The 50,848-nt window shown below is 62.8% G+C and carries 80 protein-coding genes and 2 tRNA genes (2 of these 82 running past the window's edge); 47 read left to right on the top strand and 35 right to left on the bottom strand.

What is annotated here, in order from left to right:
• Positions 1–496: the beginning of a CpaF family protein gene (locus EN874_RS19950; RefSeq protein WP_127426583.1), read on the bottom strand. It extends 890 nt beyond the left edge of the window; 496 of the gene's 1,386 nt are visible here — the first part of the coding sequence; the start codon lies at positions 494–496; its stop codon lies beyond the left edge, outside the window.
• A gap of 496 nt (positions 497–992) precedes the next feature.
• Between EN874_RS19950 and EN874_RS19945 the strand changes: the two genes are divergently transcribed.
• The 10 genes from EN874_RS19945 (at position 993) to EN874_RS19900 (ending at position 9,158) form a co-directional block, all read left to right on the top strand.
• The gene (locus EN874_RS19945) at positions 993–1,205 is read left to right on the top strand and encodes a Flp family type IVb pilin (protein WP_126085836.1); all 213 of its coding nucleotides are present in this window, start codon (positions 993–995) and stop codon (positions 1,203–1,205) included.
• Between the two features lie 94 nt (positions 1,206–1,299).
• Positions 1,300–2,334, top strand: coding sequence for a Flp pilus assembly protein CpaB (cpaB, locus tag EN874_RS19940; RefSeq protein ID WP_127426584.1), 1,035 nt, complete (start codon positions 1,300–1,302; stop codon positions 2,332–2,334).
• A 127-nt stretch (positions 2,335–2,461) separates the two neighbouring features.
• Positions 2,462–3,832: a type II and III secretion system protein family protein gene (locus EN874_RS19935; RefSeq protein ID WP_245513716.1), complete on the top strand. Its 1,371-nt coding sequence runs from the start codon at positions 2,462–2,464 to the stop codon at positions 3,830–3,832.
• Complete coding sequence (locus EN874_RS19930) at positions 3,819–4,106, top strand: hypothetical protein (RefSeq protein ID WP_127426586.1); 288 nt, start codon at positions 3,819–3,821, stop codon at positions 4,104–4,106. The genes EN874_RS19935 and EN874_RS19930 overlap by 14 nt, the downstream gene beginning before the upstream one ends.
• Positions 4,107–4,175: 69 nt before the next feature.
• On the top strand, positions 4,176–5,690 hold the full coding sequence (locus EN874_RS19925) for a pilus assembly protein TadG-related protein (protein ID WP_127426587.1): 1,515 nt from the start codon (positions 4,176–4,178) through the stop codon (positions 5,688–5,690).
• Between the two features lie 5 nt (positions 5,691–5,695).
• A complete protein-coding gene (locus tag EN874_RS19920) occupies positions 5,696–6,193 on the top strand; it encodes a TadE/TadG family type IV pilus assembly protein (protein WP_127426588.1) in 498 nt (165 codons plus the stop codon).
• A gap of 41 nt (positions 6,194–6,234) precedes the next feature.
• On the top strand, positions 6,235–6,822 hold the full coding sequence (locus EN874_RS19915) for a TadE/TadG family type IV pilus assembly protein (RefSeq protein ID WP_245516074.1): 588 nt from the start codon (positions 6,235–6,237) through the stop codon (positions 6,820–6,822).
• Positions 6,819–7,982 carry an AAA family ATPase gene (locus EN874_RS19910; RefSeq protein ID WP_126085843.1) on the top strand — a complete coding sequence of 388 codons (1,164 nt, stop codon included), beginning with the start codon at positions 6,819–6,821 and terminating at the stop codon, positions 7,980–7,982. The genes EN874_RS19915 and EN874_RS19910 overlap by 4 nt, the downstream gene beginning before the upstream one ends.
• Positions 7,983–8,037: 55 nt before the next feature.
• Complete coding sequence (locus EN874_RS19905) at positions 8,038–8,601, top strand: L,D-transpeptidase (protein WP_127426590.1); 564 nt, start codon at positions 8,038–8,040, stop codon at positions 8,599–8,601.
• On the top strand, positions 8,598–9,158 hold the full coding sequence (locus tag EN874_RS19900; RefSeq protein ID WP_127426591.1) for a hypothetical protein: 561 nt from the start codon (positions 8,598–8,600) through the stop codon (positions 9,156–9,158). Before EN874_RS19905 ends, EN874_RS19900 begins: the two co-directional genes overlap by 4 nt.
• Positions 9,159–9,263: 105 nt before the next feature.
• Here EN874_RS19900 and EN874_RS19895 read toward each other — a convergent pair whose 3' ends face one another.
• On the bottom strand, positions 9,264–9,800 hold the full coding sequence (locus EN874_RS19895) for a hypothetical protein (protein ID WP_127426592.1): 537 nt from the start codon (positions 9,798–9,800) through the stop codon (positions 9,264–9,266).
• Between the two features lie 226 nt (positions 9,801–10,026).
• Between EN874_RS19895 and EN874_RS19890 the strand changes: the two genes are divergently transcribed.
• Both EN874_RS19890 and EN874_RS19885 read left to right on the top strand, forming a co-directional pair.
• Positions 10,027–10,722 carry a thermonuclease family protein gene (locus EN874_RS19890; RefSeq protein ID WP_127426745.1) on the top strand — a complete coding sequence of 232 codons (696 nt, stop codon included), beginning with the start codon at positions 10,027–10,029 and terminating at the stop codon, positions 10,720–10,722.
• A 263-nt stretch (positions 10,723–10,985) separates the two neighbouring features.
• Complete coding sequence (locus EN874_RS19885; protein WP_245513714.1) at positions 10,986–11,732, top strand: GGDEF domain-containing protein; 747 nt, start codon at positions 10,986–10,988, stop codon at positions 11,730–11,732.
• A 23-nt stretch (positions 11,733–11,755) separates the two neighbouring features.
• Here EN874_RS19885 and EN874_RS19880 read toward each other — a convergent pair whose 3' ends face one another.
• Positions 11,756–13,159 carry an NAD-dependent succinate-semialdehyde dehydrogenase gene (locus EN874_RS19880; protein WP_245513720.1) on the bottom strand — a complete coding sequence of 468 codons (1,404 nt, stop codon included), beginning with the start codon at positions 13,157–13,159 and terminating at the stop codon, positions 11,756–11,758.
• Between the two features lie 244 nt (positions 13,160–13,403).
• Positions 13,404–13,478, bottom strand: a tRNA-Thr gene (locus EN874_RS19875).
• Positions 13,479–13,646: 168 nt separating this feature from the next.
• On the opposite strand from EN874_RS19875, the gene EN874_RS19870 reads away from it, so the two are divergent.
• From EN874_RS19870 to EN874_RS19825, 10 genes are all read left to right on the top strand, one after another.
• Positions 13,647–13,823, top strand: coding sequence for a hypothetical protein (locus tag EN874_RS19870; protein ID WP_168247634.1), 177 nt, complete (start codon positions 13,647–13,649; stop codon positions 13,821–13,823).
• 142 nt (positions 13,824–13,965) lie between these two features.
• Positions 13,966–15,258, top strand: a complete 1,293-nt coding sequence (murA, locus tag EN874_RS19865; RefSeq protein ID WP_126085854.1) for a UDP-N-acetylglucosamine 1-carboxyvinyltransferase — start codon at positions 13,966–13,968, stop codon at positions 15,256–15,258.
• A 307-nt stretch (positions 15,259–15,565) separates the two neighbouring features.
• Complete coding sequence (locus EN874_RS19860; RefSeq protein WP_127426595.1) at positions 15,566–15,997, top strand: DUF2948 family protein; 432 nt, start codon at positions 15,566–15,568, stop codon at positions 15,995–15,997.
• Between the two features lie 9 nt (positions 15,998–16,006).
• Complete coding sequence (gene hisD, locus EN874_RS19855) at positions 16,007–17,299, top strand: histidinol dehydrogenase (protein ID WP_127426596.1); 1,293 nt, start codon at positions 16,007–16,009, stop codon at positions 17,297–17,299.
• 2 nt (positions 17,300–17,301) lie between these two features.
• Positions 17,302–17,787: a UPF0262 family protein gene (locus EN874_RS19850; protein WP_126085857.1), complete on the top strand. Its 486-nt coding sequence runs from the start codon at positions 17,302–17,304 to the stop codon at positions 17,785–17,787.
• A gap of 177 nt (positions 17,788–17,964) precedes the next feature.
• Positions 17,965–18,417 (top strand): low molecular weight phosphatase family protein, encoded by a 453-nt coding sequence (locus tag EN874_RS19845; protein WP_281058982.1) that lies wholly within the window; start codon positions 17,965–17,967, stop codon positions 18,415–18,417.
• Positions 18,418–18,614: 197 nt separating this feature from the next.
• Positions 18,615–18,833: a translation initiation factor IF-1 gene (infA, locus tag EN874_RS19840; RefSeq protein WP_006200926.1), complete on the top strand. Its 219-nt coding sequence runs from the start codon at positions 18,615–18,617 to the stop codon at positions 18,831–18,833.
• Between the two features lie 131 nt (positions 18,834–18,964).
• The gene (locus EN874_RS19835) at positions 18,965–19,591 is read left to right on the top strand and encodes a Maf-like protein (RefSeq protein WP_127426597.1); all 627 of its coding nucleotides are present in this window, start codon (positions 18,965–18,967) and stop codon (positions 19,589–19,591) included.
• Positions 19,588–19,809, top strand: coding sequence for a DNA gyrase inhibitor YacG (gene yacG / locus EN874_RS19830; protein WP_127426598.1), 222 nt, complete (start codon positions 19,588–19,590; stop codon positions 19,807–19,809). Before EN874_RS19835 ends, yacG begins: the two co-directional genes overlap by 4 nt.
• A 195-nt stretch (positions 19,810–20,004) precedes the next feature.
• Positions 20,005–20,080 (top strand) — tRNA-Phe (locus tag EN874_RS19825).
• 67 nt (positions 20,081–20,147) lie between these two features.
• On the opposite strand, the gene EN874_RS19820 is transcribed toward EN874_RS19825, so the two are convergent.
• From EN874_RS19820 to EN874_RS19695, 29 genes are all read right to left on the bottom strand, one after another.
• Complete coding sequence (locus EN874_RS19820; protein ID WP_127426599.1) at positions 20,148–21,260, bottom strand: tyrosine-type recombinase/integrase; 1,113 nt, start codon at positions 21,258–21,260, stop codon at positions 20,148–20,150.
• On the bottom strand, positions 21,260–21,505 hold the full coding sequence (locus EN874_RS19815; protein ID WP_127426600.1) for a hypothetical protein: 246 nt from the start codon (positions 21,503–21,505) through the stop codon (positions 21,260–21,262). Before EN874_RS19815 ends, EN874_RS19820 begins: the two co-directional genes overlap by 1 nt.
• Entirely contained in the window at positions 21,505–22,005 is a 501-nt protein-coding gene (locus EN874_RS19810) for a hypothetical protein (RefSeq protein ID WP_127426601.1), read from the bottom strand. The genes EN874_RS19815 and EN874_RS19810 overlap by 1 nt, the downstream gene beginning before the upstream one ends.
• Positions 22,002–22,514 carry a hypothetical protein gene (locus EN874_RS19805; protein WP_127426602.1) on the bottom strand — a complete coding sequence of 171 codons (513 nt, stop codon included), beginning with the start codon at positions 22,512–22,514 and terminating at the stop codon, positions 22,002–22,004. Before EN874_RS19805 ends, EN874_RS19810 begins: the two co-directional genes overlap by 4 nt.
• Positions 22,511–22,885: a hypothetical protein gene (locus EN874_RS19800; protein ID WP_127426603.1), complete on the bottom strand. Its 375-nt coding sequence runs from the start codon at positions 22,883–22,885 to the stop codon at positions 22,511–22,513. Before EN874_RS19800 ends, EN874_RS19805 begins: the two co-directional genes overlap by 4 nt.
• Positions 22,885–23,391, bottom strand: a complete 507-nt coding sequence (locus tag EN874_RS19795) for a hypothetical protein (RefSeq protein ID WP_127426604.1) — start codon at positions 23,389–23,391, stop codon at positions 22,885–22,887. The genes EN874_RS19800 and EN874_RS19795 overlap by 1 nt, the downstream gene beginning before the upstream one ends.
• Positions 23,388–23,687 carry a hypothetical protein gene (locus EN874_RS19790; RefSeq protein WP_127426605.1) on the bottom strand — a complete coding sequence of 100 codons (300 nt, stop codon included), beginning with the start codon at positions 23,685–23,687 and terminating at the stop codon, positions 23,388–23,390. Before EN874_RS19790 ends, EN874_RS19795 begins: the two co-directional genes overlap by 4 nt.
• Positions 23,684–24,316 carry a J domain-containing protein gene (locus tag EN874_RS19785; protein ID WP_245513797.1) on the bottom strand — a complete coding sequence of 211 codons (633 nt, stop codon included), beginning with the start codon at positions 24,314–24,316 and terminating at the stop codon, positions 23,684–23,686. Before EN874_RS19785 ends, EN874_RS19790 begins: the two co-directional genes overlap by 4 nt.
• A gap of 67 nt (positions 24,317–24,383) precedes the next feature.
• Positions 24,384–24,572: a hypothetical protein gene (locus EN874_RS19780; RefSeq protein ID WP_127426606.1), complete on the bottom strand. Its 189-nt coding sequence runs from the start codon at positions 24,570–24,572 to the stop codon at positions 24,384–24,386.
• 63 nt (positions 24,573–24,635) lie between these two features.
• Positions 24,636–24,764 carry a hypothetical protein gene (locus EN874_RS34850; RefSeq protein WP_281061446.1) on the bottom strand — a complete coding sequence of 43 codons (129 nt, stop codon included), beginning with the start codon at positions 24,762–24,764 and terminating at the stop codon, positions 24,636–24,638.
• Complete coding sequence (locus EN874_RS19775) at positions 24,761–25,888, bottom strand: AAA family ATPase (RefSeq protein WP_127426607.1); 1,128 nt, start codon at positions 25,886–25,888, stop codon at positions 24,761–24,763. Before EN874_RS19775 ends, EN874_RS34850 begins: the two co-directional genes overlap by 4 nt.
• Positions 25,885–26,112, bottom strand: coding sequence for a helix-turn-helix domain-containing protein (locus EN874_RS19770; RefSeq protein WP_127426608.1), 228 nt, complete (start codon positions 26,110–26,112; stop codon positions 25,885–25,887). The genes EN874_RS19775 and EN874_RS19770 overlap by 4 nt, the downstream gene beginning before the upstream one ends.
• Positions 26,112–26,525, bottom strand: coding sequence for a hypothetical protein (locus EN874_RS19765; protein ID WP_127426609.1), 414 nt, complete (start codon positions 26,523–26,525; stop codon positions 26,112–26,114). The genes EN874_RS19770 and EN874_RS19765 overlap by 1 nt, the downstream gene beginning before the upstream one ends.
• Positions 26,512–26,883 (bottom strand): hypothetical protein, encoded by a 372-nt coding sequence (locus EN874_RS19760; protein ID WP_127426610.1) that lies wholly within the window; start codon positions 26,881–26,883, stop codon positions 26,512–26,514. Before EN874_RS19760 ends, EN874_RS19765 begins: the two co-directional genes overlap by 14 nt.
• The gene (locus tag EN874_RS19755; RefSeq protein ID WP_127426611.1) at positions 26,883–27,677 is read right to left on the bottom strand and encodes a 3'-5' exonuclease; all 795 of its coding nucleotides are present in this window, start codon (positions 27,675–27,677) and stop codon (positions 26,883–26,885) included. Before EN874_RS19755 ends, EN874_RS19760 begins: the two co-directional genes overlap by 1 nt.
• Entirely contained in the window at positions 27,670–27,960 is a 291-nt protein-coding gene (locus EN874_RS19750) for a hypothetical protein (protein ID WP_127426612.1), read from the bottom strand. Before EN874_RS19750 ends, EN874_RS19755 begins: the two co-directional genes overlap by 8 nt.
• Entirely contained in the window at positions 27,953–28,204 is a 252-nt protein-coding gene (locus tag EN874_RS19745; RefSeq protein ID WP_127426613.1) for a hypothetical protein, read from the bottom strand. Before EN874_RS19745 ends, EN874_RS19750 begins: the two co-directional genes overlap by 8 nt.
• Entirely contained in the window at positions 28,201–28,434 is a 234-nt protein-coding gene (locus tag EN874_RS19740; protein ID WP_245513806.1) for an acyl carrier protein, read from the bottom strand. The genes EN874_RS19745 and EN874_RS19740 overlap by 4 nt, the downstream gene beginning before the upstream one ends.
• Before the next feature lie 391 nt (positions 28,435–28,825).
• Positions 28,826–29,182 (bottom strand): hypothetical protein, encoded by a 357-nt coding sequence (locus EN874_RS19735; protein WP_127426614.1) that lies wholly within the window; start codon positions 29,180–29,182, stop codon positions 28,826–28,828.
• Positions 29,179–29,493 carry a hypothetical protein gene (locus EN874_RS19730; RefSeq protein ID WP_127426615.1) on the bottom strand — a complete coding sequence of 105 codons (315 nt, stop codon included), beginning with the start codon at positions 29,491–29,493 and terminating at the stop codon, positions 29,179–29,181. Before EN874_RS19730 ends, EN874_RS19735 begins: the two co-directional genes overlap by 4 nt.
• On the bottom strand, positions 29,490–30,743 hold the full coding sequence (locus EN874_RS19725) for a recombinase RecT (RefSeq protein ID WP_127426616.1): 1,254 nt from the start codon (positions 30,741–30,743) through the stop codon (positions 29,490–29,492). The genes EN874_RS19730 and EN874_RS19725 overlap by 4 nt, the downstream gene beginning before the upstream one ends.
• Before the next feature lie 31 nt (positions 30,744–30,774).
• Positions 30,775–31,545 carry a hypothetical protein gene (locus tag EN874_RS19720; RefSeq protein WP_127426617.1) on the bottom strand — a complete coding sequence of 257 codons (771 nt, stop codon included), beginning with the start codon at positions 31,543–31,545 and terminating at the stop codon, positions 30,775–30,777.
• Positions 31,532–32,473 carry a YqaJ viral recombinase family protein gene (locus EN874_RS19715; RefSeq protein ID WP_168247681.1) on the bottom strand — a complete coding sequence of 314 codons (942 nt, stop codon included), beginning with the start codon at positions 32,471–32,473 and terminating at the stop codon, positions 31,532–31,534. The genes EN874_RS19720 and EN874_RS19715 overlap by 14 nt, the downstream gene beginning before the upstream one ends.
• Positions 32,470–32,643, bottom strand: coding sequence for a hypothetical protein (locus EN874_RS33755; RefSeq protein WP_168247682.1), 174 nt, complete (start codon positions 32,641–32,643; stop codon positions 32,470–32,472). The genes EN874_RS19715 and EN874_RS33755 overlap by 4 nt, the downstream gene beginning before the upstream one ends.
• Positions 32,640–32,945: a hypothetical protein gene (locus EN874_RS19710; protein WP_127426619.1), complete on the bottom strand. Its 306-nt coding sequence runs from the start codon at positions 32,943–32,945 to the stop codon at positions 32,640–32,642. Before EN874_RS19710 ends, EN874_RS33755 begins: the two co-directional genes overlap by 4 nt.
• A complete protein-coding gene (locus EN874_RS19705) occupies positions 32,945–33,148 on the bottom strand; it encodes a hypothetical protein (RefSeq protein ID WP_127426620.1) in 204 nt (67 codons plus the stop codon). Before EN874_RS19705 ends, EN874_RS19710 begins: the two co-directional genes overlap by 1 nt.
• The gene (locus EN874_RS19700) at positions 33,145–33,336 is read right to left on the bottom strand and encodes a hypothetical protein (protein ID WP_127426621.1); all 192 of its coding nucleotides are present in this window, start codon (positions 33,334–33,336) and stop codon (positions 33,145–33,147) included. The genes EN874_RS19705 and EN874_RS19700 overlap by 4 nt, the downstream gene beginning before the upstream one ends.
• Complete coding sequence (locus tag EN874_RS33750) at positions 33,336–33,479, bottom strand: hypothetical protein (protein WP_168247683.1); 144 nt, start codon at positions 33,477–33,479, stop codon at positions 33,336–33,338. The genes EN874_RS19700 and EN874_RS33750 overlap by 1 nt, the downstream gene beginning before the upstream one ends.
• A 365-nt stretch (positions 33,480–33,844) precedes the next feature.
• Positions 33,845–34,423: a helix-turn-helix domain-containing protein gene (locus tag EN874_RS19695; RefSeq protein WP_127426622.1), complete on the bottom strand. Its 579-nt coding sequence runs from the start codon at positions 34,421–34,423 to the stop codon at positions 33,845–33,847.
• 95 nt (positions 34,424–34,518) lie between these two features.
• On the opposite strand from EN874_RS19695, the gene EN874_RS19690 reads away from it, so the two are divergent.
• On the top strand, positions 34,519–34,761 hold the full coding sequence (locus EN874_RS19690; protein WP_245513798.1) for a helix-turn-helix transcriptional regulator: 243 nt from the start codon (positions 34,519–34,521) through the stop codon (positions 34,759–34,761).
• A 5-nt stretch (positions 34,762–34,766) separates the two neighbouring features.
• Here EN874_RS19690 and EN874_RS19685 read toward each other — a convergent pair whose 3' ends face one another.
• Together EN874_RS19685 and EN874_RS19680 are read right to left on the bottom strand one after the other, a co-directional pair.
• Positions 34,767–35,015 (bottom strand): hypothetical protein, encoded by a 249-nt coding sequence (locus tag EN874_RS19685; RefSeq protein WP_127426623.1) that lies wholly within the window; start codon positions 35,013–35,015, stop codon positions 34,767–34,769.
• 138 nt (positions 35,016–35,153) lie between these two features.
• Positions 35,154–35,396 (bottom strand): hypothetical protein, encoded by a 243-nt coding sequence (locus EN874_RS19680; protein ID WP_127426624.1) that lies wholly within the window; start codon positions 35,394–35,396, stop codon positions 35,154–35,156.
• Positions 35,397–35,647: 251 nt separating this feature from the next.
• Here EN874_RS19680 and EN874_RS19675 point away from each other — a divergent pair, with 251 nt between their 5' ends.
• The 24 genes from EN874_RS19675 to EN874_RS19560 form a co-directional block, all read left to right on the top strand.
• On the top strand, positions 35,648–36,052 hold the full coding sequence (locus EN874_RS19675) for a hypothetical protein (protein ID WP_127426625.1): 405 nt from the start codon (positions 35,648–35,650) through the stop codon (positions 36,050–36,052).
• Entirely contained in the window at positions 36,052–36,648 is a 597-nt protein-coding gene (locus EN874_RS19670; RefSeq protein WP_128261494.1) for a hypothetical protein, read from the top strand. The genes EN874_RS19675 and EN874_RS19670 overlap by 1 nt, the downstream gene beginning before the upstream one ends.
• Positions 36,645–37,265 carry a GcrA family cell cycle regulator gene (locus tag EN874_RS19665; protein WP_127426627.1) on the top strand — a complete coding sequence of 207 codons (621 nt, stop codon included), beginning with the start codon at positions 36,645–36,647 and terminating at the stop codon, positions 37,263–37,265. The genes EN874_RS19670 and EN874_RS19665 overlap by 4 nt, the downstream gene beginning before the upstream one ends.
• A complete protein-coding gene (locus tag EN874_RS19660; RefSeq protein WP_127426628.1) occupies positions 37,265–37,780 on the top strand; it encodes a hypothetical protein in 516 nt (171 codons plus the stop codon). Before EN874_RS19665 ends, EN874_RS19660 begins: the two co-directional genes overlap by 1 nt.
• Positions 37,781–37,930: 150 nt before the next feature.
• Positions 37,931–38,539 carry a hypothetical protein gene (locus tag EN874_RS19655; protein ID WP_127426629.1) on the top strand — a complete coding sequence of 203 codons (609 nt, stop codon included), beginning with the start codon at positions 37,931–37,933 and terminating at the stop codon, positions 38,537–38,539.
• A 1-nt stretch (position 38,540) separates the two neighbouring features.
• Positions 38,541–38,858: a hypothetical protein gene (locus tag EN874_RS19650; RefSeq protein WP_127426630.1), complete on the top strand. Its 318-nt coding sequence runs from the start codon at positions 38,541–38,543 to the stop codon at positions 38,856–38,858.
• A 98-nt stretch (positions 38,859–38,956) separates the two neighbouring features.
• Positions 38,957–39,244 (top strand): hypothetical protein, encoded by a 288-nt coding sequence (locus EN874_RS19645; protein WP_127426749.1) that lies wholly within the window; start codon positions 38,957–38,959, stop codon positions 39,242–39,244.
• Positions 39,244–39,471, top strand: a complete 228-nt coding sequence (locus tag EN874_RS19640) for a hypothetical protein (RefSeq protein WP_128261493.1) — start codon at positions 39,244–39,246, stop codon at positions 39,469–39,471. Before EN874_RS19645 ends, EN874_RS19640 begins: the two co-directional genes overlap by 1 nt.
• A complete protein-coding gene (locus EN874_RS19635; protein WP_127426632.1) occupies positions 39,468–39,863 on the top strand; it encodes a hypothetical protein in 396 nt (131 codons plus the stop codon). Before EN874_RS19640 ends, EN874_RS19635 begins: the two co-directional genes overlap by 4 nt.
• Complete coding sequence (locus tag EN874_RS19630) at positions 39,863–40,591, top strand: response regulator transcription factor (protein ID WP_127426633.1); 729 nt, start codon at positions 39,863–39,865, stop codon at positions 40,589–40,591. The genes EN874_RS19635 and EN874_RS19630 overlap by 1 nt, the downstream gene beginning before the upstream one ends.
• Positions 40,588–41,067: a sigma-70 family RNA polymerase sigma factor gene (locus EN874_RS19625; RefSeq protein ID WP_127426634.1), complete on the top strand. Its 480-nt coding sequence runs from the start codon at positions 40,588–40,590 to the stop codon at positions 41,065–41,067. The genes EN874_RS19630 and EN874_RS19625 overlap by 4 nt, the downstream gene beginning before the upstream one ends.
• Positions 41,068–41,656: 589 nt before the next feature.
• Complete coding sequence (locus EN874_RS19620; RefSeq protein ID WP_127426635.1) at positions 41,657–42,103, top strand: hypothetical protein; 447 nt, start codon at positions 41,657–41,659, stop codon at positions 42,101–42,103.
• Complete coding sequence (locus tag EN874_RS19615; RefSeq protein ID WP_127426636.1) at positions 42,100–42,546, top strand: hypothetical protein; 447 nt, start codon at positions 42,100–42,102, stop codon at positions 42,544–42,546. Before EN874_RS19620 ends, EN874_RS19615 begins: the two co-directional genes overlap by 4 nt.
• Positions 42,543–42,734, top strand: coding sequence for a hypothetical protein (locus EN874_RS19610; RefSeq protein ID WP_127426637.1), 192 nt, complete (start codon positions 42,543–42,545; stop codon positions 42,732–42,734). The genes EN874_RS19615 and EN874_RS19610 overlap by 4 nt, the downstream gene beginning before the upstream one ends.
• Positions 42,731–42,982, top strand: a complete 252-nt coding sequence (locus EN874_RS19605) for a hypothetical protein (RefSeq protein WP_127426638.1) — start codon at positions 42,731–42,733, stop codon at positions 42,980–42,982. Before EN874_RS19610 ends, EN874_RS19605 begins: the two co-directional genes overlap by 4 nt.
• On the top strand, positions 42,979–43,605 hold the full coding sequence (locus EN874_RS19600; protein WP_127426639.1) for an HNH endonuclease: 627 nt from the start codon (positions 42,979–42,981) through the stop codon (positions 43,603–43,605). The genes EN874_RS19605 and EN874_RS19600 overlap by 4 nt, the downstream gene beginning before the upstream one ends.
• Complete coding sequence (locus EN874_RS19595) at positions 43,602–44,432, top strand: hypothetical protein (RefSeq protein ID WP_210236014.1); 831 nt, start codon at positions 43,602–43,604, stop codon at positions 44,430–44,432. Before EN874_RS19600 ends, EN874_RS19595 begins: the two co-directional genes overlap by 4 nt.
• Positions 44,429–46,267, top strand: a complete 1,839-nt coding sequence (locus tag EN874_RS19590; RefSeq protein ID WP_127426640.1) for a ParB/RepB/Spo0J family partition protein — start codon at positions 44,429–44,431, stop codon at positions 46,265–46,267. Before EN874_RS19595 ends, EN874_RS19590 begins: the two co-directional genes overlap by 4 nt.
• 82 nt (positions 46,268–46,349) lie before the next feature.
• Positions 46,350–46,640: a hypothetical protein gene (locus EN874_RS19585; RefSeq protein ID WP_127426641.1), complete on the top strand. Its 291-nt coding sequence runs from the start codon at positions 46,350–46,352 to the stop codon at positions 46,638–46,640.
• A complete protein-coding gene (locus EN874_RS19580) occupies positions 46,637–47,401 on the top strand; it encodes a hypothetical protein (RefSeq protein WP_127426642.1) in 765 nt (254 codons plus the stop codon). Before EN874_RS19585 ends, EN874_RS19580 begins: the two co-directional genes overlap by 4 nt.
• A 130-nt stretch (positions 47,402–47,531) precedes the next feature.
• The gene (locus EN874_RS19575) at positions 47,532–49,694 is read left to right on the top strand and encodes an AAA family ATPase (protein ID WP_168247684.1); all 2,163 of its coding nucleotides are present in this window, start codon (positions 47,532–47,534) and stop codon (positions 49,692–49,694) included.
• Complete coding sequence (locus EN874_RS19570; protein WP_127426644.1) at positions 49,694–50,179, top strand: GIY-YIG nuclease family protein; 486 nt, start codon at positions 49,694–49,696, stop codon at positions 50,177–50,179. Before EN874_RS19575 ends, EN874_RS19570 begins: the two co-directional genes overlap by 1 nt.
• Entirely contained in the window at positions 50,176–50,448 is a 273-nt protein-coding gene (locus EN874_RS19565) for a hypothetical protein (protein ID WP_127426645.1), read from the top strand. Before EN874_RS19570 ends, EN874_RS19565 begins: the two co-directional genes overlap by 4 nt.
• A protein-coding gene (locus tag EN874_RS19560; RefSeq protein ID WP_127426646.1) for a hypothetical protein crosses the window boundary here: on the top strand, positions 50,445–50,848 show its 5' portion. 31 nt of this gene lie beyond the right edge of the window; only the first 404 of its 435 coding nucleotides appear in the window; it begins with the start codon at positions 50,445–50,447; its stop codon lies off the right edge, out of view. The genes EN874_RS19565 and EN874_RS19560 overlap by 4 nt, the downstream gene beginning before the upstream one ends.

Below are 50,848 nucleotides of genomic sequence, written 5' to 3'. Positions count from 1 at the left end.
GCCGGCCGATGTTCGAGACGATCTTGTTGATGACGCGCAGAAGATGCGGCTCGTCGCGAAAACGGATCGAGGTCTCCTCGATCACGCCGCGGCGCTCGATGAAGACGCGTTCATGCGTGTTTATCATTATATCGGTGATCGAGTCGTCCTTGAGCAGCGGCTCGATCGGGCCCAGGCCCAACATCTCATCCGCCGTATCGCTGGTCAGCTGATCGAGCTCGCGCGCATTGAGCGGCACATTCCGCCCGCGCACGAATTCGCGCACGATCGGCCGGATCTCGTTGAGTATCTCGTCCTTCGAGGCATTCTCGAGAGCGGCGAGGTTGAAGCGGTCGATGAGATGGCGATGCAGCTCGACCTTGAGCGTCAGGAAATCGTCACTGTGCGGTTCGGCTTCCGCGGCTGGGACAACTGCCGGTCCATTTGCCGCTGTGATAACTGCCGGCGGCTGCGTCACGCGCTGCTCTCCCGACCCTTTGATGAAGCGACCCAACATGGCGCTGAACCCCTGCCAATTTCCCCCGCAGCGAAACTAAGCGTTAACCACGAGAGGCACAAGCGGCGCGGAGGACACAGTGGAAGTATTACTTGCGACATAGTTAAGAAAACCGCATATGAGAAATCGTTTTATTTTGCCCTGGTCCCGGCGTACAGACCAAAGTCTTAGGACCTTTGCCGCCTCCATCACACCTGTTCGGGTAAGTTGTCAGATATAATGATTTATGCGTTATGCCTAATGTGGCGGAACCGTCGGCCGAACGAGGCAGAATTGTGAACGAATGGTTAAGATCGCTTGAAAAATCAAACGAATCAAGCTCTTGTGAAAAATGAGAAACTCTCAGATCGAGTATTGAAAGGTTAACGGACTGTTAATCCGTTTGACTCGGCTTTTTTGCGGGACAAGGATTGAACGTGACGGGGGATGCTTGGGTATGGGGTTCATTCCTTGGCTCTGTCTCGTCGGGTTCAAACCTCCAAAGGGAGAAATTGGCATGAAAAAGCTCATGACGATGACCCGGCAGTTCCGCGACGATGAAAACGGCGCTGCTATGGTCGAATATTCGATCCTGATCGGCATCATCGCCGTTGCGGCGATTGGCTTCATCATCGGCATCGGCGGCTGGGTGACGGGCCGCTTCTCGGGCCTGTGCAGCGCCATGGACAACTCGGGCATCGGCTCCTGCGCCAGCGGTTCCGGTTCGTGATCGTTTGAAGAAACCAGGCCCGGATTATGCAATCCGGGCCTGAACTTAGTGGTGGCGGGGCATCTCCCCGCATTATTGGCTCGGGGCTGGGGTTATGCGCGCCAACACACTCATCATGATCGTTCTTGCCGGCATTTTCGGCGTACTGGCGGTCGTCCTTGCGAATATTTGGCTGGCGGGCCAGCGCAATGCGCTGGCGCAGTCCAATTCTGTGCAAACAGGCAGCATCGTGGTCGCGGCAATGCCGCTGAAATTCGGCGACACTCTGAGCGCCGACAAGCTGCGCGAAATTGCCTGGCCGGCCGGAGCGGTCCCGGCTGGGGCCTTCAAGACAGTGAAAGAGACCCTGGCCGGCAACGGCACGCGTCAGGCCCTGCAGCCGATCAGCGTCAACGAGCCGATTTTGGCCAGCAGGATCACCGGCGCCGGGCAGCGCGCCACGCTTTCGGCCGTGCTCGCCGAAGGTATGAAAGCCGTTTCCATCAGAGTCAACGATGTGCTGGGTGTTGCCGGCTTCGTCTTTCCTGGTGACCGGGTCGACATTCTCCTGACCCGCACCGTGCGCGGCGACGAAGGCGCCGACAGAAGTTTCGTCGACGTGCTGCTGCAGAGCGTCAAGGTGCTTGCCGTCGACCAGGTCGCCGACGAGAGCAAAGAAAACCCGCAAGTTGTTAAAGCGGTGACCGTCGAGGTCAGCACCAAGGATGCGCAGAAGCTGACGCTGGCCGCCGGTGCCGGTCAATTGTCGCTCGCGCTTCGCCAGACCGCGGCCAACAAGGGCGAGGCGACGGAGAGAGTCACACTTGCAGACCTGACCGGCGATACGCCGGAGGATGTTGCCAAGAGGCAGGCCGAGCTCGATCGGCAGAAGGCTGCAGACGCCGCGGCCGCCGAAGAGCGCAAGCGCGCCAACGAAAAGATTGATGGCTTGGCCCAGGCCGTGGAACGGGTCGGAAGCCAGATAGATCAATTGAGCAAGGTGAAGCCCACTGTGGCACCCGCACCACAACCCCAAGAAGTTGTAAAGGAAGTTGTAAAATATGTGCAGCCGGAACCGCCAGCGCGGGCTACAATCGGAGTATTTCGCGGCGTGAAGCTCGAAACATACGACGTGCCGCGACAGCGATAGCCGCATTCGGATAGGGGGATCCGGGTGGGTCCGCTGGCATGGATCCGCAAGGGGGACAATCTAGATGCGAATTTTTCGGGGATCACTGGCCGCCGCCGCTCTGGCGTGGTCGTGTATTGCGTTGCCGTTGAGCCCCGCGGTTCATGCCGCTGATCGCTTCATCGATGTGTCGAGCCCGTCGCTGCACCGCGTGTTCGTGCCGATTTCTCAATCCGCAACGATCCAGGTCAACGCCACGCTGGGCGATATCGTCGTCGGTGACGAAAAGATCGCCGATGCCCAGCCGATGACCGACAAGACGCTCTACATCATCGGCAAGAGCGTCGGCACCACCACGGTCAACCTGTTTTCCGAGGACAAGCGCTCGCTGGGCGCGATCCAGATCGAGGTCGGCCAGGATGTCAGCGACATGGCAGTAGCCATTCGCCAGGTGGCGCCGAAGGCCCGCATCGAGATCGGCTCGATCAACGGCAAGATCCGACTGAGCGGCCACGTCAAGGACGCCGCGACGCTGGCATCCATCGTGGAGGTGACGCAGCAATACGGCCCCGACGCCATCATCAATGCGGTGACCATCGACGACAGCGAGCAGGTCAATTTGTCGGTGCGCATTCTGGAAGCCAAACGCAATGCCGACCGCGATCTCGGCGTGTCGTTCAGGAGCCGGGACAGCAATGCAACCAAGTTTGGAACAGGCATCGCAGCTACCACTCCAGTCGGAGCAGACCCTGGTACTCTAGTTACGGGACTGCTGTCGAAAAGCAATCCTTTCGCGACATTGATCACCCAGATCATCGACAGCAACATCAAAGTCGATCTGATCATCGAGGCGCTGGAGGCGAAAGGTGTCGTGCGTACGCTGGCCGAACCGAACCTGACCACGGCTTCCGGCGAAACCGCCAGCTTCAACGCCGGCGGCGAGGTGCCGATCCGCACCGTCCTCAATGACGCGGTGAGAATCGAATTCAAGCAGTTCGGCGTCAATCTGAACTTCACGCCTATCGTGCTCGATGACGGCAAGATCCATATCAAGCTGGCGCCGGAAGTGAGCGACCTGACCGGCTTCACCCCTGCCGGTGACCCGATCTTCACCAATCGCAAGCTGCAGACCACGGTCGATCTGCGTGATGGCCAGAGCTTCGCTGTAGGCGGCCTGCTCTCCAGCAAGAACACCAGGCTGCAGGAACAGGTGCCCTGGCTCGGCCAGGTGCCGATCGTCGGCGCGCTGTTCCACAATTCGAGCACGCAGAAGGAAGAGACCGAACTGGTGGTCATCGTCACGCCGCATGTTGTGCGGCCGGTGAAGCCAGGCGAGCAACTGGCGACGCCCTTCGACAAGACAAAGCCCGCCAACGATCCGGAGCTTTTCCTGCTCGGCCAGCTCGAAGTCAGCAAGGACATGATCCGCAAATATGAGCACGGCGACGGCGTCACCGGCCCTTACGGCCACATGCTGGATGTGAAATCGAAGGACAAGCTGGTCTATGTCAAGAAATAAGCTCCTGCTCGTCCTTCTCGGTTCCAGCCTGCTTGCGGGCTGCGCGGCCGACTATCTGAACAATTACGACACGATGACGCTGGCTGCGGGCGACTCGCAGAAGGCCAACCAGTTGCTGCAGACAGTCGATCCGTACAACCCGGCTTCCAACAATACGAAGATCGAAGGCAACGGGGCGCGGTCCGTCGGCGTCGTTCAGAGATACAAGTTCCCGCCGGCGCCGGCGCCAACGACAAACATGACGGTGAATGTCGGCCCAGCCGGCGCGCAGTGAACTAAGCAGAAGGATGCGTGCGTCGGGCGAGCGGGGACGCCTGGTACGAATGGAACAGAGAGTAAGGTCATGTTGGGGACCATTCGTGAATTCTGGAACGATCAACGCGGCATAGCGATGATCCTCGCCGCCATCATGCTGCCGGTGCTTGTCGGCTTTGCATTGGTGACCATCGACATGAGCCGGGCCACCGGACTGCACAACGATCTGCAGAAAGGCGTCGATGCGCTGGCGCTTGCCGCGGCGGCCGAGCTCGACGGCAGGTCGGATAGCATCATCAGGGCCGATCGGGCCGTCACCAATCTCATCGCCAACAGGACGCTGTTTTCGACAGCAGGCGATCACCAAATCGCCCTCGCCGATATAACGGTAACGTATCTGACTGGAATACCAGCCAGCGACAACAAGCGGCTGAGCGCCGCCGGCGTCGACTCGGACGGCACAAACTGGGCCAGCACGGATCCAAAGGCCGTCTCATTCGCGGAAGTGACGGTGAACCCTTCAGGCCTGACCGATGGGGCGGGCGCCTTCGCGACGATTTTTCCAGCCAGTTTCGTGGGTGCCAGCGAGACGATGGACATCGATCCCCAGGCGGTGGCCGGATTCACCCAGTCCATCTGCGAAACCGTGCCGATCTTCATGTGCAACCCGTTTGAGACAACCACACCCGCAACCAGCAAGACGATCCAACAGGCGTTTGCATCGGGCGACACCTACAGTCGCGAATTTCGCATTCTGAAAGTGGACTCAAATCCGGGTCCTGGCAATTTCGGGCTGATCGACAACAACCTGACGTCGTTGCGAGATGCAATTGCAACAGGCACAGCAGGCACCTGCTATCAGCGCGACAAGCTGACGACCAAGACCGGCGTCACGCTTGGTTCGGTCAATGCGGGCATCAATGTCCGGTTCGATCTCTATAGCAGCTCGCTCAACAAGGAGAACAAGAACTGGCAGTACCGACCGGCGAGCAACGTGCGCAAGGGCCAGAAGACCGGCTGCAGCAAATACGACCCTGTTACTGATGGGACGGCGCTGCCCCTGCCTCCCGGCGACAACTACGACTCTACGAAGGGGTATTCCGACAAAATCGCCAATGCCAGTACCTTCTGGGCCTCCTATTGGAGCGTCAACCACGGTGGCGCCGCCTTTCCAAGCATTCCCAGCTCAAGTCACCCAACATCAACGACCCAGCCCGCATCTCGATATGATGTTTACAAATATGAGGTAGCCAACAACCTGGTGGGAGACAAATCCAAGAATCCGACCAAGGAAAGCGGGACACCGTCATGTTTCAAGGGCGACACACCAACGGCTGATCCCGATCGCAGACTCCTCAACTTGGCCATTGTGGACTGCATCGCTAACCAGGCCAAGATCAACGGTCATACCCAACTAAAGCCGGATGGGTATGCTAGTGTCTTCTTGAATACTCCGGTTCAGAAGCAGGACAACAGCAAAGACGACGAGGATACGTCGGCTGCCGAAAAACCTATCAGTCTTGAGATTGTCGATGTCGACGGTCCGCTGGGAAACGGCTCTCTCGACAAGGCTCTCCGGAACGAAGCGCAACTCTACCGGTGAGTGTCATGGCCAAGCTCAACCACATCATTCGACTGTTCCGGCGCGACGAGGACGGCACAGCCTTGGTCGAAATGGCGATCGTGGCGCCCTTTGTGCTCCTGTTGTCAGCCGGCGTGTTCGAGTTCTCCAATATGTTGAACACACGTCTGCTGCTCGAGGCCGGCGTCGAGGATGCGGCTCGCTACATGGCGCGCTGCAGCAGCGATTGGGACACCTGCAAAGGGCTGGCACAAAATCTGGCGGCCAATGGCGCGGTTGACGGCACCAGCGCCAGGGTGACTGGCTGGCTTCCAACACAAGTCGATATCACCAAGTCATCCACTGCGGCGGTCGATAACACGACGACACCGCCTACCGAGATCTATCTCAGCAGCAAGGGCACCGTCGATGTGGTGACGGTCAGCACCGCATATACGTATCCTGACGTCGGGTTTTGGTCCTATCTTGGCTTTGGCGACCTCACTCTCAGCGTCGCCCATCAGGAGCGTGTCTTCGGATGGTGACGCCGCGCAACAGGTTTTGGAGTTGCCAGTCCGGGGCGGCGATGATCGAAGCGGCCATCGCAATGCCCCTGCTGCTGACCCTTCTGCTTGGCTTCGTCGACTTTGGCTACGCTTTCTACCAATGGAACGCGGCGAATAAGGCGGTGCAGGCCGGTGCCAGGCTGGCGCAAATTTCCGCTCCCGTTCCCAGCGGCCTCCTACTCGAGACCTTGACGCAAAGCGATACAACTAAAGTCGGCACTGCGGTTGCGCTAAACACGTATAATTACATCTGCACCGCCAACACTGCCGGAGTTGCTTCTTGCACCTGCGGAACAGGTGCAACATGCCAAAACCTCACCGTGAGCCAGGCCGCCTTTGACCTGATCTTCAGTGGCAGCACCACCCGTGCCGGGATGCAGACATTCCTGCCGATGCTGAAGAAGTCCGAGGTTCAGATTCAGTATCAGGCTTCCGGGCTGGGCTATTGGACACGCCCAGGCGGGCCGGTGCCGACCATCACCGTCAGCATCGTCAACCATCAATTCCAGTTCTTCTTCCTGGGCGGTCTGCTCGGGCTCGGCAACATGACCATGCCTTCCATGTTGAGTACAGTAACGGGTGAAGATTTAAAGAGTACATGGCCATGAACGCCATCGACACCAGAGTTCTCCCAACCAAACGCAAGCAGGTCGCGCTGTTTTCGTCCGATCCGAATTTCCGGCACGACGTGACCACCCGGCTCGACGCGCTGGCGATCTACGACGTCAGGGTTTCGGAGGCGGTCGAGTTCCTGAAAGGGCCGCCGGTAGACACACGACCCGGCATCATCATCCTCGATCTCGCCGATGGCGAGCTGCTCGGCAATGCCGGCATCGTCGAGGCGCGCTCGGCCTGGGCCTCGGTGCCGCTGATCGCGGTCTCTGGCGAACTGACGTCTGAAAAGACGCGCGTGCTGGTGCGCATGAACGCGTCGGACTGGCTGCACAAGCCGCTCGATGCCAAGGAGCTGCTCAACGCCGTCACCTTCCACGATACCGGCAATCAGGGAACGAAAAGCCGCATCGTCACCTTCATTGCCGCCAGCGGCGGCGCCGGCGCGACCACGCTGGCGATCTCGGCGGCGGAGCATCTCGCCTCGAAATCGGCCGAACGGGCGGCCTCGACCTGCCTCGTCGACCTCGACTTCCAGAGCGCCAATTGCGGCGCCTATCTCAACCAGTTCAACCAGTTCGACCTCGCCGGCATCATCGGCCAGCCGGAGCGGCTCGATGTCGAGATGATGGACGTCATCAAGCTGTCGCGGCCGTCCGGCCTCACGCTCTACTCCTTCGAGCGGCCGCAATTGCCGTTCGAGCCGCATGGCGCCGATTTCGTCTTCCGCTTGCTCGACCTCGTCGCCTACCGCTTCGACGACATCGTCATCGACCTGCCCAACATCGAGACGCCGTGGCACGAGTCGGTGCTGCGCACGAGCGACGAGATCTTCATCGTCTTCGAGCTCAACGTCGCCTCGCTTCGGCAAGGCAAGCGGCTCTACAAGAAGATCCGCGAACTGCGCGGCAACGGCGTCTCGATCACGCTGGTCGCCAACAAGCACAAGCGCAAATGGTTCGGCAACCACTTCTCGCGCAGCGAGCTGGAGAAGATCTTCAAGGCGCCGCACATCAAGTCGCTGGCGCTCGACAACGCGCTGCTGGCCGACGCGCTGAACCGCGCTATACTGCCTTCCGAGGTGGACGGGCGGGCCCGCTTCAACAAGGACCTGAAGCGCATGTTCAAGGAGCGGCTGGACAGTGCCCAGCGCTAGAGCAATTCCCGGAAAAGTGCGCAGCGGTTTTCCGTCCGGAATTGCGGCAAAGCAAATGCGCCGCACCGCCACGCACCTTGCGGCCGCTTGCCTGATCGGCATTGCGTCGATGTCGGCCTGCGGTTTCGCGCAAGCCGGATCGGGGCTGCCGCCGCTTCCCGCCATGGGGCCCAGCCTGCGCAAGACGGTCGCCTTCCGGACCGACGAGCAGCCGGGAACGATCATCATCCGCAGACAAGAGAAGGCGCTCTATCTGGTCACCAACAAGGCCCAGGCGCTGCGCTACCAGATCAGCGTCGGGCGCGACGGCTTCGGCTGGACCGGCACGGTCAGGATAGCGGCAAAGACGGAATGGCCGGAATGGCGGCCGCCCAGGGAGATGCGCGCCCGCCAGCCGGAACTGCCGGCGATGGTGCCCGCCGGCCCCTACAATCCGCTCGGCGCCAGGGCGCTCTATCTCGCGCGCGACGGCCGCGACACGCTCTATCGCATCCATGGCACCAACGACCCCAAGGGCGTCGGCTTCGACGGCACGTCCGGATGCTTCAGACTGACGAATACCGATGTGATCGATCTCTTCAAGCGCGTCGCGGTGGGCGCAAAGGTGGTGGTTGAATGACGATGATCAGCGAGCCGGAGATTCCGGCAATCGAACTCGGCGACCGAGAAAAGGCTCCGGGCAGGCCAAACCGGGCGGTGACCATTGGCGTTGTCGCCGCCGGCGCGGCGCTCGTCACCTTCGTCAATGTCACCGCCGCCATCTATCTCTATCGCGGCGTCAACGACCTTCGGGCATTAGAGGCGCGGCTGGACCAGCTCGGCCAGTTCGAGCAGCGGATCGGCGCCCGCATCGATACCGTCAACAATGGCTTCCAGAGCCGGTTCGAGACGCTGGACCGGCAGTTGCAGGCGAGCTTCGGCCGGATCAACGGCAATGTCGCCCGGCTGGAGCAGGGCCAGCCTGCAGCCGCCGACACCGAGACGCCGCGCGCGCCGGAGCCCGGTTTCGCCGGCACGACCGTGGCGGAGGCGTCGGCAGTAGAAAACCCTGCAGAGCCGGACTCCGTCGACGCCTCGCCGACGTTCAAGCGGAAGGCCGCGCCGCCGGGAGCCAATCCGTCCTATCAGCGCATCCAGCAGGCCGACGGCAAGGTCTATTACAAGAAGATCAACTGACGCGGCGCCGCGCAATAATTGAAGGCGCGCGGTTCTGGGGCAGCGACATGCATCAAAACCAGGGCTTAAAGCGCGTCGCCCGAATCCGCTTCGTCGCGACGCGTTTTATAGGTCGCGCTGCAGCGCCAGGATGCGGCCGGCGCGGGCGTCGGCGCGCTGCCTCGCCTCGCGCAGGAAGGCGACATGGCAATAGACGCAGGCGGCAAGGCCGAGGCACAGCACCAGGCTGTTCTTCAGGCTGAAGTCGATCATCAGCGAGAATTGAAAGCCCCGCTCAGCGGTGAAGGTGGCGATCGTGCTCGCCGTTTCCGAATGGCTGCCGACCGCGATCATCAGACCGGCAAACAGCAGGGCGACATGGTTGGCGAGGAAAAAGCCGGCCGATCTTTTGGCCTGGCAGGCCATCCAGCAGGCAGCCGACGCGACGAAGATGACGGCAGCGTTCAGCGCCATCGAGCCGCCGAGATAGAAGTCCACCTGCTGCCAGAACATCGTCGAGAACGGGCGCAGCTCCAGCCAGATACGCCATATGGTCGGGCTGGCCGAATAGGTTCCGAGCAGGAATGCCGCCGTCCGTTCCGCCGCCAGCAGGAACAGCATGAGGGCCGGGAAGGCAAACAGCAGTATCGGCTTGCGCGTCATGTCATCCCCTCGACATCCGATGCTCGACTGTAAGCCGCATTGGTTGCGCGAGACTTAACGCAACGCCTTGCTTTTCAAGCAATGTCGCCGGCCAAAGCGCGCCGGGCTGGATCCAGTCGACGCGCTTTACGTTTTGTTTGCTGCATGTCGTTGCCCCGGAACCGCTGCACAGTTCTGGGCGATATATGTATGATCCGGTGAAACGACGAGGCGCGCTTTGGGCGAGGTGAAATCGACCGGCCGGCTTGCCACGGCGCTCGGCGGCCTCGGGCTGGTCGCCGGCGCGCTGCTGATTACCGCGTCCGGCCGCTGGCTGCCCGGCGAACTCCCCTCGTATCCGCCGGCGCGGGAGGCGGCCGAAGCACCGCCCGCCCCTCGCATCGCCGTTCATGACGCGCGGCCGGGCCAGGCGGCGCGCAGGATCGCCGAGGACCTCATCGCGCCGCCGCCGCTCGACGCGGCAGGGGTCCAGCGCATTGAGCCCCGGCCTCCGCTCGGCGAGCTCGGTCTCGCCTCGCCGCCGAAGACGCCGATGCCGCAGGACTGGCGCGAGACGCTGCTTTATCGCCCGGTCGCCACCTCGTCGGCGATCTTCGAAGCCATGGGCCGCCGGGTCGTCATCAGCGGGACCATCGATATCGATCCCGACAAGACCTGCTCGTTCGGCGATGCCGTCTGGCCCTGCGGGCAGCGCGCCCGCGCCGCCTTCAACGCCTGGCTGCGCGGGCGGGCGCTGAAATGCGTCCTGCCGCCCGATGTCGACCGCTTCGCCGTCGCCGCGCCCTGCATGCTCGGCAGGCAGGATGTCGGCGCCTGGCTGGTCGCCAACGGCTGGGCCATGGCTTCACCCTCGGGCATCTACGGCAAGGCCGAGTCTGTCGCCAAGGGTGCCGAGATGGGCATCTTCGGCCCGCCGCAATAGGCATCCGGGAAAAGGCGGTTACGGCTTTCCGTCCGGGAATTGCGTAAAAACGGAATGGTTTGAAACGCTCGGCGATCGTACCAAACGCCGATCTGTTTCAGCGACCGAATCAGGCGATCGAAGCCAGAACCAGGCCGCGGCCGCCAGCGAGCGCAGCCTGCCCACGGAGAAAGATGCCGATTTCCTTCAAATTGTAGGCCTCGCTGAAACGGAAATCGTAACACACCGCCTTTAAGCCAATGTGTCCAACGGGAGATTGGCCAGTGAGCAAAAAAACGCAGACCGCGCCGGCAGGAGCCTGGAAGCAGGTCGTCTTGCTGTCCCTGCTGGGCACTGCCGGGTGCGTAGGCCTGTCGCTCGGCCTGAACTATCTGCTCCTGCTCAGCGACGTGCTGACGCCGTTCGGCCGCAGCGTCGTCACGGCCACCATTCTGCCCATCGTCATCGGTTTGCCGCTTTTTGCCCTGCTCGGCTGGAGACAGGTCGAGATCCGCCGCTACCGGCAGGAACTCACCCGGTCCGGCACCTACGATCCCCTGACCGGCTGCCTCAACGGGGCGGTGTTCACGTCGATGGTCGACAGGCGGGCGGCGCGCCCGTCCGGCCCGCGTTCAGGCGCCTTCCTCGTCATCCACCCGGAACATCTTGCATCGATCAACCTGCGCTTCGGCCTCGGCTGGGGCGACGAGGCCCTGCGTCTCATCGCCTCGGCTATCCGATCCTCGGTGCGCAAGGACGATCTGATCGGCCGGCTCGGAAACTCGATGTTCGGCGTTTTCCTGCCCGGCGCGACGAAGCAGGACGCCAAGGAGATCGGCGAACGCGTTCGCGAAGCAGTCGGACAGATCTATTTCGCGCCGAAAGGCGACAAGGACGTGCTTACCATCCGCGTCGGCGGCGTTGTCTTCGAGCACGAACTGGCGTTCGAGGACATGTTCCGGTCGGCGGAGGAACTTCTGCTGGACGCCCAGGACGAAGCCGACCTGGCGTTGTCGCATATCAGCAACTGAACCCGCGGGCGGCCCCCACGACCTCAGATGCCGCCCATGCAGAGATATTTCATCTCAAGATAGTCCTCGAGACCGTGGCGGGAACCCTCCCGCCCAATGCCCGACTGCTTGATCCCGCCGAAAGGCGCTGCTTCCGAGGACATGCGTCCGGTGTTGATGCCGACCATGCCGTATTCCAAGGCCTCCGCTACACGCCAGACGCGCTTCAGGTTGGAGGCATAGAAATAGGCGGCAAGGCCGTAGATCGTGTCGTTGGCCTCACGCACGACCTGATCCGCATCCTCGAAGCGGATGACCGGAGCCAACGGCCCGAATGTCTCCTCCTGCGCCACCGTCATGGCGCTGGAGATATCGGTAAGGACCGTCGGCTGAAAAAACGTGCCGTCCGCGCCGATCCTGCCTCCGCCGCAGCGGATCGCGCCGCCCTTTGCCACCGCGTCGGCGATGTGGGATTCTATCTTTGCCAGTGCATGCCTGTCGATCAGCGGGCCGATCGCGACGCCGGGGTCGAAACCGTCGCCGACCTGAAGCTCGCGAACGCGTTCGACGAATTTCTTAACGAACTCGTCGTGAACGCCCGATTGGACGTAGAGGCGGTTCGCCGAAACGCAGGTCTGGCCGGCATTGCGGAACTTCGCCTGGATCGCCCCGTCGACGGCGGCATCGATGTCGGCGTCGTCGAAGACGATGAATGGCGCGTTGCCGCCAAGCTCGAGGCTGACCTTCTTGATCTGGTCCGAACACTGGCGCATGAGCAGCCGCCCGACCTCGGTCGATCCGGTAAAGCTGATCTTGCGCACTTTGGGATTGTGGCAGAGCTCACGCCCCACCGCGGCGCCTTCGGAGGCGTAGACGAGGTTCACGACACCGTCGGGAAAACCGGCCTCGGCGGCGAGCGCGAACATGGCGCCCGCGACAAGCGGCGTCTGCTCGGCGGGCTTCAGCACGATGGCGCAGCCCGCGGCCAGCGCCGGCGAGATCTTGCGCGCCACCATCGATGCGGGGAAATTCCACGGCGTGATGGTGCCGACGACGCCGATCGGCTGCTTGATCACCAGCATGCGTCGGTCGGTCGACGGCGCCGAAATCGTCTCGCCATAGATACGATTGGCCTCCTCGGCGTACCATTGCAGATAAGCTGCGGCATGGGAGACCTCGGACTTGGCCTCGGCGAGCGGCTTGCCCATCTCCGCGGTGAGGATCGCGGCCAGGTCGTCGGTGTGGTCGACGATGAGCTGATGCCATTGCCACAGCATCTCGCTGCGCTCCCGGGCGGTCAGCGCGGCCCATTCGGCCTGGGCGACATAGGCCTTGTCGATCGCCGCGCGCGTCTCCTCGACGCCCATGTCGGGAAGTTCCGCCAAGAGTTCGCCGGTCGATGGATTGAAGACCTCGAACGTGCGCCCGCCATCCGGCGCGCCAAGCATTGACACGCGATCGATCGCGCCAAACAGGCCGGGGGATTTCAGATGGCGGACCATCGGCGGGCGCAGAGGCAATACCGGTCTCCTCAAGGAGCTGACGTTTAGAGATACCGACGTCTATTCCGTACGTCGGTGCCTCTCATAGGGCCTGGGAAGAGCGGCGGTAGACCCACCTAGGGCCACTGGCGTCCTCGACGCCATCGATGCCAAGACAGCTCAACCACGGGAGAGGCGCCTGAAAGCGGGCTGGTGCTGCGAGAGAGGATTGAACTCTCGACCTCTCCCTTACCAAGGGAGTGCTCTACCACTGAGCTACCGCAGCCTGCGATGGCGGCGCTTCTGCCATAACGAACCGGCAAGCGCAAGGCCAAGAAATGCAGCCGTTGACGCAGCTGTGGAAGCTGCCCTTGACGGTCTTTTGTGACATGGCGGCGCCATAATGATACCTATGCCTGAACCACAGCCGGCTAGCTGCCGGCGGGACGGGACGATGAACGACAAGGCAAATCCACCGAAAAAGGGCGATGGCGAGCGCAAGGACCGGCTCGCCGAAGCGTTGCGCGCCAACCTGCAGAAACGCAAGGCGCAGGCGCGTTCCCGGCGCGCCGGCGATCCGGATCAGCGGCCGGAAGGCCTGCCATCTGCTGGAAAAATGCGAAAAAAGTAACCCAAATCAGCCACACTGGCCGACCACACTTGGTCCACAGATGGGGAAATCCTATTTCTTGAACCGCACCGGCCAATAGTCTAGAGCCGGACATACTCAACCGATTGAAAGCGGCCCGTCCGGGCCGAGGGGACGTTCTCTCATGGATCGCATCAGAATTGTCGGCGGCAATAAGCTTGCCGGAAGCATTCCGATCTCGGGCGCCAAGAACGCGGCGCTGCCGCTGATGATCGCCTCGCTGCTCACCGACGACACGCTGACGCTCGAAAACGTGCCGCATCTGGCCGATGTCGAGCAATTGATCCGCATCCTCGGCAACCACGGCGTCGACTATTCGGTCAACGGCCGCCGCGAGAAGCAGCAGGAAGGCTATTCGCGCACCATCAATTTCTCCGCCCGCAACATCGTCGACACCACCGCTCCTTACGAGCTGGTGTCGAAGATGCGCGCTTCCTTCTGGGTGATCGGCCCGCTGCTTGCCCGCATGGGCGAGGCCAAGGTGTCGCTGCCCGGCGGCTGCGCCATCGGCACGCGTCCGGTCGACCTGTTCCTCGAGGGCCTGCAGGCGCTGGATGCCGAGCTCGACGTCGACAATGGCTACGTCATCGCCAAGACGAAGAACGGCCGTCTCCACGGCAATCGCTACGTGTTCCCGAAAGTGTCGGTCGGCGCCACCCATGTGCTGATGATGGCGGCCTCGCTCGCCAAGGGCGAGACGGTGCTCGAAAACGCCGCCTGCGAGCCGGAGATCGTCAACCTCGCCGAATGCCTGATAGCCATGGGCGCCAAGATCCACGGCGCAGGCACCTCCACCATCACCATCGAGGGCGTCGAGGCGCTGTCCGGGGCGCGGGTCCGCGTCATCCCCGACCGCATCGAGACAGGCACCTATGCCATGGCGGTCGCGATGACCGGCGGCGACGTGATGCTGGAAGGCGCGCGGCCCGACCTGTTGCAGACCGCGCTCGACGTTCTGGTCGAGACGGGCGCCGAGATCACGCCCACCAACGAGGGCATCCGCGTCAAGCGCAACGGCGCCGGCATCGCGCCGGTCGACGTGACGACCGCGCCCTTCCCGGCCTTTCCGACCGACCTGCAGGCGCAGTTCATGGGCCTGATGACGATGGCCAAGGGCAAGTCGCGCATCACCGAGACGATCTTCGAGAACCGCTTCATGCATGTGCAGGAGCTTGCCCGCCTCGGCGCCCACATCACGCTTTCCGGCCAGACGGCTATCGTCGACGGCGTCGCCAGGCTGAAGGGCGCGCCCGTCATGGCGACCGACCTGCGCGCCTCGGTGTCGCTGGTGATTGCCGGCCTCGCCGCCGAGGGCGAGACCGTGGTCAACCGGGTCTATCACCTCGACCGCGGCTTCGAGCGGCTGGAAGAGAAGCTCTCCGGCTGCGGCGCGGTGATCGAGCGGATTTCGGGCTAAAGGAAGCCGGGGCAGTCGCCAGAGGCGGAAATAGGGCTCTCCCGCATTGGAACGGCCAACTGTCGAAGTTGGCGCCGCCCTCATCCGCCTCAGCCTTGGCGCCTTTCCTGCACCGTTCGCAATTAGCGAAATCCCGGGCGAAAGCGTCCCTTCTCCCGTCATTTTGCCGGGGAGAAGTGCCCGGCAGGGCGATGAGGGGCGGCGCCGACCTGAGGCGATTGCCTTGGGCAGTATCCGCGTCGCGGTTGCATGGACCGGAAAGGTCGCCTAACAGAAGGCTGAAACCAACCTTAGGTACAAATTCCGCATGGCTCTCAGGCTCATCGCGCTCGACGACCAGGATCTGGGCATTGTCTCGGCCCATGTCCAGGACGCCGTGATGAAGGTCTCCGACCTCGAGTACTTGCCGGCGGCCAAACGCTTCGTGCTGACCATGAACCGCTTCGTCTGGGAGGCGAAATCGGGACTCTTCCGGCAGCACAATGAGCGGCGCCAGAGTGTTTTGCATTTCGACCGCGTGCTCGGCGCCAAGACCAGCGGCATCGCGCGCGACAAGCCGGCCGAGGTGCTTTCGCTGCTGGCGATCAGCTTCGTAGCAATCAGCAAGCCGGCCGGCATCGTCGAGCTGGTGTTTTCGGGAGGCGGCACGATCATGCTCGATGTCGAGTGCATAGAGGCCAGGCTCGCCGATATCGGCGGCTCCTGGGAAGCCGCCTCACGACCCGTGCACAGGACCTGAGCGCAGACCATGGCCATCACGCTTAGCCAGACCGACGCCGATTTCGAGCAGCGCTTTTCGGCCTTCCTCACCACCAAGCGGGAGGTGTCGGCCGATGTCGAGGCGGTGGTGCGCGACATCATCGCGCACGTGCGCGCCGAGGGCGACAGGGCGCTTGTCGATTACACGCTCAAATTCGACAAGGCCGATCTGAACAAGCTCGGCATCGCCGTCTCCAGCGACGACATCGCCAAGGCCTATGCCGCCGCCAATCCCGCGACGATCGAGGCGCTCGAATTCGCGCGCGACCGCATCCGCTCGCATCATGAGCGGCAGAAGCCGAAGGACGACCGCTACACCGACGCTGCCGGCGTCGAGCTCGGCTCGCGCTGGACGGCGATCGAGGCGGTCGGGCTCTATGTGCCCGGCGGCACGGCCAGCTATCCGAGCTCGGTGCTGATGAACGCGGTGCCGGCCAAGGTCGCCGGCGTCGAGCGTATCGTGATCGTGGTGCCGGCCTCGGGCGGCGTCATCAATCCGCTGGTGCTGGTGGCGGCCGATCTCGCCGGCGTTTCCGAGATCTACCGCGTCGGCGGCGCTCAGGCCGTTGCCGCGCTCGCCTACGGCACCGAGGCGATCCGGCCGGTCGCCAAGATCGTCGGGCCAGGCAACGCCTATGTCGCGGCGGCCAAGCGCCAGGTGTTCGGCACCGTCGGCATCGACATGATCGCCGGGCCGTCCGAGGTCCTTGTCGTCGCGGATGCGGACAACGACCCGGACTGGATCGCCGCTGATCTCATGGCGCAAGCCGAGCACGACACGTCGGCGCAATCGATCCTGATCACCGACAGGGCCGATTTCGGCAAGGCGGTGGAGCAAGCGGTCGAACGCCAGCTCAAAGTTCTGCCCCGCGCCGAGACGGCCGCGGCAAGCTGGCGCGACTTTGGCGCCGTGATCCTGGTGCCATCGATCGAAGCCTCGCTGCCGCTGGTCGACCGGATCGCGGCCGAGCATGTCGAGCTTGCCTTCGACGATGCCGAAAGCTTCCTTGCCAGGATGCGCAATGCCGGCGCGGTCTTCCTCGGCCGTCACACGCCGGAGGTCATCGGCGACTATGTCGGCGGCTCCAACCATGTGCTGCCGACGGCGCGCTCGGCGCGCTTCTCCTCGGGCTTGTCCGTGTTCGATTTCGTCAAGCGCACCTCGGTCCTGAAGCTCGGGCCGGATCAGCTCAAGGCGCTGGCACCGGCGGCGATCGCGCTCGCCGAGGCGGAAGGGCTCGACGCGCATGCACGCTCCGTGGCGATCCGGCTGAACATGTAGCGATGTCCGGCCACCATCAAAACCGCCACAGGCTGATCGACGTCGAGCTCGACGAATCGATCGGACGTTCGACGCCCGATGTCGAGCACGAGCGGGCAGTGGCGATCTTCGACCTGATCGAGGAAAACAGTTTTCGGCCGGTTAACGACGATGGCGCCGGCCCATACCGGCTGAGGCTGTCGCTGGCCGAGCAGCGACTGGTGTTCGCCGTCAGCCGCGAGGATGGCGCCGACGTGGTCACCCACATCCTGTCGCTCACGCCGTTGCGGCGCATCGTCAAGGATTACTACCTGATCTGCGAAAGCTACTACGAGGCCATCCGCTCCTCGACGCCCAGCCATATCGAGGCGATCGACATGGGCCGGCGCGGCCTGCACAATGAAGGCTCGCAGACGCTGATGGACCGGCTCGCCGGCAAGATCGAGATCGACTTCGACACGGCGCGCCGGCTGTTCACGCTGGTCTGCGTGCTGCACTGGCGGGGCTGATCAGGATGACGTTTCGTTGAATCGCCATCCTGATCTAACTGTTTGTTGGAGCATGATCTTCTCCGAAAACCGGTTCCCACTTTTTGCATGCGCTGACCTCCGGTTCGGGATCATGCTTTTTTGTTGGAGCATGATCTTCTCCGAAAACCGGTTCCCACTTTTCGGGATCATGCTCTAGTGCTGGCCGCGTTGCCCCATTCGATCCTGTTTTTGTGCGGTATGAACGCCGTACGCTCGCCGATGGCGGAACAGCTCGCGCGACGGCTATTGCCCGCCACCACTTTCGTCGCCTCGGCAGGCGTGCGCAGCGGCGAGCGCGACCCCTTCGTCGACGCCGTGCTTGCCGAGGAAGGTCTCACCCTCGGTGAGCGGCAGCCTCGGACGCTGGAGGAACTGGAAGACGACTATTTCGACCTGATCGTGACGCTGGCGCCGGAAGCGCACCACGCAGCGCTCGAACTCACCCGGTCGCTCGCCGTCGAGGTCGAGTACTGGCCGATGCCCGATCCGACCGACACCGTCGGCACGCGCGAGCACATCATGGCGGCCTATCGCGATGTGCGCGAGCGGCTGAAAGCACGCATAAGCCGACGATTCTTGCTTCCGGAAGCAAAAAACGCGACGGATTAAGCGTGTTCACAAGCGGACGATTATCATATAGGTTCCGCCGCAAATTCCGGCCGGCGTCGGATGATTTTCGGTCGGTTCGGCCGGAGACCATCCGACTCCGGATCAAAGAAGTAGAGCATCATGCCGTCCGAAAACCGCTTGACACTTTTCGGCATCATGCTCTAGCGCCGGAACCGCAATCCAAGCAAAGGTATCGAATGCCGAAGGAAGAAGTCCTCGAGTTTCCAGGTGTGGTCACGGAACTGCTGCCCAATGCGATGTTCCGCGTGAAGCTCGAAAACGAACACGAGATCATCGCCCACACGGCCGGCCGCATGCGCAAGAACCGCATCCGCGTGCTGACCGGCGACAAGGTCCTGGTCGAGATGACGCCTTACGACCTGACCAAGGGCCGCATCACCTACCGTTTCAAGTAACAGCCCGGCGCGAATCCAGAGCCGGATGGTTTCAGGTCTGTTCGACCTGAAATTTAGATCCAGGCTCCAAATCAAGAGTGGAGCATGATGTCGTCCGAAAACCGCTTCACACTGTTCGGCATCATGTTCACATGAGCAATTTGCAGAAGCTCGTGCTTGCCTCGGGTTCGCCGCGCCGCATCGAGCTGTTGCAGCAGGCCGGCATCGAGCCGGACCGCGTGCTGCCCGCCGATGTCGACGAGACGCCGCTACGCGCCGAGCATCCGCGCTCGCTGGCCAAGCGCCTTTCCAAGGAAAAGGCCGAGAAGGCGCTGGCTTCGCTGAAAAGCGAAGACGACCACGCGCCGGCTTTCATCCTCGCCGCCGATACGGTGGTGGCGGTCGGGCGTCGCATCCTGCCCAAGGCCGAGACGATCGACGACGCCGTCAACTGCCTCGGCCTGCTTTCCGGCCGCTCGCATCGCGTCTATTCCAGCATCTGCCTGATCACCCCGGGCGGCAAGCTCCGGCAGCGGCTGGTGGAGACGCGAGTCCGCTTCAAGCGGCTGCCGCGCGAGGAGATCGACGCGTATGTCGCCTCGGGCGAATGGCGCGGCAAGGCCGGCGGCTACGCCGTGCAGGGGCTCGCCGGCTCCTTCGTCGTCAAGCTGGTCGGCTCCTACACCAACGTGGTCGGCCTGCCGCTCTATGAGAGTGTGGCGCTGCTTTCCGGCGAGGGCTTCAAGGCGCACAAGAACTGGCACGCTTCGCGGCCATGAGCCTGGACGATAAGGTCACGCCGCTCCGACCGAAGCGGCCTTGCCCTGAATGCGGCAAGCCCTCCGCTCGCGAGCACTATCCGTTCTGCTCGGCGCGCTGCAAGGACATCGACCTCAATCGCTGGCTGAAGGGCGCCTATGTCATCCCCGGCCGCGACGATGAGGAAGAAGACGACGAAGCCCCGCAGCAGGGCGCGGCGCCCAAAGACGAAGAGTGAACAGCAAGCGAGGCGGGCACACGGGTGAAGTCGGCACAGCGACGAACCCTTGTTTTCCGGCGATTTTTCTTTCCCAACGAAATCGACACCTAAGCGCTGGACAGGCCGAATTCCCGTGCTATAACCCACGCGCTTTCAGGGGCGCCGTTCGGCGTTCCGGTGAAACCCGGCGGGCGATCCCGTTAGCCGGCACAGGCCCAGATAGCTCAGTTGGTAGAGCAGCGGACTGAAAATCCGCGTGTCGGTGGTTCGAATCCGCCTCTGGGCACCATCGCCTTTTTCGCCTCAACAAAATCAAATAGTTAGAGGCTAAAAGTGTCCAGCCTTTTCACACCACCCTATTTTCTGGACACTTTTGTTCCCGATTCGTCGACCGATTCCTCGTCGGCGAGGAGCTTGACGGCGGTCCTTGCAATCACCTTCTGGCGCGCCGCTTTCGTGTACCGGTTGACCTCTTTTGAGGTCTGGTGGCCGGTCACCGACATGATCTGATGCTCGGTGGCGCCGCGGTCCGCCATGCGGCTTGAGCCCGCCTTGCGAAGCCCGTGCGCGCTGCAGTGGGGCAGCCCTGCTTCATCGCAGCGCTTGCGAAACCAGTTGCCGAAACCGTTGGCGGTGAATGGGTTGTTGAACTCGGTCACCAGGAAGGTGAGATCGCCGCAAGGGCTGCTGTCGATGATGTGCTGCAGCTTGGGATGGATCGGGATCTCAAGCGAGACCGCTTTGCGGCGCTTGTTCTTCTGCTGGGTGAACTTCAGCACGCCGTTGCGGACGTGCTGCTTGCCGAAGAGCACGACGTCGCTACGGCGTTGCAGCGTGTAAAGCAGCAGGCCGAGCGCGAGACGCGCCTTGGTGCCGATCGGATGGCGCTCCTCGAACTGCTCGACCTCCTCGATGGTCCACGAATGGAAGCCATCGCCGGTCGCCTTGAAGTAGGCGATATCGCGCGCGGGGTTTGACTGCGCGTGATCGACGGCGGGTTCCATCGCCCATTTGAAGACCTGGCGGATCGCCTTGACGCGGCCGTTGCCGGCCTCCGGCAAATCGGCTTTGCGATCGCGCAACATGCGCACCACCTTCGCGGTGAACGCAGCGAGCGGCATATCACCGACAAGCTTCGTCGATTTCGGCTTGATCGGCTCCTCCCAGCAATGCTCGAGGATGCCGCGTCGGACATGCTGAGTGGCGGGATCGAGGTGCTTGAACTCTGCCGAGGCGTAATATTGCTCGCAGAGCCAGCGGAACGTGCCTTTGGCAGCCAACTGCGGTCCGCCCTTGGCCTTCGGCTCGATCTCGCCCCTCAGCGCCTTGTAGTAGATCTCGTTGAACTCGTCGGTGCCAGGAACCCCGGGAAGCGGGATCTTCGGCGCTTTACCGCGCCGGAAATAGAAACGGAGGATGCCGTCGGTGCGATCCTCGACGATGTACTTTTGCGCGAATTTCCTGGGCATCAGGTCTCGACGTCCCACTCTCCTCCTCCATCGTCGCTGCCTCCGGGCAGCAAGTCAAATGCGCGCTCGATGGCGCGGCGATCCCAGACGGTCCGACTGTTGATCGCCTTCGGTTTTGGCATGCGGCCGTCCTTGACCATCTCGTCGAATAGCGAAGCGCTGACGCCGATGAAGGCGGAGGCCTCGATGCGGCTGAGGCCGATCGGGACGAGGGTTGGAGGTAGGTCGATCTGGCGTCGTGCCATCACCAGCCATCCAGCCACAACCGGAATTTGCTCTCGATCTCCCGGAAGATCGCGCCGGCGGTGTCGTTGTGGTCGAGCTCGGCGCGGCTCTCGACGCCACAGGCGGAGCGAAGCCATATTGCGACATGGTCGACCGCCGGAGGCTGGAAGTGCACGCCATAGGTCTCAGTGACAAACTTTGGGAATACACGCTCCCCACAGATCATGCCGGCGCGCTGTGCGAGCGCGCCACCCTTCGGCTTGTCGGACGTGTTAATTTTCTCCGCCTCGTTGGAGGGCTCGTCGGCCTCTGAACCCTGGGACTTCTCTTGGAAGGTAGGTTCCAAGGTTGGTTCTGGCGCCGCGCTTCTGAGGCCGGCCGGCTCGATGATGTCGACGACGAGGTCGTCACCATCGACATCGACTATGAAACCCTCGCCGTTTGTGGCTTCCTTGCCGATCAGCTGCTCGATGACGGTCTGCAGCGGGATAGTATAGCGGTGAACGATCTGCGGCTTCATATCCCGGCTGCTCCCTCGATCGCCTGCCGCTTCGCGCGCCGCCAGACGCGCGAGAACACTAGGAGTGCGGTCAGCGTATTGACGCGCTTGACCTTCCGCCTGGCGGCGGCCAACAGTCGGCGCGTCGCCGGCGGAACGGCACGCCAGTGATCGTGGCAAATCCACTCCTCGGCGATGTCGGTCGTGACGGTATCGCCGGCGTCGTAACCGCCTCGATCGACGGTGACGAGATCCGGCAGCGCGCGCTTGGTGCGCCGGCAGTACGGGATCAGGCAGCGAATGCGATCAGCCACGCCCCCCCCTATGACCCAGGATTGCGAGTTGCCAGTGATCCCGAATAGGCTGTCGCCGAGCTCGACGATCTCGCCGGCGGCCTTCAGCCGGTCGGCGATACCATCGGCGATCTGCTCCCACGGATCCTCAAACCACCAGATGCGTTGGCCCTCGACGAGCTGCATGTGGAGCATGTCGCCGGCGACGAGGCGGGAGCGGATGGCGTCGAGCGTCATGCGAGATCACCCCAGCGGATCAGTACGCCGTCGAAGATCTCGACGCCCGGGTGGTTAGCGCTCCAGAAGCCGGCGAGCTCAGCCCAGTCCTTGAAGCCGTCGGCACGCGCGAAGCCGTCGAGATCGCCGTAGATCCCGCGGAAGCCATCTAGCACTACGCTGTGGACTTCGCGCAGGATCAGCGTCACAGGCCAGACGCTTAGGCACTCGGAGCGGCCAATCAGCTGGCAATGCTTGGTGCGCATGCCGGTGTAGAGCTGCAGCTGCTCGCCGGCGCGCGCATGGCGCTTCCGATCGGCGCGAATGGTCTGTCGCTTGGTGCCGGTGCGGATCGGCTCGACGAAGCGAGGTTTGAAGGAATAGGCGACCATCAGTCTTCTCCCGCGAGGAGCAGGAAGCGCCCATCGTAAAACTCGACATCAGGGCGTACCCAGAAGCTGCCGTCTTCAGCCTGGTAGACGACCATCGCATCCATGTCAGACAGCGGTACAGACGTCTGCAGTTTGGCGGCGCCGACGAATCGATAGAGGCTGCGGCGCTTCAGGTGCTGGTGGGTTGGCTGCCATCCATCCACCATCGCGGCTTCGGCGCGGGCGCGAAGTCCTTCGACATAGTTGGCGTGGGCCTGCGTCTCGGCCGGCCCAGGCAACGCATTCTCAGCGCGCTCCGCACGACGCTGCCACTCATCACGCTCGGCCTTAAGATCATTGATGATCTCGCCGCTGTTGGCGGTCTGCATCTGCTCTTCGTTCAGCCGGCGGTCGAGGTCGTCCACGGCATTGAGCAGCGCCTTGACGCCGGCGACGGTGAATGTGGCGCGCTCCTTGCCGGCGTGCTTCTCGACGTGTGCGCGGATGGCTTCGAAGGGGTCGGTCATCTCAATCCCCTCGCCTTCAGCGCGGCCCAAATCGTCGCATGGTTGCGGCCACCGAACAGCCTTCCGATCTCGGAAAGCGTCATCGCGCGGCCGCCGAGACGGCAGTTCACGTAGACGGCCGCGATGGCATCGAACCGCGCCTTGGCGATCCTGGCCGGGCCTCTCGGCCCAACGAGCTGCGCAACGGTCAGGAAGTGCCAGGCGGCGACGCGCTCGATGAGATCGCGCGCCAGCGTTCTCCTCGCCATTGGGATTCCGGGGTAGCGGTCGAAGGGTGGTGGGCGGAAGTGCATCATGCACCGATCTCCTTCAGGGCCTGTTCCTTGGCCTGGTTGAGCTCGGCCATGGCGTCGTGAGAGCCGCCGGGCAGATCCGGGTGGCGTTGCGCGGCCAGCCGACGATATCGGCTTTCGATCACGTCTCGCGTGATCTGGGGGTCATCCAGTGGCTGGAAATCCATGACATCACGCCACGGACGCTTTGCGCCGGGCGGAGGCAGCGCGGCAAAGCCGGTGAACATCTCAGCGACAGAAGAGACGCCGTGCCGCTCGATGGCGCGCGTCGCCTCGATGTGGGCGGCGATGGCCGCGATGTTCTGCGCCGTCTTGGTATACGTGTCGCAGGGCATGCAGTGAGGCTTGCCTTGGAGATGAAAGTAGAGCGCCACACCAGGGTCTGATGGATCGGGCTGGCCGGAGCGCGGCAGTCCGTCGAGTCGCGTTTCGAGGTTCGAGCTGATGATCCGGTTTCGGGCGCCGATCCGGTCAAGTTCGCTCTGCAGCCGGGCGAGCGCTTCGGCGACAGTCAAATGCTGCTGGAAGCCATTTCGGCCAGCGGTCGAGAACTTACCGTTTTTGCGCAGGCCGGGCAGCTTGCGCGGCCGGCCGGAAGGCCAGTGGAGTGGGAAAGCTTGGGCGTCCATCATATCACCATCGTCATCTTGACCGCGCCCCTCGCGAGAAAGGGCGCGATGTCCATAGCAGCGGCCCGCCTCAGACCAGCTCGAAGCGGGCGCCGAGCTTGTCGGTGACAATCGGACCCCTGCCCTTCCGTCCTGCTTCGATGACGGGGACACCGGTGATCTTGATGTCCTTCCCCTTCGGATCCTTGCCGATGATCGTGATCGAGTTGGTGGAACGCTTCGCCGCCCACTCCGTCACCTTCTTGATAGTCGAGGCCATTTTCATGCTCCTTGCTTGCTGCGCCGGCATGGCGCCGGCTTCCCCTCGGCAACACCGAGGATTTCAGGGTCCAGAGTTCGCGATGTTGGTGCAGAAGGCGATGCAGCCCTCATGCTTGCGGAGATCCGTGGCGATCGAGGTGATTGCCAGGCAAACGAAGGCGATCGCCCAAAGCTTGTGCTTGCTGGTCACATCACCACCGTGATTTTCTCGGCGGCACGCGTCAGGCCCGTATAGAGCCATCGCGCGCGATCCGTGCTGAAGTTGCTGGATTCATCGAAGAGGCAGACAGTTTCCCACTGGCTGCCTTGGGCCTTGTGGACGGTCAGCGCGTAGCCATAGTCGAACTGCTGCAGGCCGCTGAGTTCCTTCCAAGGCACCTCATTGCCCTGGCCGAGGAAGAATTCTTGCCGAACGCGGATATCGACCGGGGTCGTCGATTCGAAGTCGAGCGAGGCGACGTGCATGCGAACGCAATGGTCATTGAGGTGGCCCCTCCGGCGCTTCAGCAGCTCGACGACTTTCCACAGCCCGCCGTTGAAGATGCCCTTGTTGCGGTCGTTCTTCAGGCAGACGAGCTGATCATCGGGTTCCGGCATCGGACCGGCGCGGCCGAGGATCTCGCGCATGCGGGTGTTGTAGGAGGTCCTCGTCTTGTTCAGACCGACGAGGACCTGCCCGGCCTTCATGACGTGATCCTGGGTGAGCGCGGCGCGCCGGATCACCTCGCTGGCGCCATAGGTGCCGTAGTCGAGGCGGCCACCCTCTCGGATCGTCGTCGCCATCCTGACGATCGGATTTTCGGCGGCTTGCCGGTGGATCTCGGTCAGCATGACGTCGGGATCGGCGTCGGTGAAGAAGCCGCCACCCTTTACCGGTGGCAGCTGGGCGGGATCGCCAAGAACCAGCACCGGGACGCCGAACGAGAGAATATCCTTGCCGATCTCTTCGTCGACCATTGAACATTCGTCGATCACGAATAGTGCGGCATCGGCGAGCTCGTCGACGTCGCGCAGCACGAACTTCTTGACGCCAGTTTCGTGGTTAAAATCGACCTCGTAGATGGTGGCGTGGATCGTCATGGCTCCGAGGCAGCCGTTCTTCCGCATCACCATCGCGGCCTTGCCGGTGTAGGCCATGTAGAGGACGGCGCCGCGCAGCCCTTCGGCGAAGTGGCGCGCCAGCGTCGTCTTGCCGGTGCCGGCATAGCCGAACACGCGGAAGACCTGCTTCCGGCTCAAACCGCTGCCGTACCAGGCGGCGACGGCGTCAAGCGCGGCGGCTTGCTGCGGTGACCACGCGCGTATCTCGCTCATGGCTGCGCGACCTCGCGCTTCGAACGCTCCCGCTTGAGCTGGTAGCCCATGCCGGCCTCTGAGAGGATCGGGGCACCGGCGGCGCGCAGCTGGCGGATGTAGCGATAGATCGTCCGCTCACTGACCTTGACGGTGGCGGCGAGCTCGGCGCCGGTCGTCACCTGGTAGTCGCCGAGCGCGGCGAGGACCTCGCCGGCCTTGTGGGCGCGGAGGCTCGTCGACATCAGAACGGCTCCTCTTCCTCGACGTCCATGTCGTCCAATGCAGAGATGTCCTCGGCCGCATCACCGTCGTATCTGTGTGGCGGCGCGATATAGCGGGAAGCCGACGCATAGGGCCGGTTGATCCGCATTACGGTGGCCTCATCGGTCAGCGTGTAGCTGAAGAGCGAAGCGCCGCCGTACCAGTGCGTCGTCCAGCCGGTGACCGACGGCGAGGTTTGCGATCCACCGCCAGCTTCTGCGGAAAGGTCGATGCCGGCGATCACCACCGTCGGCACGTCGATACGGAGCATCTTGGCGCCGAAGCGCTCCTCCTCTCGCGCCCTGCCGGCGTGCTTGCGGTGGCCGAAAATCTCCACGATCGCCCATTCGAAGTCGACTTCCGCCGGCGCGGCGGCTTCTTCAGTTTCCGGCATTTTTCCTGCTCCATTGCGTGTAGGCGACCATCGCGGCGCCGAGGGCGTCGTCGATGGTGTCACCGGTGAATCGGATGCCCTGCCAGTCCGTCCAATCACCGCAGCAGATCACCGCGTTGTTGGGCTGGCCGTTGAAGTCGGGGTTGTCGCAGAGGATCTCGACCGAGCTGCCTTCATCGGCGCGGAGGTCCTGGATCATCTTCCAGTTTCGGCCGTCCTGCAGGTATCGGTTGTTCGCCTCGAGCAACTCGCGGACGCGAGCGTTGTGGCGTTGGATCCGATCCTCCATGTCGTTTAGGAGATCGACGGCGGTCTGGGGCGCGAAGACGACGCGGTTGATTGTCCAATCCCCGGCCATCAGAACCCCCGCTCCATTTCCTTACGCCAGGCGTCGGGATCGGGTTCCGCTTCGCGTGCTGGCGGCTGCTGCGCCTGCAGCCGAGGCTCCGACGTCCGCTTCACCCATTCCAGGCGTGCGGTGTGGACGACGTCCTCCTTGTCGGGGTCGTTCTTCATGTCCGACTTGTTCACGATCCAATCGATGTAGTCGGTCGGCAGTTCGGAGAACGGGGTGCCGGCGTGCTTGCCGAAGGTCATCTTCAGCAGGCGGAGGGGATTTGCCGAGATATCGACCATCGTCTCGACGGCGAGCACGCGCAGCAGATCGAGCAGGATGTGCGCCGTCGTCCAGCTATCGGGGCCGGCGCGGTGCACCGGCTCCATCTGCTTGGCGCCGCCACCCAAGCCGAGCGCGTACCAGATCGCGCCGTTCTTGTGGCTTTCGAGGTTCGGGTAGACATCCTTGGCGCACTTGAATGTGCAGATTCCGGGTTTCGCGCTTTTCAGCAGTGGGCCGTCATAGGCGAGGTTGTGGCAGGCGATGAAGTCGGCGCCGGCAGCGACAAGGCCGCGCGCCTCGTCGGGCGCCATACCATCGGCGACGTCCTCGTCGAAGAGGTGATGCGCCGATTTGGCACCGGCGGTGATCGGCATCCCGGGGTTGACAAGGCGAGCATGCGGGCCGCTCTCGATCGCCCAGCCCGTCGGGAAAAGGCGGACATCGGTCCAGCCGATCTCGACGAGCTCTTTCGGGTCGGTCAGCCCCGTCGTCTCGGTGTCGGTGACCCGAATGAGGGTGAAGGGCTCAGCCATGGCGCGATCCCCTGCGGCTGCGCTGGCGCCATGCGCCGTGAGGATAGGCACGGCAAAGATAGGACCGGATGCTCGACTTCGGCACCGCACCGCGCAACGCGGCGAAGATACCGTCGACATCGGGATGGCGCGCATAGGCGTCCAGCACCAGTTCGCGCTGCGTCATGATGCGGGCGAGGCCGAGCCGGCTGACGTTGTCGTCGTCGAGCACCTCGGGCAAGCCGGCGCCGCGAAGCATCTCGCGAACCTCGGCATCCGTGAACCGGGAGAACGGGCTACCCATCGCGCCGCTCCCCGCGGAAGCCGCCGCAAGTGTTGACGGCAAGGACGATCCATCGAGCTATCAGCTCGACCTGTTCGTCGGGGCGATCGTTGTTCACATCGATCGTGATGACATCGCGGCCATCGGCGTCGTAGATGACGCCGAGCTCGGCTCCGACATCGAGCGGCAACCTCACACCGCAGCCGGCGAGCTCCTCAACGAAAGCTCCCGTCGTCGCTGGGTTCTCGACGAGCAAATCGCTCATAGAGCGGCGACCTTCTTCCCGACGTAGGAGATGGCGTCGCCGACGGTGAGGATCGACAGCATCTCGTCATCCGGAATCTCGATCCCGAATTCCTCTTCGAACGCCATGACGAGTTCGACCTGGTCGAGACTGTCGGCGCCGAGGTCGTCGATGAAGCCAGCCGTGTCGGTCACCTTCTCGGCGTCAACGCCGAGGTAATCGACGACGATCTTCGTGATGCGGTCTCTCAGTCCGTCTCGGCTGGCCGGAGCGTCCGTCGGCTTTGCTATCGGTTCCACCGGATACGTTCCGCCGGTTTGCGCCCGCCACCACGCACGGAAGGTATCCGTGTCAGGCGGCTCACTCATGACCATCAGGAGGCTTGGCGCGAGAGGACCACGGAAATGCAGCAGTTCGAGATAGAGGTCGGCGCCCTCGGCGATTGCCTTTCGTTGCGCGTCGGTGGGAGACAAGCGCGCGATAGCGCTGTCCCCCTGCCTGCCCGGCAAGGTGCGCAGCGGACGATACTGCGGCTGGTTTTTGGCGTAGACCGTTTCGAACTTCTCGAGCCCGACAACTACCGGCCCGTCATGCGGATCAATGAAGTCAAACATTGGCGATCTCTCTTGTTGGTGCCGAGGCTTAGGCCGCCGGCGATTCTGCAGGTTCGGCGGCCGCGCTGACCGGTTCCGGCGCCACCACTTGGGCGGCGAAGCCGACGACGGCCGTCGCCAGCGCGCGAAGGGAATGGCTGTCCGTGACGGTGCCCGGATGATTCTCGATCACTGCGCGGGCGATCTCGGTGGCGCCGGCGAAACTCAGCGGCGTCACCAGGACGAGGCCTCGCACGTCGACGAGAACGACATCGCCGACATTGAAGGCGCGATCGACAGGCCCGGTCTTCGACGGCGCCTTCATGACGCCCGGTTTCGTCACCGTGGCGACCTTGCTGCCGTTGGCGAAGAGGGCGACGTCGTGGGCGTGGATCTCGATAGTCATTCGGCCACCTCCCGTGGCACCAGCCGCCCGACGATCTTCCGATCCGTCGAAATCGGGATCGGTGTCACACCGTCTTTCGCGCCGGTCAGGATGGCGCCGGCGGCTTCAAAGGCGGTGATGGTGATGCGGACCTGGCGGAGCTGTTCCGTTAGGCCGACGATCTTCTGCTCGATCTCTGCCTCTTCCGCCGAGAAGCGGTCGAGCATGTTCGCGACGGAGCGCGAGCTGTGATCGAGGAGCGAACCTGGCGCGATCTCTTCCTCGGCGAGCTCGATGTTGGGCTCAGGTTTGCGCAAGCGAAACAGGATCATTGGCCGTCCTCCTCGATCGAGCCAGGCTCCGGCGCATCCTTGTCGGCTTCATCACGGAAGCCGGCGATCCAGGCGTCACGCTCCGCCTCGCGGCCGGACTGCTTGAAGTCGACCGGGACCGCGCGTTCCGACATGTTCTTGCGATACGCGGCGCGGCCGAGGCGCGTCGCCACTGCGATGGGATCGCCGTCGTCCGGCTGGGCTGAGGTTCGGGGGGACTTTCCGGACGACGGCGATTGCTCGGCAGCAGATGCCCCCTGCTTGCCGGGCTTATCGGATGCCGCTGGAGTGCCGGCATCCGATTTCGTTTCCGCCGGCTTCTTCTGCTCGGCGGCTTTCTCGTTATTGGCGGCGGCCTTCTTCTTGTCCTTTTCGGCCGGCTGCTGATCGCCGACGACCTCCCCGGTTTCCGGGTCGATGTCGGTGAAATCCTCGGCCTGATCGGAGACGTCGGCCGGCATCTCCTGGTTGGCGAGAGCGTCGAGCCGGCCGGCGAGTGAGCGAGGCTTATCCTTTGCGGCCTCCTCCTGAGCGCCCTTCATGTCGTAGAGCTCGTCGTCGCGCCGGATAAGGTCATCCAAGTCGGTCGACATCGGCAGAACCTTCGAATGCCGGCGCGCCACCGTCTTCCGCGCCATCTCGCCCTCGTCGGTCTCCCAAGGCGTCGTCTTGATGTAGCCAGCCTTGAAGGCCTTCCACGCGTCGGAACGATCGCGTATCGCGCGGATCTCGCTGATCGACATCACCTCGTAGCTCTTCGTGCCATCCTTCAGGACGGCGACGGAATAGGCGCCAGTGATGTCGCCGCGCTCCGTTTTCAGGTTGTAGGTGTGGTTGATTTGCGGGGCGTCGCCGAGCTGAAACTCGAAGAAGTCGTTGGCGTGGACGCAATGGGCATCCCAGGTGGAGATCTCGCCGCTGTTGCGCGCCTTCTTCCGAATGCCGGCAATCATCGGCTGCCAGGTGATCGAGGTGTTGCCCTTCTTGACGCTGCCGCGAAGCACCAGGGCGCCTTCACGGCCGTCGGGCAGCAAGCCGTCTTGTGCCGCTTTCATCGCGGCGTTGAAGAGATCCTTGCGCGGCGCCGACAGCAGCTCCGGCTTGTTCTGGATAGCGGTCATCACGACACGCGCGAACCGTTCCACCGGGATGTGGGCTGGCAGCGCGGCCTTAAATTGATCGTTCATGTTGGCGAACTGAGATCGAACGACGTCGATCTCTCGTGGTCCGCGTTCAGCAACCTGATTCATCAGATATCGTCTCCTGCTTCGGCGTCGCGGCTCAGCCGCGGAATGAAGTCTTGCTGTCCTGGAAGATTTCGACGCCGGGCAGCGGCGCCGTGTTCTTGTTGGCGCGGACGTAGGCCCTGACGAACTTGTCGATGTCGTCGATCGACATGTACGGGCGCAGCTTCTCTAACGGGATCTTGGACGGTTCCACGATCCGGTGCGTCCAGCGCGCCGTCGCCGAGACGGTTCCGACTTCCGTGCGCGTCGGGCCGCTGCCGGCGGTCACCGCCTCATTGACGAGAACTTGGGCGCGATGTTCGGCGTCGACGGCTTCCTGCATGAGGACGTCACCAAGGACGCTGTGACCGCTGCTCGCGGCCTCATCCAGCTTGCGTTTCGCCTCCTCGTGGGCGCGCTGCGCCTCAGCTGCAGCTGCCGCCCTCGCCTCTTCGCGCTTTCTCGCGTCGTAGCGGCCGACGATGGTCTCGAAGGCGGATTGCACGTTCTCCGGACGGACGATGATGGTGTCGAAGAAGCGGTTGGTTTCCGCGACCTCATCGCGCAATGGCTTAGTCGTCGTCTTCCGCGTCTCGTCCAGCTTCTTCGCGAGCTTCCGCGCCTCGATGCCAAGCGAGATGAAGGTGTCGCGCTCATTGTCGTTCGCGATCGCACCGTCGATGAGGGCATTCTTTGCCGCGGTGGCACGCTTCGCGAGATCTTCGACCTCGTCGAGCTCCGGCTTGAAACGGTCGCGAAGGATGTCGCCTGTCGTCGCCAGGTTATGGCCGGGACCGGCGATGGATGGCGCGTTAGAAACTTCCATTGAGATCTCTCCTTGGTTTGACGCGAAGGACGCGTGATTGGGAGCCGTTGCGGTAGGAGGAGGTCCTCGCGGAGATCTCCCAGTTGATGGTTTCGCCGATCTCGGCATTTCCGAGCGCGCGGATGAGCTGAGCCCGCATCGCGTCGGCGCGAGCCTTCTGATCGGCCTCGATCGCCCTTGCGAGGCGATATTCGTGCACCAGGTCGTCGAGGACGATATCGCCCGTGAGGTCGCGTCGCTCCGGCGTGCTGCTGCGATAGACGTCCATGACGACCTCGCCGTCACGTTGCCAGTCCGGATCGGGCTCCTCGCCGCTTTCCACCATCGCCCAGAATTCGCCGACCTTGGCGACGAGGCGATTCCAGAGCCTGAAGTGGATCGGGATATCGATGATGTGCAGTTGGAAGGTGCCGCGCCAGGTGATGACGACAAGCGCCACGCAGGCCCAGGCGCAGCCGGTGAGCCGCGCCTCGGTGATCGCTTGGACAGCGATCCACATCGGAGGCACCACCTCGCCGGTGTCGGGGTCCAACCAGTATTGCTTGAAGGCCTCCTCAGACGCGCTCTTTACCTGGCAGTTCCCGGTACCAGCGCGATCGGCGCGCACGATGAAGGCATCCGGTGTGGCACCAATGCGCCGCTCAGGATCGCGATAGTAGGCTCGATCGTTTTCATAGATCACCGTCCATTCCGGGAACCGCTTCCGGATCATGGCGACGACAACGGGCTCCATGAGGTTGCCGCGCTCCATGGCCTCGGTCTCTTCCTCATCCGGCGACAGACGGCCGGTCTTTTCCATGAAAAGGCCGTAGGGTGTGACGTAGGGGTGAATCGACAGCAGCGCCGCGGCGACCGAGGCGGTCACATCTTTCGACCTGGCGGCCAACCAGGCGGCGCGATCGGCGGGGCGGATGATCTTGATCGTCACGGCCGCGCCTCCGTCGTCGTAGCCGGCTGCCGGTATTCGAGGCTGACCTCGAAGGTTTTGACGAGTTCATCGATCTGCCGGTCTCGGTTGAAGCCGAGACGCCTCGCCCAGTTCAGGACGGTGAAAGCGTCCTCTGCGAGCGTGCGCAGCTGCTGGTCGGTCAGCCTCATGGCAGGATCCTCCAGATCAGCCCGCCGGCGATGAGCACCGTCGAGACGAAGAAGAAGACCAGCCATGCGCCTGGCCGCGGATTTGGGATGCCGTCGTCCTGATCGCTGACGAAGTCGAGAACGGCGATACCGGGAATGTCGAGTTCGCGATCGAGCGCGTAGTCGAGGGGCGGTGTCGGTTCAACCGTCTGCCTGGCGGCTCCGCGCCGGCGCTCCATCTCCTCGACATACCGGGCCGACGAGATCACGCCGGCATCAGCCCAGGCGCGCAGGATGCCTTCTGGGGCGTCTTCGATCGACATCAGAAGCTCTCCTCGATGCGGGCGATCTGGGCCTTGATGTCGTCACGACGCCGGCGGCAGCGTTCTGTCTCGGCGACACGCCGCGCCTGGTTGTCGATCATGTCGGCACAGGCGAGCTCGGTTTCCGCGTGGTCGAGCGCGCGGCGGAGATCGTCGAGAGTTGGGGCGATGGATGGAGCATCGATGGTTGGGAGGTTGCTCACCTCGGCACCTCCAGAGCGAGCGGTGCCAGCGCAACGATGCAGATCAACGCGGCGGTGAAGCGCGGATGCTCCGCCAGCCAGTTCACCACGCGGTCGAACGCAGTCTCGATGGGCTCAACGCTTTCGAGCGCGGCGACATAGGCGCAGCGCCGGCGCTGCTCATGGAGGGTCTCTGGGTGCCTTGGCATCAGAGGATCCCCGCGATCAGGACGCCGACGCCGATCAGGGCGATGAGCGCGATGACGGCGATACGCTGCCGGCGCGCCTGCTCAGCTACGATCTCGGCGCGAAGCCGATCGATTTCGGGGAAGGAATGGACGTTGGTGGGCATGTGGATTGCTCCTATGCCCCGAACCATTAGCACGCGATGCTAACGGCATGCAACAGGAAACTTAGCATTCGATGCTAATGATTGTTGGCGGGCAAACCTACCTCGCGCGCGCAAACGCTAATCCCGATTCGTATGGCTCAGCATCAAGGTTGGCGTTCAGCCAACCTTCTGATGTAGCGGGACACATCAACGTTGCAGGATGTAGCGGGACACGGAATCGTCGAGCGAAATCGCGATTCGTCTAACGTAGAGCTCTACGATGAAGGTTAGAGATAATCTCCAACCGAGCGCGGGAAGCGCGCGCGGTCTAACCGCGCGCTTCGACGTTGTCAACCACCCTGGAAAAGGAATTTAGATCGGCGATGTCAGCGAGGTTCCATCGCCTTTACCTTAGCCGCCCACAGGATCTGGACATCGAGAATCGTCGGTTCCGTATTCGATTCCAGATGGAAGAAGCCCGGCGTGCGCGATTGCCTGATTCGCTTCACGAGGACGCGATCATCGGGAAGGCCGACGACGCATAGCTTGCCATACATGTCGGTTGTCACAGGTGATCTGACATCGTCGTAGTAGACCAGCCATCGATCAAATAGCGGCCCCAGGCTGTCCCCTCTGACCTCGACGGCCACAGTATCGAGAGTGGCATCAGCGGGAGCGTTTACGCGATCGAGTTCGCCGTGATCGTGGTTGTAAAAGCTGGCGGCGGCGCCGGCCCCAACATAGCCGACGAGGCGAACCGTGCCGTGGTCCTCCGGTTCATCCGCAAAAAGTTCTGCGACCTGCACATTCAGTTCGCGTGCGATTTGGGCAAGACGAGTCGTCGAAGGGTTGGTCTTTCCTCGTTCCAGACGGTTGAGGCTGGTGACATGCATACCGAGCCTCTCCGCTAGATGGACTTGGGAGATGCCTTTGGCGTCGCGGATTTTTGCAATGTTTGTCGTCACTTAAGCATCATAGCGCACCGTGCTAAGATTGTAATTCGCGCGCCGTGCTAATCCGCCCTTGCGAAGCTTAGCATCGCGTGCTAATGATCCGAGCCATGAAACTCCGCGATTGGCGCGCAGCGCACGGCAAAACCCTGAAGCAGCTGGCTGACGATCTCGGCCTTGGTGGCGGGGCAAATCCTTCTCGCCGCGCACAACGGGTCGAGACCGGCGAGTCGCCGGTGGACGTACCGCTCGCCGACAAAATCGTCGCCATCACTGGCGGTCGCGTCACGCTCGAAGATCTGCACATGACGCGCCGCGAGTGGCTTGCGGCCAATTCAGAGGCCGCAGCATGAGCGCCTCAGTTGTATGCCGGTTCGGTGAACCCCATCGCGCTGATCGCTGTGGCCTTAGTCGTCTGCAGGATCGCATCGGGTATCGCGGTCAGCGGCATCACGAATTTGGCGACGACCCGATATTCGATCGATCCGTCCTCTCTCGGTCTTTCCACGTACATCACGAAACGAGCGAACCCGCCGTTGAGGATGTCGATACGCCCGAGGCCAGACGCAAAGATGTCTGCTACGACGGCTGGTTCTGTAAGTCTCATGATTGCTCCCTTGCCCGCCGGCGGTTGTTGCCTGGTTGCCGGCTGAGGGGATCACGCATCACCAATACTTCGGCTGCAAATAAACTTTCGAGTTATCAACAGGCGATCCATCGCGATGGTTTCTCGCTCATAAATATTTCAATTGTTGGGTCTGGCCGGCAGCCCGTTTTGCAGCGCAGCAACAAGTTCTCGGGCGACATCCGTCGGCAGCACAAGACGCGAAATGATGCGTTTTTCGTGCGGCTCATTGGGAAGAGACGGCAATTCGACCCAGCCGATGATGCGGACAAATGTCGGCATGAATTCAGTCGCTATCCCGCTCACGAACAGACACGGGATGATCACCGGCTCGGTGAAGGGGACTTGAGTTCTTTTCGCCATGTCTTCCTCTCCATTTCCAGCTCGCGCGCCCTACCCCGGCGCGCTCGCCGGCACGCCCTGGCCGGCTTGGTGGGCCCCTCGCCTTCGCATCCTGGCGTGGTGGCCCACCTCTCTTTCCGTTCCGCTTGTTCATTTTCCCAAACTCCTCGACCTGCCAGCGCATTGCAGTGCGCCAAGAGGTCCACGTTCAACCCGCTCAATTCGGGCTTCGCTGTAGTACCCGACAGCAGAAGTAGCGAAGGAAGCATGTCATGCGTGACAAGAGTCGTGGCGTGGGTAGCAAGATGCATGTAACGCACATCGACGACCCGGTATGGCTCGGCCAGGAAGCCAAGCGGATGTCCAAAAGACTCCTGCAAAAGGAGCATCGCGGGCCTGGTGATACTATCGAGGCCGCCGCTCACCGGCTTCAGACCCGGCATCATGTCGATGCCTCTGTTATACTCCAGTGCTGGAACAGGCCGGCGAGGGAGATGAAGGTCTCCCGTTGGATGTCGGTGTTCAAAGCCTACTGGGCTGAGTTCGATGCAAAGGCGGACGCCGCGTACGAGGAAAAGAGGAAGGCAACGAATGCCCATCCGGCGCTGGTTAGGCTGGCTGATATTGTGGCTGGCCGGCAAAATAGGGCGGAAGGCCCAGAAGGTGAGGACGCATGATGAGCGTCGTCACCAAGGTGAACAACAGTCAGGTGGCAACCTGCGCGATTGATGGCTGCGCGAAGCCCGCTCGCGGACGTGGATGGTGCCTTGCTCATTACGGCCGATGGAGGCGAAATGGCGATCCTCTCGCAGGTCGGACGCCAAACGGCGATCCCCGTCGATATCTCGATGAGGTGGTGCTTGCCTACGAAGGCGACGAGTGCCTGATATGGCCATTTGCGCGTTTAGGCTTTGGCTATGCCAATTTGGCGGGAAAGGTTGTTTCTCGGCTCGTCTGCGAGCGCGTCAATGGTCCGCCACCAACGCCCGATCATGAGGCCGCCCACTCGTGTGGCAAGGGCCACCTCGCGTGCGTCACCAAGGGCCATATCTCATGGAAAACTACGGCCGACAATCTAGCTGACCGACGCGAGCATGGAACTTTCCCGGAAGGTGACAAGGCTTCTTGGTCAAAACTGACCAGCAATGCTGTTCGCGAAATTCGGGAGCTTAAAGGCCAAGCACCTCTGAGCAGCATCGCCGAGATGTACGGCGTCAGCAAGTCTGCCATTAGCCAGATCCATTCCGGGAAAAATTGGAGGTCGGTCACATGAGCGATCTCCCAGATTGGAAGACGATCTCAGCGGCTGAGCGTGATCGCCTTCTCGCTGACTTCTGCGCGCAGGGTTTCACCGCCCAGCAGATCTCCAACAGCTTCTATAACTGCAGCCGCTCCGCCGCGATCGGCCGCATCCATCGCCTAAAACTGCAGCTTGGCGGTGGCGCGCAACGGAAGGGCAAGACCGGCCGGCGCAAGGCCGCCGCCGGTCCGTCATTGGCGCCAAAGCCACGACCGCCGAAGCGCACCGCCAGGACGGCCGAAGTCGTCTCCTGGCGCGGTGCCAAAAATCCGCACCACAATGACCTGAAGGCGCGCGCCGAGCAGCGCGCCGCGTCACCAGGACTGCCGGCGCATCTCGTCGCCGGCGAACCGATCCGCGTCCGCGCTGAGACCAGCCACGCTCCGGCATCACTGAAGTTCGATCTGATGCAGCTCACCGACAAAACCTGTCGATGGCCGCAGGGCGACCCGCTCGTCGAAGGCTTCCACTTCTGCGGCAACGATACCGCCGAGACCAGCCCTTACTGCCGGTACCACAGCCGGCTTGCCTACGAGCCAGCCACCATCCGTCAACGCGCCAGCCTTCGCTCGGCAGAAAGGATCCGCTGATGACTGCAATTCATGAAAGGCCGAACCGCGCGACACCAAGCGAGGCGGCGTCCTTCATCGAGGAGTTCGACCGCATCGAGCAGGACCGCGAGGAGAAGCTCCGCGTTCTCGACGCCGACTTCAAGGCGAAGAAGCGAGCGATCCAGAAGATCGCCAACGACGATCAGAAATCCATCCTGGAAGACGCCAAGAAGCAGGGCGTCAACAAGGGCGTCATCCGCGCGATCACCGATGCGCAGAAGCTTCGCCGGAAGTCGGAGGCGCTGGCGGAACGCGCCGAAAACAAGATCGACGGCTTGGAAGAAGACGACCGCGAGTTCGCCGTCGATATCCGCCAGGCGCTCGGCGACGACTTCGCCAGCTTCGGCCTCGGCGCCGCCGCGGTGAGCCGTGAGGACGCCGATGACGATGAAGAAGACGGCGGGCAGCAGGATGAAACCACAGCAGCCGTCGTCAACGCGGTCCGCGCCGGCGCCTCGAAAGAGGAATGGGACGGCGCCGGCGCGAAGCACTGAGTTCTGAGGCAGCGGGCAGACGTCGTGTTCCCAGCGTGAGGGTCAAAGCCTTCCAAGGCCTCCCGAGCAACAGCGCAACACCTTCGGCGTGACCAGACCGGGAGAGCAGCGGTCGCTTCAATCAAGCCCGAATGGGCGTGAGGACTTGGGATGTCTGCACCACGCATTCTCGCGATCGATGCTGCACGCCGTCTGGGGTACGCCTACGGCGCCGCCGGGACGAAGCCGATCTCAGGCTCGATCGAGTGCGCGAAGGACAACTCGTCGCGCGGCGCCATCTTCTCGGGTGCCGGCCGGTGGATCACCAAGTTCATCGATCAGCATCCGGTCGACCTCCTCGCGATTGAGGCGCCGCTACCCGGCTCTTTCGTCCAAGGGCAGACCAACATCCAGACCGCAACCATCCTCCTCGGCCTGCCAGCCGTTCTTGAGTTCATGGCCTTTCAGCTGAAGGTCTATCAGCACACCCGCGTCAACCAGGCGTCGGTCAAGAAACATTTCGTCGGCATGGGTCGTGGCGATCAGAAGTCCGCGATTATGGCGAAGTGTCGGGCACTGGGCTGGATCGAGAAGGACGACGAAGATCAGTCCTTCGACCGCAGCGATGCCCTGGCGGTGTGGTCCTACGTCGAGTGCACATCGGCGCCTCGTTACACCCAGCCGGTCGACGACCTCTTCGTAGCCAGCGAGCGCCGCAAGCGCGAGGCCGAAGAGCTGAAGCGCCGATACCAACAATCCGAAATGCCGGAGAGGTTTTGAAATGGACGACTATCACGTCGGCCGGCTCGTCGCCTGCATCGACGAAAACTGGCAGTACAACATGCCGGGAGAAGAGCCAGAAGGGATGACGCTGCCCCGCAAAGGCGGGGTCTATAGAATCCGGTCGAGGGTATTCCTGGGATCAGTTCTGTTCCTCCGCTTCGAGGAGATCTGCAATCCGGAACAGCCGAGCCCGACCGGCCCATTTGAACCGGTCTTTGACAACCGCTCCTTTATGCCGCTGGACGACAAGCGGCTCGACATCTTCCGCCAACACTTCGCGCCGATCGTCCGCCGTGTCGACGGGGTGCCGGCATGAGGACGCACCCAACGAGCAGCCGGTACCGCGGCAACCATTCACTGGCCATGGCGGTGGCGATCGGCGGACTGATCGCTGCTGTCGCCTTCGTGATCTTCATGCTCTGCGGCGGCCTCGCCCACGCGCACGACGCGAAGCCGACGGCCGTGCAGCCACAGGGATGGAAGTATCCGTTTGCCTGCTGCGCCAACTACGACTGCAGGCAAGCCACCGGCGAAGTGAAGGAAGAGCCGGACGGGTATCATACCCCTTCTGGTGAGGTCGTTCCCTACTCCGACAAGCGCGTGAAGGATTCGCCGGACGGTGAATTCCACTGGTGTTCGCATCAGACCGGGCTCGATGCCGGCAAAACGATCTGCCTCTTCGCGCCAGGACGGGGGTCGTGATGCCCTCGAAACCGCGTCGCGCCGAAGAGCTGCTCTCCTACATCACCGGGCTTGGACCGGTCGGGCAGCCCGTCACCGTGAACCGTGATGTCGCCATGGCCGATATCCGGATCGGCAACAGCAACACCTACTACCAATGCCTCCGCCACCTCATCGGCGGCCGGTTCGTGCAACGCATCGGCCCTCGCACCTACGCGGTGCTGCGCCGGCCGGAGGAATTCGCATGACGCGCACCATCACGGCTCGCGAGCGTATCGAAATGCTCGAGGAGGAAAACCGCCAGCTCAAAGACAAGATCGCCAAGCTGACAGGCCGCAACGACGCCAATGTGGCACGCAAGGTCTTCGGCCTCACAGAGGCGGAAGCCGCCATCGTCATGATGTTGGTCACCTGCGGCGAAGCCGAATACGGCCAGCTGCAGGCCTCGATCTACACCGATCGACACCTCGTTGAACTCCTCGACCCCGACTGGGCAATTCGTTCCCACATGAAACGGATCCGTCGCAAGACCAGGCTGCACGGCGTCGACTTCGAGACCGTCTACGGCATGGGCTACCGGATGAGCGATGCTTGCAGGGCGAAAGCCCGCGCGGCGATCGCGGCGGCGGGAGGCCGGTGATGCACGTCCTCATCTGCTCGCCAAATCCATCGGTAACAATCCAGATCGAGGCCACGCTTGAGGCCGTCGACATCGCCTGCGAGGTGGAACCGGCGCCACAGGAGTTCGGTTCGCTGCTCTTCCGCGATCCCGATGCCATCGGCTTGTTCCTGGCGCTGGGGCCGGAAAGCGCTGCGAAGATGTGCCGCGATCTTCGCATGGGTGATGTCCGCAATCCGCTCTTCGCCCTGATCGACGAGCAATCCATCGTCTTTGGTGCCCCTGGCCGCGCCGTCGCGCTCAACGCCGGCGCCGACGATGTGCAGCCATGGCCGATCGACGTCACAGAGCTGGTTTCGCGCCTTTTCGCTCTGCAGCGCCGCCAGCGCGACGGCAACCCGTCGATCATTCAGTTGCCTGGCTGCATCCTGAAGCCGGCCACAGGCGAGCTCGTCGGCGACGTCGCCCACGTCCACCTCACGCACCAAGAGACCGTGTTCCTGACGACGTTGGCGTCCCGCCCTGGCGCCGTGATGACGAAGCCGATGCTGATGCTGGCGCTCTACAACGGCCGCGACGAAGCCCAGTTGAAGATCGTCGACGTCCTGATCTGCAAACTTCGGAAGAAGATCGCGGCGGCAACCGGCGGTCTCGACGTTCTGGAGACCGTTTGGGGTCAGGGCGTCAGGTTCATCGCTGAAGGCTATCAGCCGTCGTTCAGCGCCTTCGGACAGAGGGTGCCGGGATGAGCGATGCGGTAACCTTGGATGAAGCCATCCTGCAGCCTGAGCTGTTCCGGATCGCCTGCAGATTTACCCACAATGCGGAAAAGGCGCGCGATCTCGTCAATGACACGATCGTGCGCGCGCTGGCCAATCGCGACAAGTTCGACGGCGGCAACGCTATGGGCTGGCTGTCCACAATCATGCGCAACTATTACGTCGCGCAAAGACGGCTCCTGCGAAACACCCGAGAAATCTACACGGATGAACTGGTGGATACCCGCGCCATTGCGGCGACGCAGGAGATCGCCGTCGACATCAAACGCGCGCTCGATGTCATCGACACCCTCCCCGATAAACTTCGCGGCATCCTGCTCTCGCTCATAGACGAGACGCCGCAAGAAGAAATCGCGGATGCCCTTGGTGTCCCGGTCGGCACCATCAAGAGCCGCCTGTTCCGGGCGAGAACAGCTTTGCTTCATGAACTGGGAGCAGGGCTGTGAGAACGCACCGCCTCAGTAAACCCCGGGCTTCTTGCAAAGTCGATGGCTGCCGAGGCGTCGCCCGATGCAAGGGCTATTGCAATGCACATTATTCGAGACTGAGAAGGCATGGCAGTGCTGTCGCGCAGGGAGCGATTAAACCCCGCCGCACCTCTCCGAATTGCATCGTCGAAGGTTGCAATCGCGAGCGCGCCGGCCGTGCATGGTGCGCGGTCCACTATAAGCGTTGGTTGCGATATGGCGATACTGCCGGAAAACGAACACCAAATGGCGAGCCGGAGCGGTTTCTGCGCGAGACCGTGCTCACATACGACGGCGATCAATGTCTCGCATGGCCGTACAGCCGGACTGGCGCCGGCTACGGCAAAATACAGAAAGACGGCCGCACCCAGATAGTATCTCGGGTGGTCTGTGAAGAGGTCTACGGTCCTCCACCATCATCGTTGGATCAGGCTGCACATAGTTGCCACAACGGCCACTTGGGATGCGTCACCAAGGGTCATCTGTCGTGGAAGACCCCAAGACGAAACCTCGCTGAACGCGACGCCCGCAAATGGGTGCAACCATGACGCGGCCGCTGAGAGATGTGATGGCGGAGTGTCTTCGGCGAGAGACGCTCGGTGCCGCGGCGTCGCCATGGGCAGCAATGGACGACGACAGCCGCGAGGAAGTCCGCCGGCGCGCCGATCACCTCATTCGCCTACTCTCCGACTATGGCGTCGATCTCGTTCGTCGTGGTGACGTCGAGCCGCCGTCGGCGCCGACAAGCCAGACGATCCTCGCCAACCAGGTCTACGCGCAGCCCGATACGATGCGCGAGGTCCGCACTGAGCAAGGCGGTTTCTCAGTCGTCGCCGTGAAGGGCGGCCAGTCCACCGTTGAGCAGACCTTCACGCTTACTGACGTGATGCTCAACGCCGGCCTGGTGCTCGCCGGAGATCCCGCCGCGAAGACGATTAAGGACCTCGGCCGCCAGCTCGCCGCGGCCACCGAAATCTATCGGCTGAACGCCGCTGGCGCCGGAGGTGGCAAATGAGCGGACAGGCCACACCCCGAATCGCTGATCTAAACGAGCAACTTCGCGTTATTGAGCGCGAGCTTGAGTTGCCGTCGTCGGATCGAGCGGCGCGCGATTGGGCGCGGCGCAAGAAGGACATCGAAGCGGAGATCGTCAAGGTCAGAGCTTCGCTCCCGCCGTCGCATATCGAGGCCATGACCGCTGCTGGCTTTGAGGCGCTCGCCTGGCAGCCGATTGCGATCGAGGTGGTCTGCGCCGACGGCTCAATTCGCTCCGAGTGGCTGCCGGAAGACCTTATCCATTGGGAGAAACGTCTCTTCATCAGGTGGCGCACCGATGACAGCTACGCGTTCTCAGGATGGGAAGCAAAGACCGCCGCTCATTCGGGCGGCCGGTATCGCAGCTTGCATCACGCCTTCGGCTGGTTCGCCTGGTCTAACGCTCAGGAGCGCCAGTCATGACCGGACCGCTTTCCAACGCCAGCCGCCAGCTCGAGGAGCTCGTCGACGTCACCGCCGACTGGGCGACTGACCTGTTGCGGCGCACTGCCGCCGAGATGAGCCATGCGCTCGATCGAGAGGCGATGCAGGACGTCGAGGGTGCCGAGGAGTGGCGAAAGCCTACAGCCGGAAGGAGTTTCCAATCATGAAGAACCGCATCACCGATCTCAACGACCATCTTTTCGCGCAGATGGAACGCCTGGCCGAGGAAGGCCTGTCCGGCGAGAAGCTGGAAGGCGAGGTCCAGCGGACCGAGGCGATGATCAAGATCGCCGACGCGATCGTCGACAACGCCCGCCTCGGCATTCAGGCGGCGACTCTTGTCGCAAACCACGGCGACCGCTTCCGCAAGGACCTCCCGATGCTCTCCGCGCCGAAGGAGATCGACGGGCAATGAAGGGGCGGCAGATCCGATACAGCGACGAGGAGTTGTCGTTTATCGAGTGGCGACAGGCGATGAGCCGTCGCGCGCTGCATGCCGCATTTGTCGCTCGCTTCGGACGCCCAGACGTCAAACTCGAAGACATCAAGGCCCTCTGCTCGCGTAGGGGCTGGTTGACCGGCCGTACTGGCGGCTTCGAGAAAGGATCCATCCCGTTCAATAAGGGCAAGCCCCATCCCGCGCGCGGCAGAGCAGCCGAAACGCAGTTTAAAAAGGGGAGCATGACCGGAGCGGCGGCCGCGAAATACAAGCCGATCGGCACCGAGCGCTTCAACAAGGATGGCTATCTGGAGCGCAAGATCCACGATGGCCTGCCGCTGCAGTCGCGTTGGCGGTTGGTGCACCTCATCCGCTGGGAAGAGTTGAACGGCGCACTGCCCGCCGGTGAAGCCCTTAAATGTCTCGACGGCGACCGCCGCAACACGGACCCGTCGAACTGGCGAGCGATCCCCCGGGCGCTGCTGGCTCGCCTCGCCGGCCGCTACGGACGCGGCTACGACGCGGCGCCCTCTGCGCTGAAGCCGACGATACTCGCCATCGCCGAACTGGAGCATGCCGCCCGGGAGCGCGCACCATGAGGCGCAGCCGCATAGCCTACAGCGCTGCCGAGATGGTCTGGCTCGAATCGAACCGCGCCATGGTGATCAGCGACTATCATCGGGCCTTCCAGGCCGCTTTCGACCGGCCGGACGTCCTGCAGATAAATCTCCACGGGCTGCGCAAGCGTCTCGGTTGGAAGGTCGGACGTGATCCAGGCCGCTACAAGGGGCGCCGGCTTAAGTACACCGACGCCGAGATCGCCTGGCTGCGCGACAACTCCACGATGGAGATCAAGGCATGGTGCGCTGCCTTCGTGGCGAGGTTCAGCCGGCCCGATGTAACCCCAGCCAAGCTGCACAGCATGCGGAAGCGAGAGGGATGGAAGACGGGGCGCACCGGTCATTTCGAAAAAGGTGCGGCGCCATGGAGCAAGGGCAAGAAACTTCCCTATAACGCGAACTCCGCGGCCACTCAGTTCAAGAAGGGCCAGCTGCCACACAATCATCGCGGCCCTGGACACGAGTCCCTCGGCGACGACGGCTACATCTGGATCGTCACCAATGCGACCAATCCATGGACCGGAGCCTCGACGTGGCGAATCCACAAGCATCGCTACCTTTGGGAAAAAGAGCACGGCCCCGTCCCGGAGGGCTACGTTCTAAAATGCCTCGGCGATCGGCTTAATACCGACCCGTCGAATTGGGAGCCAGTTCCGATCGGGCTACTGCCTCGCCTGAACGGGAAATCCAACCGCGGGTACGACCACGCGCCGGCCGAGTTGAAACCGACGATCATGGCGGTGGCAAAGCTCGAGCACGCCGTCGCAGCTCGCCGCAAATCCAAATCAGAAAGGTCACCGACATGACGACAGCCATCACGATTCCGCTTGCTGAGATCAATCCCGACGAGACCATCAACGCGCGTCGCACCCGCACCGACGAGGGCATCGAGGAGCTGAAGGCCTCGATCCGCGCCCATGGTCTGATCCAGGCGCTGCGCGTGCGCCATGACGAGGCCTCGGGCAAGTTCAAGATCATCGCCGGCCACCGCCGCCATCGCGTGCTGTGCGAGCTCGCTACCGATGGGGACACCGCCGGCGGCGTCGCGGTGACGCCGGACTACCAGGTACCGGCGATCATTGGTGACGTCGACGACGACGCCGCCCGCGAGCTCAGCCAGGCGGAGAACTTCATCCGCCTCCCCCAGCATGAGGCCGATACTTACGAGACCTTCCGTGAGCTCGCCGATCGCGGGCTCGACGAAAGCCAGATCGCAGCCCGGTTTGGCATCGAGCCGAAGCGGGTGAAGCGCATGCTGGCGCTGGGTAGACTCTCGCCCGTCATCCTGGAGGCGTGGCGATCAGGCGAGCTCGACCAGAACGGTCGCGCCTTTGAGATCGTGCGCGCCTTCACCCTCGCGCCTTCCATCCTCGACCAGGAGCGCATCTTCGCCAAACTGAAGAAGGACCGCAATCTGCACGGCCATGCCGTCACCTTGGCCCTCGGCGGTGCCGACCGAGACGCCGCGAAGCATATCAAGATCGCTGGTCTCAATGCCTATGAGGCCGCCGGCGGCCGCGTCACCCGCGATCTCTTTGGCGACAACCACATCATCGCTGACAAGGACATCGCGCTGCGCGTCGCCGAGCAGAAGGTCGAGGCAACTCTCGCCGGTTTGAAGGCGGAAGGATGGTCATGGACCAGCATGGCGTCAGACCTCCCGTATGCGTGGGAATATGGCTGGTCGAAGGAAAAGCCGTCCGAAGGCAAGATGACGGCTGATGAGAAGAAGCAGATCAAAAAGCTGGAAAAGCTGGCCGCCAAGGGCAACGACGTTGCGAGCGGCCACCTCGCCGACCTGCGGAAGGCGATTGCCGACCGGCAGTGGACGCCGGACCAACTCGCCAAGGCCGGCGCCGTGCTGGAGCTCAGCTATTACGGCGATCTCAAGATTGTGCGCGGTGTGGTGAAGCCGCAGGCACCGAAGAAGGTGACAGAGGACGGCAAGCCGGCGGAGAAGGGACCGCCGACGATCTCCAATGCCATCCACGATCGTCTCAGCATCCAGGCGACGCTAGCGGTCCGTGACGCGCTGCGCGAGGAGCCGCGCCTCGGCTTGGTCGCGCTGCTCGCCGGATTCATGGCCCATCGCCATCTGCATACCGACAGTCCGGTCCGCGTCTATCACGACGGCTTCGGGCGGGTGCACAGCGAGAAGGAAAGCTTTGCCTGGGCCTTCGCGCGGCTGTCCGCAATGTCGGACCAGGAACTATTCGCAGCCGCCGCTGGCTGCGCGGCTGAAGCAGTGCACATGGAGCGGCCATATGCTGGCAAGCCGCCTTTCGACACCAACTCGTCACCACTGGCCGCTGCGATCGACGCCGGCCGGCTAGCGAAGGCGCTCGGCGAGGCCTTCGATGCCGAGGACTACTTCAAAAGCATCGCGAAGCCGTTCGTCATCACCGCGATCCGTGAGGCCATCAACGAGGATGAAGCCCGCAAGGCTGACAAGCTGAAAAAGAAGGAGCTCGTCGAGTTCGCGGTCAAGAACGTCCCTCCGACCGGCTGGCTGCCACCGGAGTTGCGGGCGCCCACGTACAGCGGCCCGGGCGAGATCCCGGCGCTTGCCGAGGCACCGCCGACGGAGCCGGATGACGACGACTTGGTCGACGAGGACCTCGACGAAGACGAGGCGGCCTGATCTCCATGGGTTGCCTTCGCGTAAAACGCAACACGATCGGTGCGGCGTTACCGTCGCCTCCATCTGCAATGGAGGTGACAATATGAACGACGCCGAGATCCGCGCCGTCCCGGAATCGAATGGCTTCCGGGCCGAGTTTAAGAAAATCCATCGCTCCGATTGGCAGCCCGTTTGCGAGAACGGCCACCCGCTGCTGTTCGATACTAAGGATCAAGCCGAGGTCGCCGCCTACCGCGCACTGATGAAACACCTCTTCGGAGACGGCATCGTCCGCGACGGCGAGAAAGCGACGGCGGCGCTCAGCCAAGCCGAGGAGAAGTTCGGCAAGCTGCTCAGAGGCGGCGGGAAAACCGTTGCGGTGGAGCGGCGATGAGCAAAGGCCCGGAATTCAAGACGGAAGCCGAACTCTGCGCCGCGTTCATCGCGGCGTTGCCAAAGGGCTGGACCGCCTACGCCGAAACCCAAGGGTACGACATCCTGCTGGCGCGCGCCGATGGCCTGCAGGTCGGTGTTGAAGCGAAACTTAGGCTCAACGCCGAGGTCGTCGTGCAAGCCGCCAAGGAGTGGGGCTACCACCCGCACGCACCAAGCCCTGACTTCCGCGCCGCGCTGGTACCGGCCGGCCGTGCCCAACAGCATATGTCGGCGATCTGCGCCATGCTCGGGATCACGGTCATCACGATGACCCATCCGGACGATCACACCGAGGAGCGCTACGGCTGGCGGCCGCCGGCGTTCAGGCCCGATCTGCCGGACAAGAACCTCAACTACTGGGACGGCCGCGAGCACGACTGGTATGACCGCTGCCCGCCGGCGCGCTGCAAGCTGCCCGAATATGTGCCCGACGTCGGCGCCGGTCACTCCGCGCCGGTGGCGCTCACCAATTGGAAGATCCAGGCGATCAAGCTGCTCATCATCCTGCAGAGGCGCGGCTACGTCACCAAGGCCGATTTCAAGCACGTCAAGATCGATCCGAGCCGCTGGACGCGGGACTGGCTGGAACGCGGCGCCGAACGCGGCCAGTTCGTTGCGGGCCGATACACGCCTGACCTAAAGGCGCAGCACCCCACCAACTGGGCTCAGATCGAGGCGGATTTCGAGAAGTGGAAGCCGGCCGACGAGGTGGCCGCCTAGCATGTCAGCAGACGCATTCTCCCGGCTGCTCGCGCAGCACATCGAACCAGTGGCAAGGATGCTGCTGGGGGAACCAAATCCACATCTGTCGAAGCCGGGGGCGGAACTCCGCTTTGGCGAACAGGGATCGATGTCAATCGATCTCGCGAAGGGCACATGGTTCAGCCATGAAGACAACGAGGGCGGCGGAACCCTCGCCCTGCTCGGCAAGCTTCAGGGTCTCAGCGAAGGTGAGGCTGTCGACTGGCTGCGTGACAACGGCTTCGAACTGCCATCGAAGGCGCCGCAGACCGGCAGCAACCAGCTCGCCGGGCCCGGCAAGAAGGAGACCGTCGCCACCTGGGATTACGTCGACGCTGATGGTGCCCCCGTCTTCCAGGTCGCCCGCATCCAGACCAGGCTGCCAGATGGCTCCTGGAAGCTGAACAAGCACGGCAAGATCGAGAAGACGTTCGTGCAGCGCCGCCGCTTCGAGGAAGAGGCCGGCGTCTGGATCACGGGACTGATAGATGACGACTATATGCGGAAGGGGAAAGGCCAGAACTGGACCCGATACTCCGCCGGCAACTATGAAAAATGGAAGATGACGGAGCGCCGGCATTTCGCCGGCGTCGACGAGCTCCCACTCTACCGGCTGCCCGAGGTCCTCGAGGCGATCGCCATGGGTCAAGCGATCCACATCGTCGAAGGGGAAAAGAAGGCCGACGCGCTGTGGGCGGTAGGTATCGCGGCGACCTGCAATGCTGGTGGTTCAAAAAAATGGGCGCCGCATTACAACGAGCTGCTCGCCGGCGCCCACATCGTCATGATCCCGGACAACGATGATGTCGGCCGCGTCCACATGCAGCTGGTGGGCTCGCAACTGCGGCCGGTGGCGTCGTCTGTCCGTCTGCTCGACATTAGGTCGTTCTGGCCTGAGGCGCCCAACAAGGGCGACATCTGGGACTGGGCGCAAACCGGTGTCGACGTCGGCACGCTCTACGACCTCGTTGACACGCATTCGAAGCCTTGGACGAAGGAACTACCACGATCGCGCTTCAACGCGGTGCCGTTCGCGCGCATCGATGAGCCCGGTCCGGAGCACGAATATCTCATCTTCGAGGTGCTCACCCGGCATGAGGTCGCGGTGATCTATGGCGAATCGGGATCCGGGAAGAGCTTCGAGGCCATCGATCTCGGCATGGCGGTGTGCCGCGGCGTCGACTTCAACGGCCGCGCCGTCAGGCGAGGTGGCGTCGTCTACCAGGCCGGCGAAGGTGGCATCGGTGTGAAGAAGCGCATCCGGGCGTACCGGCAGACCTACATGGACAAGGATGAAAATCCGGATTTCATCCTGCTGCCCGCCCGCGTCGATCTCTTCGCGAAATCCGATGACCCCGAGGATGTGGAGACCTCCCGCGGCACCGACGCCCTGATCGCCGAGATCAAGGCCTGGGCAGATACGTTTTCCTCCCCGCTCGAGCTCGTCGTCATCGATACCTTGGCGACGGCGACACCAGGTGCCAACGAGAACGCCTCCACGGATATGTCGGTGGTGCTCAACAATCTCGAGCGGATCCGCGATGAGTGCAAAACCGCCGTCCTGATGGTCCACCACAAGCCGCGGAACGGCAACAATCCGCGTGGGCACTCCTCGCTGTTCGCCAACGTCGACAACGCCATTGAGCTCGAGATCACGTCGCGCGTCGACGTCACCAACCGGGATGACGGCACTCAGCTGATCCGCCAGATCCACCGCGCCACAGTCCAGAAGAACAAGGATGGTGAGCGTGGCCACGGCTGGGACTTCATCCTGAAGCAGGTTGTCCTCGGGAAGCGACCAACGGGTGAGCTGCTCACCAGCGTGGTCTGCGCTGCGCCAGGCGGGCAAACTCCTGAGATCAACGACGACAAGCGGCTATCCGATCAGCAGATCATGGCGATGACGGCGCTGATCAAGGCGCTCGAGGAATATGGTGAAGCACCATCCCCGATGCTGAAACTTCCACGCAGCATCACCCGCGTAGTTCGCATGGGCTATTGGCGCCAGGAATATGCGGCGCTGAGCCTGGTCGACGACGAGGATCCGAGGAAGAAGTCGGAGCGGATCAAGAAGGGCCTCCAGCGCGCAGGCGAGCGGTTCCTTGGCGCGAAATGGATCGGGCGAGCGGAACCATATGTCTGGCTCACGGGCCGGCCGGTGCCCGGCTTCAAAAAGGCTGGCGACAATAACTTCGATTTCTCGTCGCTCTCGCGGCCAGAAGAAATGAGCGCCGGCATGACCGACGTCATCGATGGGGACATTCAACTGTGATGGCTCTCTCGACCGAAGAGATCACCAAGGTTGATCGGTTCATCCGCACCTTCGATCTCGGGCTCATATACATCATCGCCTCGGACGCCGGCGGCCCTGTCAAAATCGGGAAATCCTCGCTGCTCTCCGGCCGGCTCGATAGCCTCCAAATCGGCAACCCGAGCGAGTTGTTTGTCTATGCGGCATTCGTCTTCGATCGCGGCAAAGCGCATGCCGTTGAGCAGTTGCTCCACAGGGCGCTCGGGGCATCCTGGCTGAGAGGAGAATGGTATTCGCTGTCAGCCTCTGAGGCGAAATCGGCGTGCCGTCGCATTATCCGATATGGAGCAAACGGGACATCGCCGGGACAGAACCGGAAAAAAGCGACGAAACCCACGCGTCGCAAGGCGTTGCTGGCCGCATACCGAAAGCAAATCGAAGCGATGTCCCGCCAAATGTCCCCGGAATTGTCCCGTTTATGTCCCCCTGACGAGAGGGGCTCATGACCGACGAAACTCGCATCGAAGCGCTCCCCTTTGGCAATCACTACTTCGCTGTGCTGCGTCGTCCAGGGCAGCCCGACGACATCCTTGATGGTCCTGATGGCAAGCCCAAGCGGTTCGAGACCGCCTATGCCGCGATCCAGGCAGGCAAGGCGACGCTGGTGCCCGCAGCAAAGTCGCTACAGGTCGCGGCGAAGACCTTCCGCCGTGACCGCAATCGCGAGCTCGAGGAGGAACGCCGGCGCGTCTTCGGTGAAGGTGGCAGCCGATGAAGCACCGCACCGACATCTTCAAGGTGGCGGAGCAGTGCGGGATCCGGCTGCTAAAACCGGCCGATCACCGCCCGCTGCATCGCCGACCGCGGGAATGCTTCGCGAAGAAGACGCTGAAGAAGATCGGGCAACGCCATGGTGAGGCTCACCTCGCCATGACGCTGCGCCTCATCGTGGAAACCCGTGACAACGCGACGGAACTCTACAGCGAAACCATCCAGGCGATATCAGCGCTGCTGGAGAACCCCGCGATCGAGGCCCGCGGTGGTGCATTATTCGATCAGTTCGACCGCATCGCGCTCGCCGAGGTGCGCCGCGACGCCAAGCAGCTCGGGCTCCGCCTCCCACTCGCCCACGTGATGCGGGTGCTGATTGCGGAGCAGCTGCGCGATCATGATAC

The sequence above is a fragment of the Mesorhizobium sp. M1D.F.Ca.ET.231.01.1.1 genome (genome assembly GCF_003999155.2).
Lineage (GTDB): Bacteria > Pseudomonadota > Alphaproteobacteria > Rhizobiales > Rhizobiaceae > Mesorhizobium.
The sequence above is the reverse complement of the archived record's forward strand: the minus strand, read 5'-3'. Positions and strand labels throughout refer to the sequence as shown.

Coding starts and splice junctions, on each gene's coding strand:
- EN874_RS19945 (WP_126085836.1), top strand. CDS start 993: ATGAAAAAGCTCATGACGATGACCCGGCAGTTCCGCGACGATGAAAAC.
- cpaB (WP_127426584.1), top strand. CDS start 1,300: ATGCGCGCCAACACACTCATCATGATCGTTCTTGCCGGCATTTTCGGC.
- EN874_RS19930 (WP_127426586.1), top strand. CDS start 3,819: ATGTCAAGAAATAAGCTCCTGCTCGTCCTTCTCGGTTCCAGCCTGCTT.
- EN874_RS19925 (WP_127426587.1), top strand. CDS start 4,176: ATGTTGGGGACCATTCGTGAATTCTGGAACGATCAACGCGGCATAGCG.
- EN874_RS19920 (WP_127426588.1), top strand. CDS start 5,696: ATGGCCAAGCTCAACCACATCATTCGACTGTTCCGGCGCGACGAGGAC.
- EN874_RS19915 (WP_245516074.1), top strand. CDS start 6,235: ATGATCGAAGCGGCCATCGCAATGCCCCTGCTGCTGACCCTTCTGCTT.
- EN874_RS19910 (WP_126085843.1), top strand. CDS start 6,819: ATGAACGCCATCGACACCAGAGTTCTCCCAACCAAACGCAAGCAGGTC.
- EN874_RS19905 (WP_127426590.1), top strand. CDS start 8,038: ATGCGCCGCACCGCCACGCACCTTGCGGCCGCTTGCCTGATCGGCATT.
- EN874_RS19900 (WP_127426591.1), top strand. CDS start 8,598: ATGACGATGATCAGCGAGCCGGAGATTCCGGCAATCGAACTCGGCGAC.
- EN874_RS19895 (WP_127426592.1), bottom strand. CDS start 9,800: ATGACGCGCAAGCCGATACTGCTGTTTGCCTTCCCGGCCCTCATGCTG.
- EN874_RS19880 (WP_245513720.1), bottom strand. CDS start 13,159: ATGCTTGGCGCGCCGGATGGCGGGCGCACGTTCGAGGTCTTCAATCCA.
- EN874_RS19870 (WP_168247634.1), top strand. CDS start 13,647: ATGAACGACAAGGCAAATCCACCGAAAAAGGGCGATGGCGAGCGCAAG.
- murA (WP_126085854.1), top strand. CDS start 13,966: ATGGATCGCATCAGAATTGTCGGCGGCAATAAGCTTGCCGGAAGCATT.
- EN874_RS19860 (WP_127426595.1), top strand. CDS start 15,566: ATGGCTCTCAGGCTCATCGCGCTCGACGACCAGGATCTGGGCATTGTC.
- hisD (WP_127426596.1), top strand. CDS start 16,007: ATGGCCATCACGCTTAGCCAGACCGACGCCGATTTCGAGCAGCGCTTT.
- EN874_RS19850 (WP_126085857.1), top strand. CDS start 17,302: ATGTCCGGCCACCATCAAAACCGCCACAGGCTGATCGACGTCGAGCTC.
- infA (WP_006200926.1), top strand. CDS start 18,615: ATGCCGAAGGAAGAAGTCCTCGAGTTTCCAGGTGTGGTCACGGAACTG.
- EN874_RS19835 (WP_127426597.1), top strand. CDS start 18,965: ATGAGCAATTTGCAGAAGCTCGTGCTTGCCTCGGGTTCGCCGCGCCGC.
- yacG (WP_127426598.1), top strand. CDS start 19,588: ATGAGCCTGGACGATAAGGTCACGCCGCTCCGACCGAAGCGGCCTTGC.
- EN874_RS19820 (WP_127426599.1), bottom strand. CDS start 21,260: ATGCCCAGGAAATTCGCGCAAAAGTACATCGTCGAGGATCGCACCGAC.
- EN874_RS19815 (WP_127426600.1), bottom strand. CDS start 21,505: ATGGCACGACGCCAGATCGACCTACCTCCAACCCTCGTCCCGATCGGC.
- EN874_RS19810 (WP_127426601.1), bottom strand. CDS start 22,005: ATGAAGCCGCAGATCGTTCACCGCTATACTATCCCGCTGCAGACCGTC.
- EN874_RS19805 (WP_127426602.1), bottom strand. CDS start 22,514: ATGACGCTCGACGCCATCCGCTCCCGCCTCGTCGCCGGCGACATGCTC.
- EN874_RS19800 (WP_127426603.1), bottom strand. CDS start 22,885: ATGGTCGCCTATTCCTTCAAACCTCGCTTCGTCGAGCCGATCCGCACC.
- EN874_RS19795 (WP_127426604.1), bottom strand. CDS start 23,391: ATGACCGACCCCTTCGAAGCCATCCGCGCACACGTCGAGAAGCACGCC.
- EN874_RS19790 (WP_127426605.1), bottom strand. CDS start 23,687: ATGATGCACTTCCGCCCACCACCCTTCGACCGCTACCCCGGAATCCCA.
- EN874_RS19785 (WP_245513797.1), bottom strand. CDS start 24,316: ATGATGGACGCCCAAGCTTTCCCACTCCACTGGCCTTCCGGCCGGCCG.
- EN874_RS19780 (WP_127426606.1), bottom strand. CDS start 24,572: ATGGCCTCGACTATCAAGAAGGTGACGGAGTGGGCGGCGAAGCGTTCC.
- EN874_RS19775 (WP_127426607.1), bottom strand. CDS start 25,888: ATGAGCGAGATACGCGCGTGGTCACCGCAGCAAGCCGCCGCGCTTGAC.
- EN874_RS19770 (WP_127426608.1), bottom strand. CDS start 26,112: ATGTCGACGAGCCTCCGCGCCCACAAGGCCGGCGAGGTCCTCGCCGCG.
- EN874_RS19765 (WP_127426609.1), bottom strand. CDS start 26,525: ATGCCGGAAACTGAAGAAGCCGCCGCGCCGGCGGAAGTCGACTTCGAA.
- EN874_RS19760 (WP_127426610.1), bottom strand. CDS start 26,883: ATGGCCGGGGATTGGACAATCAACCGCGTCGTCTTCGCGCCCCAGACC.
- EN874_RS19755 (WP_127426611.1), bottom strand. CDS start 27,677: ATGGCTGAGCCCTTCACCCTCATTCGGGTCACCGACACCGAGACGACG.
- EN874_RS19750 (WP_127426612.1), bottom strand. CDS start 27,960: ATGGGTAGCCCGTTCTCCCGGTTCACGGATGCCGAGGTTCGCGAGATG.
- EN874_RS19745 (WP_127426613.1), bottom strand. CDS start 28,204: ATGAGCGATTTGCTCGTCGAGAACCCAGCGACGACGGGAGCTTTCGTT.
- EN874_RS19735 (WP_127426614.1), bottom strand. CDS start 29,182: ATGACTATCGAGATCCACGCCCACGACGTCGCCCTCTTCGCCAACGGC.
- EN874_RS19730 (WP_127426615.1), bottom strand. CDS start 29,493: ATGATCCTGTTTCGCTTGCGCAAACCTGAGCCCAACATCGAGCTCGCC.
- EN874_RS19725 (WP_127426616.1), bottom strand. CDS start 30,743: ATGAATCAGGTTGCTGAACGCGGACCACGAGAGATCGACGTCGTTCGA.
- EN874_RS19720 (WP_127426617.1), bottom strand. CDS start 31,545: ATGGAAGTTTCTAACGCGCCATCCATCGCCGGTCCCGGCCATAACCTG.
- EN874_RS33755 (WP_168247682.1), bottom strand. CDS start 32,643: ATGAGGCTGACCGACCAGCAGCTGCGCACGCTCGCAGAGGACGCTTTC.
- EN874_RS19710 (WP_127426619.1), bottom strand. CDS start 32,945: ATGTCGATCGAAGACGCCCCAGAAGGCATCCTGCGCGCCTGGGCTGAT.
- EN874_RS19700 (WP_127426621.1), bottom strand. CDS start 33,336: ATGCCAAGGCACCCAGAGACCCTCCATGAGCAGCGCCGGCGCTGCGCC.
- EN874_RS33750 (WP_168247683.1), bottom strand. CDS start 33,479: ATGCCCACCAACGTCCATTCCTTCCCCGAAATCGATCGGCTTCGCGCC.
- EN874_RS19690 (WP_245513798.1), top strand. CDS start 34,519: ATGAAACTCCGCGATTGGCGCGCAGCGCACGGCAAAACCCTGAAGCAG.
- EN874_RS19685 (WP_127426623.1), bottom strand. CDS start 35,015: ATGAGACTTACAGAACCAGCCGTCGTAGCAGACATCTTTGCGTCTGGC.
- EN874_RS19680 (WP_127426624.1), bottom strand. CDS start 35,396: ATGGCGAAAAGAACTCAAGTCCCCTTCACCGAGCCGGTGATCATCCCG.
- EN874_RS19675 (WP_127426625.1), top strand. CDS start 35,648: ATGCGTGACAAGAGTCGTGGCGTGGGTAGCAAGATGCATGTAACGCAC.
- EN874_RS19670 (WP_128261494.1), top strand. CDS start 36,052: ATGAGCGTCGTCACCAAGGTGAACAACAGTCAGGTGGCAACCTGCGCG.
- EN874_RS19665 (WP_127426627.1), top strand. CDS start 36,645: ATGAGCGATCTCCCAGATTGGAAGACGATCTCAGCGGCTGAGCGTGAT.
- EN874_RS19660 (WP_127426628.1), top strand. CDS start 37,265: ATGACTGCAATTCATGAAAGGCCGAACCGCGCGACACCAAGCGAGGCG.
- EN874_RS19655 (WP_127426629.1), top strand. CDS start 37,931: ATGTCTGCACCACGCATTCTCGCGATCGATGCTGCACGCCGTCTGGGG.
- EN874_RS19650 (WP_127426630.1), top strand. CDS start 38,541: ATGGACGACTATCACGTCGGCCGGCTCGTCGCCTGCATCGACGAAAAC.
- EN874_RS19645 (WP_127426749.1), top strand. CDS start 38,957: ATGCTCTGCGGCGGCCTCGCCCACGCGCACGACGCGAAGCCGACGGCC.
- EN874_RS19640 (WP_128261493.1), top strand. CDS start 39,244: ATGCCCTCGAAACCGCGTCGCGCCGAAGAGCTGCTCTCCTACATCACC.
- EN874_RS19635 (WP_127426632.1), top strand. CDS start 39,468: ATGACGCGCACCATCACGGCTCGCGAGCGTATCGAAATGCTCGAGGAG.
- EN874_RS19630 (WP_127426633.1), top strand. CDS start 39,863: ATGCACGTCCTCATCTGCTCGCCAAATCCATCGGTAACAATCCAGATC.
- EN874_RS19625 (WP_127426634.1), top strand. CDS start 40,588: ATGAGCGATGCGGTAACCTTGGATGAAGCCATCCTGCAGCCTGAGCTG.
- EN874_RS19620 (WP_127426635.1), top strand. CDS start 41,657: ATGGCGGAGTGTCTTCGGCGAGAGACGCTCGGTGCCGCGGCGTCGCCA.
- EN874_RS19615 (WP_127426636.1), top strand. CDS start 42,100: ATGAGCGGACAGGCCACACCCCGAATCGCTGATCTAAACGAGCAACTT.
- EN874_RS19610 (WP_127426637.1), top strand. CDS start 42,543: ATGACCGGACCGCTTTCCAACGCCAGCCGCCAGCTCGAGGAGCTCGTC.
- EN874_RS19605 (WP_127426638.1), top strand. CDS start 42,731: ATGAAGAACCGCATCACCGATCTCAACGACCATCTTTTCGCGCAGATG.
- EN874_RS19600 (WP_127426639.1), top strand. CDS start 42,979: ATGAAGGGGCGGCAGATCCGATACAGCGACGAGGAGTTGTCGTTTATC.
- EN874_RS19595 (WP_210236014.1), top strand. CDS start 43,602: ATGAGGCGCAGCCGCATAGCCTACAGCGCTGCCGAGATGGTCTGGCTC.
- EN874_RS19590 (WP_127426640.1), top strand. CDS start 44,429: ATGACGACAGCCATCACGATTCCGCTTGCTGAGATCAATCCCGACGAG.
- EN874_RS19585 (WP_127426641.1), top strand. CDS start 46,350: ATGAACGACGCCGAGATCCGCGCCGTCCCGGAATCGAATGGCTTCCGG.
- EN874_RS19580 (WP_127426642.1), top strand. CDS start 46,637: ATGAGCAAAGGCCCGGAATTCAAGACGGAAGCCGAACTCTGCGCCGCG.
- EN874_RS19575 (WP_168247684.1), top strand. CDS start 47,532: ATGTCAATCGATCTCGCGAAGGGCACATGGTTCAGCCATGAAGACAAC.
- EN874_RS19570 (WP_127426644.1), top strand. CDS start 49,694: ATGGCTCTCTCGACCGAAGAGATCACCAAGGTTGATCGGTTCATCCGC.
- EN874_RS19565 (WP_127426645.1), top strand. CDS start 50,176: ATGACCGACGAAACTCGCATCGAAGCGCTCCCCTTTGGCAATCACTAC.